Origin of the sequence: Rhodococcus sp. IEGM 27, assembly GCF_033142305.1 — a bacterium.
GTDB lineage: Bacteria > Actinomycetota > Actinomycetes > Mycobacteriales > Mycobacteriaceae > Rhodococcus_F > Rhodococcus_F oxybenzonivorans.
This window is the reverse complement of sequence record NZ_JAWLSG010000003.1, coordinates 632330-688489: the sequence shown is the minus strand read 5'-3', so window position 1 is coordinate 688489 and position 56160 is coordinate 632330. Positions and strand designations below refer to the sequence as shown.

The following is a 56160-nucleotide window of genomic DNA, read 5'->3' as shown; positions in this document are numbered from 1 at the left end:
CATCGGCGACGGACCCCGCGAGGAGACGGTCCAGTGTCATCGGGACGACATCCGGAAGTCCCTGCGCGGGGGCTAATTTCTTGTGTTCACCGGCAAGGAAGACGTCGAGATCGGAGATCAGGCACTCCGACTCGATCGAGGCGGTGAATCGGTCGAGGAAGGCGAGGAATCGGTTGTGGTGCCCGGTCAGTTCGGCCTGACCGTACAGGGACGAGTTCCCTTCGAAGTCGATCCGGGCGGCACGGTCCGCCGATCCTGGATAGATGTTGACGGCGAGGTCTGCGACGGGACCGGTGGTGAGGACCCGAACCGTTGCCTGCACGGCGCCCAGCGTGATCTCCTTGAACATCATGAGGTTGATCACCGGGCCGAAATGCATGAGTTCGACCCCGCCCGAGGCGAGGTCGCGGCCGATGTCCTCGCGGCGGTAGCGCTGGTGGCGCAGGGCGGCCGTCACTGCAGCCTCGGTCGTTGCGACCGCGTTCCGAACCGTGCCCGAGCCGATACCCCCGAGTCGCAACGGGATGACGTTGGAGACGCATCCTCCTGAAGACCGCAGGCGGGCCGTCGTCCTCGCCGATACCGGCAGGGAGAGCACCACGTCGTCGCTGCCGGTCATCCTGGCGAGGTACGAGGCGAAGGCGGCGACCGTCACTGCCGTGGCATTGCGCGAACTCGCGCTTCGAGTCGCGTGTCCGGTTGCAGTCCGGGCGGTCGCGCCGGAACGCGCAGCGCGTCCGCTCAATCCGACGACGGAAGGGAGATCGCTGCCCTGCTCCCGCCAGTAGTCGCGGTCCCGGACGAAACGGGCGGAGGTGCGGTACGCGGCGTCCTCCTGGATGACGCGTTCCGGTCCCACGACGCGGCAGTCCGGCGGTTCCCTGCCCTCGACAGCGGCGACGTACAGCTCGGCGGTGCGGCTCATCAGCATCATCGCGGCGTACCCGTCCGACGCGATGTGGTGCGCGCGCGAGTACCAGTAGTAGTGCTCGTCTCCCAGTTGCAGAATGTGTGACGTGAGGAGCGACCCGTCGTACATGTCCGTGCGCGCGCTTCGGTCGTGGTGCATCCACCGGTGGGCCGCCTCGACAGGGTCGTTCTCGTCACGCAAGTCGGTAGTGGGCACCCGATCGACCACAGTCGGGTCGACCACCTGATGTGGCTGCCCGTCGACATCCAGGAGACGGATTGCTCCCCAACCGAATTCGAGATGCGCGCGACGGGTGCAGTCACCGAGGACTGCGAGGTCGACAGGCCCGTGCAGCTCGGCGTAGTGGGCGATGACGTACGGAATCTCCGGCGTGAGCTGCTGCGCGAACCAGATGGACCGCTGCGCGGCGGTCAAGGGGAGGGCGGTGTTCATCGCCACAAGTGTGCGCGCCCGCCGCACCCCTCACCAGCCACCCCAGGGTGCACAAGTACCCCTCGAGATAAAAGGGGTGTCTCCGCCGCGATCCGGGTAGCGTCGAGCGCGTGACTATTCGCCTTGGTTACCAAATGCCGAACTTCAGTTACTCCGACTCCGTCGCGGATCTCTTCCCGACGGTCATCGCGCAGGCGCGCGAGGCCGAGTCAGCCGGCTTCGACACCGCGTTCGTGATGGACCACTTCTACCAGTTGCCCGGGATAGGCAAGCCCGACGAGCCGATGCTCGAGGCCTACACCGCCCTCGGCGCTCTCGCCACGGCCACCGAGACCATTCAGTTGTCCGCGCTTGTCACCGGCAACACGTACCGCAACCCACCCATGCTCGCGAAGACGGTGTCCACACTGGACGTCGTCAGCGGCGGCCGCGCCGTCCTCGGTATCGGGGCCGGCTGGTTCGAACTCGAACACCGCCAGTTCGGCTACGAATTCGGAACGTTCACCGACCGCTTCGAACGCCTCGACGAGGCACTACAGATCATTGCGCCGATGCTGCACGGGGAGCGTCCCACCTTCGACGGCAAGTGGTACCACGTCGAAGACGCCATCAACGAACCCCGGATCCGCAACGACCTGCCGATCCTCCTCGGCGGTTCCGGCGAGAAGAAAACGTTCCGGCTGGCCGCCCAGTTCGCAGACCACCTGAACATTATCTGCAGCGCGGCGGAGATCCCGCGCAAGCTCGAGGCCTTGGACGCACGCTGCGAGGAGGTCGGGCGAGACCGTTCCACCCTCGAGACCAGCTACCTGGCTTTCGTCATCATCGACGAGAGCGGTGACCGCGCCCGACAGCTCCAGCAGGAATTCCTGCTCACTCAGGGCGTCGACCTCTCCACCGCCTCCGACGACGAGCGGGCCGCGGCCACCCAGCGTCAGTTCTGCGGATCACCGGACGAGGTGGCCGAGCAAATCCAGACCCGCGTTCTCGACAAGGGCATCGACGGCATCGTCCTCAACCTCGTGGTGAACGGGCACGAGCCCGGCATCGTCGAGCTCACCGGGCGCACGTTGCGTCCGCTGGTCGACGCCTGACCGTTCCGGCAGCCAGGAATACGCGCACTGCCTCCGCGGTTGGACTTCGGAGGTAGTGCGCGAGGCTAACGTCTCGCGCCTGTTCGGTGACGAAAGGTGACGAAGTCCGTGAGTGCTGCGCTGTCGATTCTGGATCTGGCCCACATCCGCGAGGGCGACTCGGCGCGGAACAGCTTCGAGGCCAGCGTCGCGCTGGCCCAGCTCGCGGAGACGCGCGGCTACCGCCGCATCTGGTACGCCGAACACCACAACATGGCATCGATCGGGTCGTCCGCGACGAGCGTGCTCATCGCCCACGTCGCCGCACACACCAGCACCATTCGTTTGGGTGCGGGCGGCATCATGCTGCCCAACCACGCCCCGCTGACCATCGCCGAACAGTTCGGCACCCTCGAGACCCTGCATCCCGGTCGCATCGACCTCGGACTCGGACGCGCACCCGGCAGCGACCAGAAGACGATGTACGCGCTGCGCCGCGACCCGGCGTCGGCCGACAGATTCCCGCAGGACGTTCTCGAGCTCCAGGCCTACCTGGCAGGCAAGTCCCGGGTTCCCGGCGTCGACGCGATCCCGGGCAAGGGCACCAACGTCCCCCTCTACATTCTCGGTTCGTCGCTGTTCGGTGCTCAGCTCGCCGCGAAGCTCGGTCTCCCCTACGCCAACGCGTCCCACTTCTCCCCCGACTCTCTGGTCGACGCCGTGACTCTGTACCGGGACCGCTTCGAGCCGTCCGAACAGCTGGCGGAGCCGTATGTGATCGCCGGTGTCAACGCCATCGCTGCAGACACCAGTGAGGAGGCGCATCGGCAGTTCGAGTCCTCACTGCGGCGTCGTGTGGTGCAGATGGTCGGCCGCGGGCAGAAGTTCACGCCCGAGGAAGTCGACCTGATCATGACCTCACCCGCAGGTCAGCAGATCACCCAGATGGTGCGCTACTCCGCCGTCGGAACGCCGACCGAGGTCAAGGCGTACCTCGACGAGTTCGCCGAGCACGCACAGGCCGACGAGCTGATCGTCGCCTCGATGGCCGAGGACACCGAGTCCTGGCTGAAGTCGTACGACCTCCTCGCCGACGTGTGGCACTCCGCGCCCGTGCGCGGTTAACGAGTCTCTGGACTCGTCAACCGCGCACGAGCGGCGAAGCCGCCTACTGGTGCACGATCACGCCACGCAGGTTCTTTCCGTCCCGCAGATCCTGGTAACCCTCGTTCACCTGCTCGAGCGTGTACTTGGTGGTGATCAGCTCGTCGAGCTTGAGCTGACCCGCGTCGTACAGGCGCAGCAGGCGGACGATGTCGTACTGCGGGTTGGCCGAACCGAACAGCGAACCCTTGATCGTCTTCTGGTTCAGGGTCAGGTCTGTTCCCGAGATGTGGACCGTGAGCTTCGCTGGGTCGGCGAGGCCGGTGATGACGACAGTGCCGCCCTTGCCGATGACGGCGGTCGCGTTCTGCACCACTTCTTCGTCGACGGTGCCCACCAGGATGAGGGCCTGATCGGCGCCCTGCCCCCAGGTCAGTTCGTTGACCTTCTCCGCTGCAGTCGCGGCGTCCGCGAACGCGTGGGTGGCGCCGAACTTCAGGGCGGCCTCCCGCTTCATCGCCACCGGATCCACCACCACGACATACTTGGCGCCGGAGCCGACCGCACCCTGCACGGCGTTGATGCCGAGACCGCCGATGCCGTAGATGACGACCGTGTCACCGGCGCGAACTCCGCCGGCGTACACCGCGGTGCCCCAACCGGACGGCACACCGCAGCCGACGAGGACGGCGGTCTCCAGCGGGAGCCAGTCGTCCACCTTCACCACCGAGTGCTGCGAGATGGTGGCGCGCTCGGCGAACGTACCGAGCATGCACATGGCACCGAAATCCTGCTTGCCCGAGTGGAACCGGAACGAGCCGTCGGGCATCGAACCCTCGAGGATGGTGGCGCCCATGTCACACAGGTTCTGGCGGCCCGTGGCGCAGTACCGACACGTGCCGCAGTTCGGAATGAAGCTGCAGACCACGTGGTCGCCGGGCTTTACCTTCGTGACACCGGGGCCGACTTCCTCGATGATGCCGGAACCCTCGTGCCCGCCGACGATGGGGAAACGCGGTGGCAGATCGCCGTCGGTGAGGTGCAGGTCCGAGTGACACAGGCCTGCTGCCACATACTTGATGAGCACTTCGCCAGGGCCCGGACCGTCGAGCTCGAGTTCCACGATTTCGAACGGCTTGTGCGTTTCGAACAGAACCGCTGCTTTGGTCTTCATGTCTTCTCCTCGTTGAGTGACGGTCAGAGTGCGATATTGACGGCTTTGGTCTGGGTGTAGAGATCGATGGCGGTCGCCCCGAGCTCACGTCCCCAACCGGACTGCTTGTATCCGCCGAACGGCATGGCGGTGTCGAACCCGTTGTACTGGTTGATCCACACCGAACCGGCTTTGAGCTGACGGGCCGTGAGGTGCGCCTTGGACAGATCCTTGGTCCAGATTCCGGCGGCGAGGCCGTAGATGCTGCTGTTCGCCGCCTTTGCGACTCCCTCCTCTGCGTTGAACGGGAGCGCTGCGACGACGGGGCCGAAGATCTCCTCCTCGACGATGCTGAACTCGGGCTTCACGTCCACGAACACCGTCGGCTCGACGTAGAAGCCGGTGTCGCCCCAGCGCTTTCCGCCGGTGAGAACGCGGGCGCCGTCGGCGAGTCCGGCGGCCAGGTAGCCGGTGACCTTGTCGAACTGCTCCTGCGACACCAGCGGTCCGAGCTGGGTGGTGGGGTCGAGTCCGGGACCGATCTTGACCTGGCTCGCGGCCTCGGCGACCGCTGCGGTGAAGTCGTCGAAGATGCTGTCCTCGACGAACATCCGGGTGCCCGCGACACAGCACTGGCCGTGGTTGAACAGCCAGGCGTTGAGCGATCCGGTGACGGCGGCGTCGAAGTCCGCATCCGCGAACACGACGTTGGCGCTCTTGCCGCCGAGTTCGAGCGACACCTTCTTGAGGTTGCCCCTGGCGGCGTCGACGATCTTCTTCCCGACCTCGGTGGAGCCGGTGAACGCGATCTTGTCGACGGCGTCGTGGGCGGATAATGCCGCGCCGGCGTCGCCGTACCCGGTGACGATGTTGACCACGCCGGGCGGGAAGCCTGCCTCCTCGAACACTTCACCGAGCAGCAGGGCGGTCAGTGGTGTCTGCTCGGCGGGTTTGAGAATCACCGTGTTGCCGGCCGCCAGTGCGGGCGCCAGCTTGAATGCGGCCATGAGCAGCGGGAAGTTCCAGGGAACGATCAGACCGCAGACGCCGACGGGTTCGCGCAGCGTGTACGCATGGAACTGGCCACCGGGGACGAACGGCATGCTTACGTTGACCGTACTGCCCTCGATCTTGGTGGCCCAGCCTGCGAAGTAACGGAAGATGTCGGCCGACCAGGCGACGTCGACTGCCGCGGCGATGCCCGCCGACTTGCCGTTGTCCAGCGCCTCCAGCTGACCGAATTCCTCGGCGCGCTCGGAGAGGATGTCGCCGACCCGCCAGATCAGCCGTTCCCGCTCGTTGGGCTTCATGGTGGCCCACGGGCCCTCGTCGAATGCCGTACGTGCGGCCCGGACTGCACGGTCGACGTCTTCGGCGCCACCGCGTGCGACGGTGGTGAGCACCTGCCCGTTGGCGGGGTCGATCGTCTCGAACGTCGCGCCGCTCGCCGCTTCCACCCACTGCCCTCCGACGAGGAATCGCTTGGTGCCGGACAGAAAGTTCCGTACCGACGGTAAGAGTTCCGCTTGGCTGGGTTCGATCGTCGCTGTCATCAAAACCTCCGAAGTTGTGAATGTGACGTGGCTCATAGTGCACTGGTTGCCATATCACTAACTGTCCTGACTTCGGACACCTCCGGACGGTCGCGGATCGGTGGATGAAACTGCAGCTAGACGGGGATATCGAGGGCTCGGATCCGGACGTAGAGCGTGCTGCGGCTGATGCCCAGCGCGGCCGCGGCATGCACCTTGTTGCCGCCGCATTCCTCCAGTGCGTCGACGATGGCCTGGCGTTCGGCGCGCTCACGTCCGGCGAGACGGGTCACTCGCTGCGGCGTCCGATACGACTCCGGCAGATCGGAGACAGCGATGTTCGCGCTGGTGCGTCGCCGCACCGCAGTCCGCAGGACGACGGACAGCTCGGCGAGATTCCCGGGCCACTCGCGGGCCACGAGCGCTTCGATCGTGCTTGCCGTGAGGCACAATCCGGGTTCCAGCGCGTCGAGAATCGCCTGCGCGATGTCCGCGAACTCGCGGCTGCGTTGCCGCAACGGCGGGAGCACCACCTGTCCGGAACACCGACCGATCAACCCGGCAACGCTCGGTGGGACACTGTCGAGAGGTGTACTCGTCAGGACGATGCGCGGCCCTGCTTCCGATTCGAGCATCTTCGCGAGAAGCGGTTGCATCGACTCGGGAAGCAGCTGCACCTCTTCGATCCCGAGGACGTCCACCGAACTGGATGCCAGCGTCACCAGCCTGTCGAGCCATCGCTGCGTGCCGTCGAGCGCGATGCCGGCAGCGTCCATATATACGAGCGACTTGTCACCGGCGAGGTCGCGAATCGCGGTGGTTCTGCCGGTGCCCGGCTCACCGCTGATGACCACCGGTTCCCTGGTGTCCCGCAGCCGTGCGAGTTCAGACCTGCTGCGCTGCAGCACCGAACTGGACGCCAATCTCCCGCGGCGAATCGGCGTGGTGGTCCGATGTTCCGGGCGCACGACGAACACCGCCCCGCCCTCCGTGCCCTCGACGTAGTCGGCCTGCACCATCGCCGCTTCACCGGATGACAGTCGAATACGAGCCGTCTTCGACTGATCGGGGCGCAGATCTGCGACCATGCTGCGAAGCGTCGCATGGTCGGCTACCTGGAGAAGGTCCAGCGCGACCCGATTACTGAGATGAATGTCCTCGCCGATCGCGGTGACCGCGAGCTGATTCTGGGGCGAGACACGCTGGAACGCGTCTACCAGGCGCTGTTGTGACACCCGAGACCCCTCGAGCAGCCGTCGTTCGATGTCACTCGCCGCGCGCGCGAGGAACGGGGCGAAGAGCGGGTTTGCCCGGGCAGCGGTCCCCGTCATGTCGAGGATGCCTTCCACCCGGCGAGTCACTGGATGGACGATGGGGTGGCCGTAACAACTGAAGTCCTTGAACCGTTCGAGGTAATGCTCGTCGCGGTGAATGACGACGCCACGGCGGATCTCGAGCGGCGTGCCCAGCGCCGTCGTTCCGACACAGTCCTCACCGAATCGTGTGCCCAGCACAGCGCCGGCCGCGTCGATCATCCGCTCGACCTTGGCCCCGTCGAAGAGCCTGGCCACTATGCGGCAGTCGCGGTCAGCGAGGAGAACGCAGAAGCCGGTGCCCTGGATCTGGGATTCCATTTCGGTGAGGATGGGCCGCGCGGCCTGCAGTAACCGGCTCGATCCGTCGAGGTCGCTGCAGGGATCGGCGTCCGGCGTCGAACTCGGTTCCAGGCCGCTGAGCGCCGACCGCTTCCACGACAATGCGATTTCGGGCCGCATTGCCGCAGACCCTGTCGAGCCGCCGAATACCACCCTCGCCTCCTTGGCCTGTGCGGGGCCGTGCACACGAAGAACGCCCCCTCCTGAACGTACCGACAGCCTGTGACCCACGCCATAGTGCCGTGCGGCCGGGTCCGTAAGTGTCCGAGATCTGCACACGTGCCGCTATCCGGCGAAGAGTTCTCTCACGAACGGGATGGTGTCCGCCTGGGACTCGATCAACGTGCCGCTGTGATCGGTGGGATAGGTCTTGAACGTCAGCGGCTCGCCGTTCGCAGTGAGTGCCGCCACCAGGGAGAACGCCGAAGGAGCAGGAACGTCGATGTCCGTGAGTCCTTGCCCGATGAACAGCGGGCGGTCGTAACCACTCGTGGGCACACCCATGTAGTCCCCCAACAACGGGTAGAAGTTCGGGATCTCGTTCAGCGGCCTACTGAAGAGGTCACCGACGATCACCCCCTCGGCGGCCTCGTGCATCTCGTGGACGCACAAATGCTCGGCGGCGTCGACATACTGCGCACCGAGTGGGGTGAGGTAGGCGTCGAGGCCGATCTCGGGATGAGCCGAGCGCAGGCCGGCCAGGATGTAGAACAGATACGACGTGAGCCCTGCCGGAATGGCGGTCGGGGGAACTCCGGGACCGAGCGGCAGCAATGCCAACTCGATGTTCGCAGGGACGCCGGTACCGACGGCGCCGCGGTAGTCGAGCGACTTCCCGCCATACTCCGTCGCATAGCGCCCGGTGATGACAGCGGCCCCGCCGCCCTGAGACTGGCCGACCACCACCCACTTGTTCGACAGCGAATCGTCGACGGCGCGCGCAGCCTTCACGGAGTCGACGACGCTGTGCGCCTCTACCTTGCCGTCGAGATAGGGCATCACTCCCGGCGTGCCCAGCCCGACATAGTCGGTGGAGACGATGGCATATCCCTGCTCGAGCCAGCGCCCGAGGTACGGATAATCCCGCTCGGGCAGGGCCGGCCCGACGAGAGAGGGAGCGCAGTGATCGGCCAGACCCGAAGTGCCGTGCGCCCACGCGACCACTGGCCAGCCACCGTCGGGCGCCTCGCCGGGGGGCACGTACATCGCCTCCGTGCTGAGTGCAGGATCGCCGTCCGGGCCGATCGACCAGTAGGTGATGCGCTGCGCGTCGGCGGCACCGGGAATCCATAGAGCGGATGGGAGCGGAGCCACTTCCACGACATCACCGGGTGCCCCGGCGGCATCGTCTGCGAACGCGGAAGGGGCGGCGAGGCACGTGCCGACCATCGTCAGGGAGGCTACGGTCACACTCGCGGCCGCCCGTGACATACGTATGAGGGGTCTCTTCACCGACTCACCGTAGAAGGGGTTATAGCGTCGACACCAGCACTTCCATCGACCATCGGAGGACGACGCCGTGACGCTCGACTCGTCTGCTCCCGACTACCGCGCCCGGATCCTGGCCGAACAGGCCGATGCGGAGCGTCGGCTCGCGTCGCTGAGAAGGCGCTTCACCGCCATCGTCGAAGGATCGGAATTCACCACGGACGACGACGAGCACGACCCGGAAGGGTCGACCATCGCGTTCGAACGGGCCCAGGTCTCGGCCCTGCTCACCGATGCACGCCGGGACGTGGAAGAGCTGACGGCCGCGCTGGCGCGACTCGAAGCCGGAACCTACGGCACGTGCATCCGGTGCGGAAGGTCGATCGCCGACGTCCGACTCGACGCACTTCCCGCCGTCCGCACCTGCATCGAGTGCTCGGGCTGACGCGCGTGCCGTAGCCTCGTTCAGCGCTTGATCGGGGTCAGTGGAGGATCGAAATCAGTGCAGGATCGAAATCAGTGGAGGATCGAGGCCCACGCCCGGCCTGCCACCTCGCATGCTCGCCGATGACCGTCGGGCGGGTCTACGCCCTCCGCAAGATCGGCGAGTGCTTCCGCCAGGTCTCCGATATCCACCTGATGTCGCATCGAGGTATCGAGCAGTTCGTCGAATGCTTGGTCCGGGCTGTACGAGTCCCCTCGCGCGTCGGTCAGGATTTCTATCGCTGCATCCAACGCGGAAAGGTGGCGCGTTTCGCGGGTGTCGCGGTGAGCTTCAATTGTCAATCTTTCGCCCCAGAGTTGTCGCTGCTCGGCGTTTTCCGATCATGTGTGGGCACATCACATCACGATTGGTGCCGATTCGTCGCCTATTTCCCCGCAACAGCCAAAGTTGTTTCCGGACAGTGACATACGCCAGCTCCGAAACTACTTGTAACCGCCGTTCTTACCGAGGGGTTCTACTCGGCGGTATTCCTCGCACGCGTGCGGGAGGATCGGTACGACAGTTCTGAACAACTCCAGAACAGCGGATCCGAACCATACAGACCGTCCGCTCCGGGATACTGGCAACCGGCGGCATTTTCGCCGGTTTCGAACGGGCGGCCGTGCGCCGCGCTGTCCCAGTGGACGCCTCGGCAACGGAACTGTTCAGGATCGGGTGATGGACGTGAAACTCGTCGTCGACCTCAATCGGTGCCAGGGATACGCACAGTGCGTATTTCTCGCACCGCGTGTCTTCACGCTGCACGGCGAGGAGTCCCTTCTCTACGACGCCGGACCGGACGACGGCGAACGGGAGCGGGTCTCGCAGGCCGCGGCCGCCTGCCCGGTGCAGGCCATCACCACCGACATTCGGCCGCAGTCGCATGAGCAGTGACATGCGGGTCGTCATCGTCGGTGCATCGCTCGCCGGCTTACGCGCAGCGGACGAGTTACGACGACTGGGGTTCGACGGCCCACTGACCATGATCGGTGACGAACCCTACGAACCGTACGATCGGCCACCACTGTCGAAAGCGGTGTTGCTCGGGATCATGCCGCCAGAACACGCGACGCTGCCCGCCCGGACCGACCTCGACGCCAAGTGGAGACTCGGTGTCCCGGCAACCGCTCTGGACCTCGAGGACAACCGGGTCGTGCTCGGCGACGGCGACAGCGTCTCCTTCGACAAGGTTCTGCTCACGACCGGGGTGCGGGCACGCCCGTGGCCGAAGGCGGAGGAAAGCGGCCTCGACGGTGTCTTCACGGTTCGCACCTTGGACGACTCGCGGCGCCTCGACGAACGGCTGTCTGCGGGTCCCGGTCATGTGCTGGTCATCGGTGCCGGATTCACCGGTTCGGAGATCGCATCGGTGTGCCGCGAGCGCGGGTTGTCGGTCACGGTCACCGAACGTGGACCGGCACCGCTGGTGGGCGCCCTCGGCGGGGTTGTCGCGGCCGTCGCCGCTGACATGCAGCGCGACCACGGTGTCGACCTACGCTGCGGCATCACCGTTGCGCGATTGGAAGGTGACGGGCAGGGCCGACTGCGCCAGGCACACCTGTCGGACGGAACAGCCCTCGACGTCGATGTGGCCGTCGTCGCTCAGGGCAGCATCCGGAACACCGAATGGTTGGCCGGGTCCGGTCTCGCCGCGGGACCACGGGGAGTGGCCTGCGACGCCGGCTGCCGCGCGTTCGACCTCAACGGGCTCGTCACCGACAACGTTTTCGTGGCCGGTGACATTGCCCGGCAACCACATCCGCTCTACGACTACCAACTGATCGCGCTCGAGCATTGGGGCAACGCCATCGGGCAAGCGGAGGTGGCTGCCCACAACATGATTCACGAGGGGTTGCACCGCCGCCCTCATCTCGACATTCCGGCGTTCTGGTCCAGCCAGTTCGGGGTCAACATCAAATCGGTCGGTATCCCCACCTATTCCGATCAGGTGGTCGTCACCCAGGGGTCGGTCGAGGAACGTCGATTCGTCGCCGCCTACGGTTTCCGTGGACGCCTCACCGCGGCAGTCGCGTTCAACCACGGCAGGTGGCTGGACTTCTACCGCGACCTCATCGAATCGGCGGCTGCCTTTCCGCCCGACTTCGCCGTGATGGATCGGACCGATCCCTGGGAGGTGCGGTCGTCGGAGCTGCCCGACCCCGCCATTCTGAGCCACGGCCCGACCGTGTCTGTGACCGGACATCTGCCCACCGAGCGCCACGTCGAGTTCGTCGCGGCACCGAAGTAACCGAAGCAACAGGGAGACTCGTCATGTCGCGTGCGCAGTTGCTCGAACGCATCACCGACCAGTCGAATCGAGCGAACCCATATCCCTTGTACGAGGAACTTCGCGAGACACCGGCGGCGCTGCAGGACAACGGTTCCTACCTCGTCGGACGATATTACGACGTCGCCGCGCTGCTGCACGATCCGCGTATCAGTTCCGACTTGCACAACCGCCGTGCAGGAATGCCCGGGGCCGATCGGGCCGACAACGGTGGACCGGCATTCATCCGTTTGGACCCGCCCGAGCACGACCGGCTTCGGCGATTGACGACGCGGCAGTTCGGACCGCCACACATGCCCGGCAGGGTCGACTCCATGCGCGGAGAACTCGCGGACCTCGTGACCGCCCTTGTCGACAACCTCGAGGGAAAGGACCGCATCGATCTCGTCGACGACTTCGCGTACCCCTTCCCGGTGTCCGTGATCTGCCGACTGCTGGGTGTCCCCCGCGAAGAGGAACCGCGTTTTCACGTGTGGGCGGATGCGCTGGTGGCCTCCATCGAGCCGACCCGCGATTCGGACAGCGACGCGAAGATGAAGGCAGCTCAGCAGGCACAGATGGAAATGGGCATGTTCATGGCCGGGCTGATCGAGGAACGCCGAAAGAATCCGGGTGACGACATGTTGTCCGGGTTGGCGGCCGACCACCATGAGGGCGGTCTCGACACCCTCGAGTTGGTCACCAATTCGATCATGTTGTTCATCGCCGGCCATGAGACGACCGTCAATCTCATCACCAATGGAATGCTCACCCTGCTCCGCAATCCGGGCGAGCTGGATCGCCTGAAGCGCCATCCGGAGCTGATGCCTCTGGCGGTCGAGGAGTTGCTGCGGTTCGAACCGCCCGTCCATTTGGTTCCCCAGCGAACCCCGATCGTCGACATCGAGGTCGGCGGCGTGACCGTGCCGAAGGGTTCACCGATCGTCCTGGCTTTGGCCTCCGCCAACCGGGATCCGGAGCGGTTCACCGACCCCGACCGGTTCGTTCCCGACCGCGCCGACAACCAGCACCTCGGCTTGGGCAGCGGCATACACAGCTGTTTCGGCGCACCACTCGCCCGGCTCGAAGGTCAGATGGCGCTCAATGAACTGATCCGCCGACTCCCGAACCCGCGCCTCGTGGAGGACCCGCCGCCGTACCGACCCAACCCGGTGCTGCGCGGTCCTCGGCACCTCATGGTGGATTGCGGGTAATTCCTGCTGCATCACCCTGCACCTCGCTCTGTTCGGTGCAGACTCCGGCCTCGTGTTCCACCCGCCCGCGCATGCTCGATCAGTTCACCGGGGTGGTGCCGGTGATTGATTCGCGGAGCTCGTGCGGGATCGATCTGCGGTGGTGGGATCCATTCGGTCCTGCCCGGAAATTCTGAATCAGGCCGGGTTGATGTGGTGTTCCAGCCGGCTGAGCCATCGTTGACCTGTGCGTGGCACGCATCGCATGCGAGGGTGAGGTTGTCGATGTCGGTCCTGCCGCCTTTCTGCCAGTCGGTGTGGCGCACAGACTGGCCGGCGCGGCGCATCCCGGACGGGTGCATCCACCGTCGGAAGCGATCAGTGCAAGCCGCTGATCGGCATTGGCGAGCCGGCGACGTCTACCGAGGCGGAGAGGACGACCGGAATGGTCGAACAGTACGAGAACTGGATGAGCATGCTCGGCGAGCTTCAATGCGTCCTCGAGGGGTAGGAGGCCACCGCTCGCTGTCGTCGCGAGACCGCCTGCGGCCTTTTCGAGTTGATCCAGCGTCATCATGATGATCGCGGTGACGGGCAGGCCGCGATGTCTGCCGAGTACCCCCGTTTCGAGCAGTGCCCGGAATATGGCACTGAACGCGTCATGGTTACGTTGGGCCGCCGAGCGGGTGTCGTGCGCCGCCGCCGCTGCGAGTGCTGTGCGATCGAGTGTGGGGTCTTCGCTGTCACCAGTCGGTGATTCCGGATCGCCGGGGTTGTTCATTCCGGGGCGGGCCCATTTGGCGAGGATCGGGTCGAGCAACGCTCGCGCCGTGGGGTCGAGTTCACCGGAGATTCTCGACATCAGTTCCGAATCCTGCCGCGCGAGCGAGATGCCGCGTCTGCGCCTGCGGTCACGGTCGTCACCGAGGTTTCCGTCTGGGTTGAGGTACGCGAGGATCCGGTGCCCGGCCTGCTCGACGTCCTCGGGTGTCCCGGTTCGCGCCAGCTGGCCCAGGATCGATTCGGCGTGGGAAACGTCGTCGTTGCCGACAGCGTGCGGGATCTTCCGCATCACCTTGGCCACTGCGCGCGCGTGTCCGAGACCGATGTCGCCGTCACGTTGCGCTGCAGCAGTTTCCGGCAGTGATGGGTCGATCGAATCACCGGCCAACGTATGCCACCCGCCGAGGCTCCGCGCTGCCGTGACGCGGGCGGATGCGTCCACCGCAGACACACGGAGAACATCGACTAGTAATTTGTTCGGCGAGTTGTATCCGAGCGCGGCCGGTATCGAGCGTTCGACACTCTCGACGACCAACCGATGTGACACCGCGTCGGCGCGGCGCAGCGACTGCTCCAACCGCCGCATGGCCTCGAGCACGTCGGCGTCGCGCAGTGCCGTCAAATCGCTTCCGAGGAGCGCGTCAATAGACGCAGACAACGTCGACAGCTGCTCTGCCACCGGACTATTCAACACTGAGCTAATCAACAATGAGTTATTGAGCACTGCGCTATTCACCGACCCCCCAGTCGAATTGACGAGTGCAACACTACCCCAGGGTCCGACACGTTCCGCAGATCAACGCGTCAGGACTCCCCGCCCCGCAGGGTGTCGGACGGCGTCACCCCGTACTTGCGCCGGTAGGCGGCCGCGAATCTGCCGGTGTGCATGACACCCCAGCGCGAAGCGACGTCGGAAACCGTTGTCGGAGAGCAGCTTGCACAAAGGTCTGCGTGGACGCGCTCGAGCCGGACGTCGCTGAGATATTCCATCGGCGTCATGCCCACGTATTCGCGGAATCCCTGCTGCATGCGGCGGACGCTGACGTCGACGAGTTCGGCCATCTCGCCCGCTGTCCAGGGGCGGGCGGGGTCTTGTTGGATCGCGTCGACCACCCGTTTGACGATGCGCGGTCGGATACCCGATACGCCGGCGTCGTCATCTGGCATCGCGGCGAGCACCAGCGCGGTGGTGAGTGCACCGCAGAGCTGCCGCGACACCTGCTCGCTCTGCAGGAGGATGCTGTTGTGCAACGCCTGGTCGGCGACGGATCGGACGAATCCCAGCCATTCGGCGCCCGCGCCGGACCGCAGATCGAGTTGCCGCGGCAACTGCCGGCCCGGCCTTGCGAGTACGCGATCCATCTCCCGCTGCAAATAGTTTCGCTCCACCTTGAAACCGATGATTTCGCAGGAGCTACTCCAGTCGGTGATCACGGTGCGGGTGTCAGGTGGGCAGATGGTCGCGAATCCTGGCGTCGAGGTCACTTCCCTCGCACCGGTGACGGACACGATGTGGCCGGCCAGCGGGATGTTGATGCCGTATGCGCCCGGGTGGTCGGATTCGATCGACACGGCCGCGCCGAACCCGATTCGCGCGAGCCGGGAGGGGCCGAGTTCGGCGGACTCGAGCGATGACCTTGCCGCGTCGTCCCGGGACAGCGGACGCAGGTCGTGAGGGAAGTACGCGTCGGCCACCACCTCGTGGACTTCGTCCCAGTCCGTGAAACCCGAACCCACCAGCTGTTCTCGCATGCCTGCTTCCAGACCTCTCACCTCGCGCTACGGCCGCGCACGGGCAATTCCCGACCTTAGCATCGCCTGTGATGTCCGTCACTACAAGGGCGTGGACGCCGGCCCCGGCAACTCTCTTTCGCGATCCGGATCGCGCCTTCGCAATGCGGATCGACGGGTTGTGACGGCCGTCATATGTTGTGTGCATGCCCCGGAAATGCAGGGGCGTTCGCACGAATCGTGCAGAAAGGCGGTCTCGAAATGGATCAACGCACTCTGCGTAACATCTTCGGCCAGTTCGCCAGCGGCGTCACCGTGATCACGTGCACCAACGCAGACGGCACTCCGCACGGAGCTACTGTCACGGCCTTCACCGCCATCTCGATCGAGCCTCGGCTGTGCCAGGTGACGCTGACCCGGAAATCGAAGGCGTGCGGCTACTTGACCGACGCACCGTTCGCGGTGAACATCCTCGCCGCCGATCAACTCGCCACGGCCATGCACTTCGCCGGGAAGCCGCAACGGACGGAACCGGTGTGGGACTCCGCGGGTATCGCTCCCGCACTGTCCGGCAACGCAGCAACGCTGATCTGCTCACCCTGGGCCTCCTACGACGGCGGTGACCACATCATCTTTATCGGCGAGATCGTCGACGCGTCCGTCGACTCGACCAAAGATCCGCTGCTGTTCTACCGCAGTACTTTTCATGACCTGGGAGCCACTTCAGGTACCACGGCGTGGAACGGCTGCCTCGACGACCCTCACAGCGGATGGTTCGACGCCGCCGCCTCGTTCACTCCGCTCCACCTGCAACTCGCCCAGGCTGCCTCGTAATTCTGATCAAGAGAGGAACACCATGACCACCACCGAATCCGCCCCCGAGACCGCCGTCGACCGCACCAAGGTCAACGTGGCCGCCGACAGCGAGGCCAACCGCACGAAGAACTTCGCGTCGCGGCCCATGACCGGTGACGAATACATCGAGTCGCTGCGCGACGACCGCGAGATCTACCTCCACGGCGAGCGAGTAAAGGACGTCACCACCCACCCGGCGTTCCGGAACCCCATTCGCATGACCGCGCGTCTCTACGACGCGATGCACACCGGCGAGCACGTCGACACATTGACAACACCCACCGACACCGGAAACGGAGGCGTCACCATGCCGTTCTTCCGGGCGTCGAAGACTTCGGACGACCTGCTGAAGGACCGCGACGCCATCGCCACCTGGGCACGGATGACCTACGGCTGGATGGGCCGGTCCCCCGACTACAAGGCCTCCTTCCTCGGAACCTTGCACGCGAACAAGGAGCTGTACTCACCGTTCCAGGACAACGCCGAACGCTGGTACAAGGAGTCACAGGAGAAGGTCCTGTATTGGAACCACGCCATCATCAACCCGCCGGTCGACCGGCAGCTGCCTCCGGACGAGGTCGGCGACGTGTTCATGAAGGTGGAGAAGGAAACCGACGCAGGCATCATCGTCTCCGGTGCCAAGGTGGTTGCGACCGGTTCGGCTATCACCAACTACAACTTCATCGCCCACTACGGTCTGCCGATCAAGAAGAAGGAATTCGCGCTCATCTGCACGGTGCCGATGGACGCCCCGGGCGTGAAGCTGATCTGCCGCACGTCCTACACGCAGCAGGCGGCGGTGATGGGAAGCCCGTTCGACTACCCCCTGTCGAGCCGGATGGACGAGAACGACACGATCTTCGTCTTCGACAAGGTACTCGTGCCGTGGGAGAACGTTTTCATGTACGGCGACGTGGAGAAGATCAACGCTTTCTTCCCGCAGTCGGGCTTCCTGCCGCGCTTCACCCTGCAGGGGTGCACGCGACTCGCCGTGAAGCTCGACTTCATCGCCGGACTTCTGATGAAGGCGCTCGACGCCACCGGAGCGGGCGGTTTCCGAGGGGTACAGACCCGCGTCGGTGAAGTGATCGGCTGGCGCAACTTGTTCTGGTCCCTCACCGAATCGATGGTCCGCGACCCGGAGCCGTGGGTGGGCGACACGGTCATCCCCAAGCTCGAGTACGGCCTCACCTACCGCATGTTCATGCAGCAGGGTTACCCCCGCATCAAGGAGATCATCGAGCAGGATGTGGCATCCGGGCTGATCTATCTGCCGTCGTCGGCCGCCGACTTCAAGAGTCCCGATGTGCGTCCGTACCTCGACAAGTACGTCCGCGGGTCGGAGGGCATGACCGCGGTCGACCGCGTCAAGATCATGAAGGCGCTGTGGGATTCGATCGGCAGCGAGTTCGGTGGCCGCCACGAACTGTACGAACGCAACTACGCCGGCAACCACGAAGGCGTCAAGGCGGAACTGCTCATGTTCGCCGAGAACCGGGGAACCGTCAGCTCCATGAAGGGCCTGGCCGAGCAGTGCCTGGCCGAGTACGACCTCGACGGCTGGACGGTGCCGGACCTGATCGGCAACGACGATGTCTCCTACTTCGGCCGCAGCTAGCCCCTCAGACCAGGAGAGAATATGACCACCACCGACAGCCCCACCGCGGTCGGCTCCGGCAACGCCGCGACGGACAAATTCAAGGGCGCCAGATTCACGGCCGATACCTCGCCGGAGCGTCTGTCGGCCATCGCCACCGAGGCGCTCGCCGGATTGAGCGCGCTGATCAAGAAGCATGCCGTCACCTATCCGGAGTACCGCGTCCTCAAGCAGTGGCTCATCGATGTGGGCGAGGGCGGCGAGTGGCCGCTACTTCTCGACGTGTTCGTCGAGCACGACATCGAAGAGGTGAACTCGCGGAACTTCAAGGGCACCAAAGGAAGCATCGAGGGGCCGTACTACGTTCCCGGAGCCCCACAGCTCCCGGCCCGGTGCACGCTTCCGATGCGCGACGAAGATCGGGGGCACCCGGCGCTGGTCCTCCGTGGTCAGGTGACCGACCTGGACGGCGCAGGACTCAGCGGGGCAACCATCGAGTTGTGGCATGCTGACGACGAAGGCTACTACTCTCAGTTCGCGCCCCACCTCCCGGAGTGGAATCTGCGCGGCACCATCGTGACCGACTCGGAGGGAAGATACGAGATCACGACTATTCAGCCTGCGCCGTACCAGATCCCGACCGACGGACCCACCGGCAAGTTCATCGAGGCTGCCGGGTGGCACCCGTGGCGTCCGGCGCATCTCCACCTGCGGGTGACCTCTCCCGGCAAGCGGCCGATCATCACGCAGCTGTACTTTGCCGGTGGGGACTGGGTCGACGACGATGTCGCGACTGCGACCAAACCCGAACTGCTGCTCGATCCAGTGATCGACGACGCGGGACGTAAGGTGGTCGACTACGACTTCGCGCTCGATCCCGCCACGGACTGATACCCACCATCTCCCCGGGTGAGGCGATGCGAATCGCCTCACCCGGGGCATTGCTATACAGGACAGGAAGCATGATGACAGGCAGAACGACCGAGTTCATGCACACTCGCGACGCGGTGATCGAGGTCGTCGTCGAGGGGAACGGTCCGTCGGTAATTCTCCTGCCCTCGCTGGGCCGAGAATCGTACGACTATGACGACGTCGCAGAGGGTTTGGCGCAAAACGGGCACCGCGTCTCCCGCCCGCAGCCGCGCGGAATCGGCCGGAGCGAAGGACCGCTCGACAACATCACCTTGCATGACCTCGCCGCCGACGTGGCGGCAGTGATCGAGGCGCAGGACAACGGCGCGGCAGTGGTGGTCGGCCATGCCTTCGGGCATTACGTCGCCCGGATGCTGGCGGCCGACCGGCCGGAGCTGGTGCGCGGCGTCGTGGTCGCGGCGGGTGGGGCGCGACACTATCCTGCCGAGTTGACCACGCTGGCGGTGCGGTGCGCCGACTCGTCCCTGCCCGAATCCGAGCGGCTCCGCCATCTGCAGACCGGGTTCTTCGCACCGGGCAACGACCCTGCCGAGTGGCTCACCGGCTGGTACCCGGACGTGTCGAAGAGGCAGCTCGCAGCCTCGGCCGCTACACCCAAAGACGAGTGGTGGGCCGTGGCGTATCAGCCGATTCTCGACCTTCAGGCAGCTCTGGACCCGTTTCGACCCCGTGAGACGGCGAACGAATTGCGGGACCAGTTGGGCGAAGTGGTCACCGTGTCCGTCATCCCGAACGCCAGTCACGCACTACTGCCGGAAGCGCCCGCACAGGTTGTGCGGGCGCTTACCGACTGGATTCGGACTCTCGACAGCTGAGTGGCTATGCCCGCTCGAAGATGGCCGTCAATCCCTGGCCGCCGCCGATGCACATCGTTTCGAGTCCGTAGCGGGCGCCGCGACGGTCCATTTCGCGCAACAGGGTGGCGAGGATCCGCACTCCCGTCGCACCGACGGGATGACCGAGCGAGATGCCCGACCCGTTGACGTTGGTGCGGTCGAAATCCTGTGTTCCGAAGTTCCATTCCCGCGTGACGGCCAGCGCCTGTGCCGCAAATGCCTCGTTCAGTTCGATCAGGTCGATGTCTGCGAGCGTCAGCCCCGCACGCTTCAGTGCCCGCTCGGTGGACGGCACCGGTCCGATACCCATTTCGGACGGCTCGACCCCGGCCACGGCCCAGGTGACCAGTCTTGCGAGTGGCCGAAGGCCGAGACGCTCCGCCTGGGCGCGGGTGGTGACGAGACAGGCTGCGGCGCCGTCGTTCTGCCCACTTGCGTTGCCTGCGGTGACGGTCGCATCGGGGTCGCTGTGGCCCATGATCGGGCGCAATCGGGCGAGTGACTCGACCGTCGTGTCCGCCCGGGGATGTTCGTCCCGATCGACACGCTGCGGGTCGCCCTTGCGGCGGGGGACCTCCACCGGAACGATCTCCTCAGCGAACTTCCCCGACTCGATCGCGGCGACAGCCCTCTGATGGGATTTCACCGCAAGTTCGTCCTGCTCGCTGCGGCTGATGGCGTACTTGCGACGTAGGTTCTCCGCCGTCTCGAGCATGCCGCCGGGAACCGGGTAGTTCCGGCCACCCGCGGTCACCCGCCCGCGCGCCAGACGGTCGTGCAGTGCTGCCGGCGCTCCGCCCGCTCCCCAGCGCATCGACTCGGTGTAGTACTCGGCACGACTCATCGACTCCACGCCGCCGGCGATGACCAACTCGGCCACCCCCGTCTGCACACGCATCGCTGCGTCGAGCACTGCTTGCAGGCCGGACCCACAACGGCGATCGAGTTGCTGTCCGGGAACGGTCACCGGCAGGCCGGCGTCCAGGGCCACCACCCTGCCGATGGCGGGTGCTTCACCGTTGGGATAGCACTGCCCGAAGATGACGTCGTCGACGCTTTCCGGTTCGATCTTCGTGCGGGCCAGAAGCTCGGACACCACGCGGGCACCGAGGTCCGCGGCGGGAACGTCCCTGAACTGCCCGCCATAACGTCCGACCGGGGTACGCAGGGGCTCACAGACGACGACATCGTTCGCTTGGGCATTCGAATTATCAGGCACTGCGGAAATCCCTTTCGTGATCGGTCCACTGCTGCGCCCATTCGCGCAGCTCGACCGCTCGGATCTTGGTTCCGTTTCCACCCACCGTGGTGGGCATTCGTTCGATGATGTGCACTGCGCTCGGAACCTTGAACGCTGCCAACGACTCTGCGCACCAGGCCTTCAGTTGGGCAGCGCCGGTTTCTGCACCCTCGGTGGGCACGACGAAGGCGATTGCCTGGGTGTACCCGCCGGCGCCGGTGATCCCGACGACCTTCGCCAGGTGCACGGACTCGTGCTCGGCCAACCGGTGCTCGATCTCCGCCGGATCCACCAAGAATCCGCGCAACCGCAGTACGTCACCCATCCGGCATACGTACGTATAGCCGCCGTCGCCCGTTGCGACGGCAAGATCGCCGCTGCGAAACCACCCGTCCGCTGTGAATGCTCGCGCCGCTGCATCCGGATTACCGAGATACGCGTCGACGACGTTCGGTCCGCGGACCTGAAGTTCACCCTGCTGACCGTCCGGTAGTACCGAGTCGTCGAGAGGGTCGGCTATCCGAACCTCGATCTCCGGGGACACCGGACGTCCACCACCGTTCCACCGCAACGACTCCGGGTCGTCATCCGTCCAGAGCAGCATCAGGGCGAACACCTCGGACGACCCGAAGACGCCGGTGGTGACGGCACCGAAATCGTCACGCACCCACGCTGCCACCTCATGAGATCGGCCGAGGAAATCGGCGATGCCGATCCTCTTCAGCGAAGACAGGTCGGCGCGTTCCCCGCCGTGCCAAGTGTCGTACAGGCGGGTGAAGAGGTCGTCGCCGCCCACGACGTGCGTGACCTTCTCCGACTGCATACGACGCAACGTCGCGGACGCGTCGAACACCGGTTCCATCAACAGCGCACCACCGCCCGCGAGTGTCGCCATCGCGGTACTGAATCCGAAGACGCCGGAGACCGGTAGCACACACAGGGTCACATCACCGGGCTCGATGTCGAGAAGGCGGGCGTCCGCGCGTGCGTGGCGAACGATTGCACTTTCCCGATGTGCGGCCAGTTTAGGTACCCCGGTGGATCCCGAAGTCGTAAATGCCACTGCGAGCGGGTCGTCGGCGTCCGAGTGGGCGCCGGCCACGGTCGTGGTGGCCATGTCGGGCATCTGCGGTACCCGCACCGAACCGTCGGTCCCGTCGCCCACGTTCCAGGCGCCACTGCCGAGGTCGAATGCGGCGCGCTCGAGCTCGGACGCGCCCTCTTCCGGCCCTCGCACGACGGCGATCACCGGAGCCGGGATGTCGAGGGACTGCTGTGCATCCCGTAGGCGTCCGAACAGATCGAGTCCGTGGAACCGGGCGGCCACCGCGACTACCGCCGGCCTGGCCGAGGTGAGAATGTGGGTGATCTCCTGGGTGTTGTAGCGGGTGTTCACCCCGATGACGTGTGCCCCGACCGCCGACGCCGCCCATTGCCAGAGCACCGCATCCGACCAGTTCGGCAGCAGCACAGCCACACACTGGCCACGCCGAATACCGGCCTGTCGCAGTTCCGACGCCACACCGGAGGCGCGTGCAGTGAACTCGGCACGGGTCGTGGGTACCCGCCTGTCACCCACGACGTCGATCGTCATGACAGCATCCGGGTCGGCCGTCACCAGTTCGTCGAGCAGCGAAGCGAGCGTGTCATGGCGGGTGGCCGTGTCGTGTGCCGTCACGAGAGCACCTCGGCCGCACGCAGCTCGGTCAGCCACTGGTCCGCCAACGACGCGAAGTCGTCGACCTCCTCCATGGGGTAGTGGCCGATTCCGTCGAGCATCGTGTAGCGCGCGTAGTCCGGTCGCGCCGAATTGAGCAGTGCTGCCACCTTCTCGACCGCACCCGTCTGGATCCAGGGGTCCTGTTCTCCGGCGACGACGTGGAGGGGGCACGTGATGCGGGCCAACCTGTTCCGGACGTCATGCGTTCCCCAGGCGATGAGATCCGAGGACGAGATCTCCGGGTCTTCACGCTTGTGCATCGTGGCGATCAGCTGGGCGGCCTCCGCGGGCACGGAGTGACCCACCGAGGCCAGGGTGCCGAGGTAGGTGCGGTCACCGCGACTCGGACCGGCGACATCCTCGAGTTCGCGCCGCAGTCCGCCGACGTTGACCCGGCCGGGCCCTGCCTCGGCTGCCATCGCGATCGCGCCGGCCAGTGGACGCTCGGGGCGCGTCGCCAGCTCGAGGGTCAGCTTCCCGCCGATCGAGCACCCTATGACATAGGGTCGCTCGACTCCGAGCAGGTCGAGCACTTTCCACAGCCAGTTCGCGTAGACGACGAGATCGGTGACGGGTCCGCCGACCGCAGGCTCGGATCGGCCGTGACCGGGAAGGTCGGGCACGATCACCCGATAACCCCTCCTCGACAGTGCCGATGCCACGTGCCGCCATTGCACCCCGCTCTGTCCCGCGGTGTGCAGACACAGCACCGTGGGTGTGCCGTCCGTGGACGTGTCGGGTGTGAGGATCTCGACGAACCCGAGAGCCCCATCGATGTTCAGATAGCGGGCCTCGATCATGAGCGGGCCTCCCTTCCCCCGGTGAGTGGCGAAGTGTCGTTCTGCGCGCGTCGTCGGTCATTCGCGGCGGCGCGGGCGTGGGTGACGAGGATGTCGAGTGGCTTGGTGAGACGCAGATATTCGTAACCGTCTCCCGCGGAAGAGAACTCGCCTCGGATCGCACGTCGCATGAAGTCGTGATGTTCACCGAACACCAAGTCCACCCAGGTCGACGCCGGCGCGCGAAGCGTGAACGTCGCACCCCCGGGAACACGCCTACTGATGTCGATGATGCGTCCACGGTAAATCCTCAGATGCACCTCACGGTTGTGCCCCGAACCGTCGAGGCAGCACAGGCCTATCGTCCCGTCCCAGGTGGCCAACGACGAGGTGAAGTTCCGGTCGTCGGCAAGTGGTTCGCGGAGAAGCTCCGCCCACGCGACGGTGCAGAAATCCGTGGCCGGATCGGTTCCGACGGCAGACCCCTCAGGCAGCCGCCAGGTTTCGATTCCTTGCTCCCGGACGTTTCCGTTCTCGTCGATCAACCGCAGATGCCGGTCGACCTCCACCGTGTCCGCGGACCGCTGAACGCGGGTAATCACCGACTCGGCCCGAACGACGTCGTCGGCCTCTACCGCCGACACGGTGTTCCATTGCAGACCAGTTCGGGCTGCGCCGTCCAGGTTCGATGCGTCGAGCACTCCGGCGACCACGACCCCCGTGAGTGACGCACCCGATCCGGGGAAGGTAGCGCCCGACGCGGCAATGACGTCGGACACCCGGCGCTCGGCGCTGACGGCCCGATCGCCGACAGCCAGGCGCTGCTGTTGTGTGAGGACACTCATTCCGACACTCTCCCCAGCAACTCGTCCGAGATGATCCGCATCTGAATTTCACTGGTACCTTCGAAGATCTTCGTCAATCGTGCGTCGCGCCAATGTCTTTCCACTTGGAAGTCGGTGGTGTAGCCCGCGCCCCCATGGATCTGCACGGCCTCACTGGTGACGCGTTCGGCCATCTCGGTCGCGACGAGTTTGCACATCGACGCTTCGAGGGAGCACCGGCGTCCGGTGTCGATATCGGTGGCCACCGAGTACATGAGCTGGCGGGCAGCTTCGATGTCGGCCGCCATCGTCGCGACCTTGAAGCGCAGATGCTGGAAATCTGCCAGTTCGTGACCGAACTGCCGACGGGTGTGGAGGTAGGCGATCGAGTCCTCGAGCGCGGCCCGGGCGAGGCCGATGGCCCGCGCAGCGGTGTGCGCACGACCCACCTCCAGACCACTCACTGCCAGGTAGAAGCCCTTGCCTTCCTCACCCAGCATCGCGCTGGCCGGCACCCGGTAGTTGTCGAACGACAACTCCCACGTGTTCCAGCCGAAATAGCCGATCTTGCGGATCTTGGTACCGCTGATGCCCTGCGGGAACTCGCCGCGCTCCTTCTCGATGAGGAAGGCGCTGATGCCGCGATGCGGCTTGGCGGGATCCTTCTGCGGGTCCGTCCGGGCGAAGAGAACGAGGTAGTCGGCCTCGTCGGCGTAGGTGCACCACATCTTGGTGCCGCTCACCACCCAGTCGTCGCCGTCCCGGACCGCACGGCACGAAATGTTGGCGACGTCCGAACCGGCCTCCGCCTCGGACAACGCGTAAGCACCCAGATACTCACCGCGCGCCACCTTGGGCAGGAGATCGGCTTCCTGCTCGGGCGTGAAGCCGCCCCCCATCCCGTTGCCACGCGCCAGGAGCCCCGACACGCTCATCCACGCACGGGAGAGTTCTTCGGCCACAAGGCAGTACTCGAATACACCGAGACCGAGACCGCCGTGCTCTTCGGGGATCATGATGCCGAAGAACCCGACGTCCGCCATGGCCTTCTTGAGGGTGTCGGGGATGGTCCCCTGGACCGGATCGAGTTCGTTGGCGACGGGCAGCACCTGGCTCATCGCGAAGTCGCGTGCCAGGTCACGGATCGCCAGTCGATCCTCGGTGAGATATCGCGGCGAATCGGTTCGCGGCTGTGACGGCCGGTGAGTCATGGACACTCCTCATCCATTCGAGATTCGGGGCGCGAGACGGGGGAACTCAGGTTCCACACCCGAATCACATTAACGCTTGTTCACCCAGTACAGCACGGGTGCGCCGCCGGCGTCAACGGTGACCTCGGACAGCGCCGACTCAGAGCGCGCGGTATCCCACGAGGTTGAGCGCATAGACGCCATACGAATCGGCAACCGCTTGCGCCGAGAGAGGACCCTCGGCCCGATACCAGAGAGCGATGCCGGCACACATGGTCAAGACCGCGGTGACGGCCTGATGGACGTGGGGAACATCGAAGTCGCCGCTGGTCACACCCTCTTCGGCGATGGTGACGAAGAGGTGTTCCTGCGCGTCCCGGGATCCGACCACCCGCTTGCGATCGACTTCTTCGAGGTACCGCAGTTCCGTGTTGGCGACCAGGCAGGCGCGCTGGTGTCGCGCGGTGTACAGCGAGTGCGCCACCACGGCAGCTCGCCACCGATCCGCCGGCGCCGGGCCCGCTTTCCGCAGGGCGTTCCGGGTAGCGGTGAACTGCTCGTCGCTCGCGGAACGCAGAATGTCGACGAGGAGCTCGGCCTTGTTCTCGAAGTGGTTGTACACGTTCGCCGCACTACAACCGGCACTTTTCGCGATGTTCCGCATCGTCGCGGCGTGAAACCCCGAGAAGTAGAACTCGTCGAGCGCAGTGTCCAGAATGCGCTGCCGAACGGTCGGCTGAGCGGCGACGATTGACCGAGTGTTCATCTCTCGGAGGGTAGAGCGACCAGGACAGATGGGCAACAACCGTCGTCTTGACTACCCTCCCACCCTCGATTATGGTCCCCATCACATGAACGGTCGTTAATGACCGTGTCGTCTCATCCGCTCTGCACCGTGGAGGTACGCCGCCTTGAGCACCCTCGAAGAACGAATCCGCCGACTGGAAGACCTCGAGTCCATCCGGACACTCGACGCGCAGTACTGCCGTCTACTCGACGACGGAGACTGGGACGCTCTGATGGACTTGTTCACCGACGACGGGGAGTTCGACGGCTTGTCGAACCCCCGCGGTAAGGCCGAGATGAAGGAGTTCTTCTCCGGGCTCGCCGCCGGTGGCCTCACGGCGTTCTGGCACTTCATCACCAACCTCGAGATCGACCTGGACGGGGATCGCGCGGTCGTGCGCTCGTTTCTGTGGCAGCCGTGCGTGTCGGGTGGCACGTCGTCGATCGCGGCGGGCCGATACACCGACGAGGTGGTCCGCGTCGGCGACCGCTGGCTGTACCGTCGCAAGCAGGTCCGCTTCCACTACTTCGGGCCGCTGACCGACGGCTGGGACGAGAATCGGTTCGCGCTCGACTCCGCGCGCCGTGCGGCGGTGCACGCATGACCACCGACGCCTCCCTCACCGAATCCGGCGCCGCGATCTGGTCACCGATCCTGGCACTCCCGGAGTTCGTCGAACTGCGACGACGTCGCCGCGCCGTGACGGCAAGCCTCGGTGTCGTTGCGGTCGGATTGTTCACCGGCTTCCTCGTCGGGTTCGCCTTCTTCCCCGAAGTCCTCGGCGGGACTGCACTTTCAGGCATACCGCTCTCACTGTGGGTGGTGTTCTCCCAGTTCGCCGGCACCTGGCTTCTGGTGTACGCCTACTTCCGGCTATCCCGGACCTACATTCAGCCGGCCGCCGATGCGGCCGTACTGGCCATCGAACTACGCCAACAGGAGCGTGCCGCATGACGGGCGAAGCCGATTACCTTGCCATTGCCATTTGCTCTGCGGTCATCTCCCTGACCCTCTGGGTCACCTTTGCCGCGTCCCGGCGCAGTCGCAGCGCCACCGGCTTCTTCGCCGCCGGCCGCTCGATCACCGGCTGGCAGAACGGTTTCGCGATTGCCGGCGAGTTCATCTCGGCGGGTAGCTTCCTGGGTACCACCGGACTGATCTTCTACAAGGGCGTCGACGGGGCGGTGATCCTGTGCACCTCCGTCGTCTCCTTCCTGCCGGTGCTGTTCCTCCTCGCCGAGAAGATGCGCAACGTCGGAAAGTACACCCTTGCTGACGTTCTCGTGTTCCGGACAGGTGCCCGGCAGGTCCGGGTGGTGGTCGCACTCAGCACTATCGTCACCGGCACATTCGTGCTGCTGGCCCAGCTCGTCGCGGCGGGCGTCCTCCTCGAATCGGTATCGGGCATTCCCTTCGGGCTCTCCGTCGTCGTCGCCGGAAGTTTGATGGGCATCTACGTCTTCGTCGGCGGCATGCTTGCCACCACCTGGGTCCAGGTGATCAAGTCGTCCATCCTGTCCGTCCTGGCCGTCATCGTCTGCTTGGGAATTCTGGCGAAGTTCGGGTTCAGTCTCCCCTCCGTCTTGTCCGACGCCACCGACAACGCCGCCGCAGGAGATGCGATCCTGACGCCCGGACTCATCTTCGGACAGACCGGCGCAATCAATCTCATCTCGTACTCACTGGCTTTCGCCCTCGGCACCGCGGGCATGGCGCACATCCTCATTCGCTTCTTCACGGTCCCGGAGGCCGCGACGGCACGGAAGTCTCTCGGCTGGACTGTCGCGCTGTGCAGCGCCTTCTACCTGATCGTCATCGTCATGGGATTCGGCACCGCTGCACTTCTCGGACCCGACGGAGCAGATCGCGTCGGTGCCGGAGGCAACCTTGCGGCACCCACGCTGGTCACCGAACTCGGCGGTGGCGTCGGCACGGTAGGCGGATCCATCGCCTTGGCCATGGTGGCGGCCGTGGCATTCGCCAGCATCGTCGCCGTGGTCGCCGGTGTGGTGATCTCGGCGGCGGGCACTTTCGCCCACGATGTCTGGCCCACCGTCACCCGCACGAAGATCGCCGACACGGAATCCACGGACATCCGGGAAGCGAAGATCGCCCGATATGCGGCGGTTGCGTTCAGCATCATCGCCATCGGGCTGACCATGGCAATTGGCGACAGCACGAATATCACCTATTTCATGGGAATGGCGTTCATGGTGGCGGGAAGCGCTCACCTGCCCAGCCTGCTCCTCAGTCTCAACTGGCGACGGTTCAACAGCACAGGAGCCGTGTGGGGAATCTCGGTGGGGCTGGCGTCGACCGTAATCAGCCTGATGTTCACAGAGGCGCTCTGGTTAGGTAGCGGACCGGCACCGCTCACCATCCAATTGCCCGTCATCATCACGATGCCTCTGGGTCTGGCTGCAGCAGTGATCGGCTCGCTCGTCGCGGAACGGCGGAACGGCATCAAGTCCGACCGAGACGAAAAGTTCGCCGAAATGCTGGTGCGGGCCGAGACCGGCATCGGAGCGGAACTCGCCGAGGCGCACTGAGAGCTTCGCCCCCGTGAGTACTTCTTAACCGCCCGATGTTAATAAGTACTCACGGGGCGCGGAGCGCACAACCCACGACCGGTGATGAGTGGCAGATCCAGTGCGGTGACGAGTCCGGGTTCGGCCTCGACGACGGCGTGCACCGAGTTCACCAGTCGCATCGCGGTGACGATCATGCCCGACACATTGTGGTCACCGTTTTCGCCGTTGTGGTTGAACTCGACGGACATCATGGGCTCACCCGTGATGTCGATGCGGTAGCAGCCATCACCGCGGTTCGGCTTCGGCCACTCGGGCATCTGGTCCGGATGCGTCCGGGTGATGTGCTCGAGTGCCACGCGGGGCACGCCGTCGACGGTGCCGATGACCTCGAACCGCACGGCAGCCGTGGTGCCCGCGGGGATGTGACAGGACACGACATCGAGGTCGCTTTCAGCCGGAATCCGTGCGACCTTCTCTACCAGCGGCTCGTCGAGTGTGATGTCGAGGCCTGCCGCGATCTGGCGGACGACGCTTCCCCACGCCAGCGACAGCACTCCGGGCTGAAACAGCATCGGCGTCTCGTCGAGAGGTTTCCCGAATCCGAAGATGTCACGCATCACCACGGGCTGGTAGTACGTGGAGTAGTCGGCGATCTCGTAACAGCGGACCTCGTCGATGCGCTGTGACAAACTTGTCATGGCGAGCGGCAGAACATCATTGGCGAACCCTGGGTCGATGCCGTTGACGTGCAGACTGGCGCCGCCCTGCTCGCCGGCACGGCGGATGCGGTCGACAAGGTCGGCCGGGACGACGCCGATCGGATATTGCAGCAGCACCGGACCCGACGACACGACGTTGACGCCCGCTTCGAGAAAGGAGATCAGCTCCTCGACGGCCTCGAAGATGCGGTCGTCCGTCATCGAGGTATGCACGATGCAATCCGGTTTCAACGCGAGCAGGGCCGCCTTGTCGTCGGTGGCCCTCACCCCGAGTTCACGGTCGAGGCCGGCCAGTTCACCGGCGTCCTTCCCGACCTTGTCCGGATTCGACACCCATACGCCGACCAGTTCCAGGTCGTCGCGGGCTTCGATCCCTGCGATGGCATGTCGCCCGACTGTGCCGGTGGACCATTCGACGACGCGGTAGCTCATGGCTTCTCTCCGAGTTTCAGATCAGGAAGGCCGAGGTCGAGGTTCGGCTGGTCGAGGCCTCCGTCGACCTCGAGTACCTTGCCGGTGACATATGAACCAGCCTTGGAGGACAGGTAGAGCACGGCCGCCGCGATGTCTTCGGGGTCGCCTATCCGACCGAGCGGGGTGACACTTTCCATCGATGCTTTCACCGCCTCGTCGGAGGCGACGAATTCAAGCGCCGACGTCAACACCGACCCCACGGCGATGGCATTGACGCGGATGCTCGGGCTCAGATCGCGCGCCGCCAGCCGGGTGTAGTGCGCCAATGCGGCTTTCGCCGTTCCGTAGGCCAGATAACCGCGGCCGGACAGCCTTCCCATCACCGACGAAATGTTCACCACCGACCCGCCGTCGTGCGCGAGCATGTGCGGTACCGCCGCCCGCACAAGTGCATGTGCGGTGCTCACATTGAAATGGAATGCCTCCTCGAGATAGTCCGAGTCGGTGTCGAGAAGGGCGTTGGGGATGGTGCCGCCGACATTGTTGACGACGATGTCGAGCCTTCCGAACTCTTCCTGCGCGGCGTCCGCGAGCGCGGCGACGGCTTGCAGATCCATGAGATCGGCGGGCACGACCAACGCGCGTCGCCCGGACTCCTCGACCTGCGCCGCCACCTTCTGCAGCTGATCGGCATGGCGGGCGGAGATGACGACGTGAGCGCCCGCCTCCGCAAGCCCCACCGCGGTGGCCGCGCCGATGCCGCGGCCCGCGCCCGTGACGACGGCGACCCGGCCGTCCACTCTGAACCGATCGAGGATCATGGCGGCTCCTGTTGTCGTTCCCCCTTCGGCGAATGTAACAGGTTCTAGTTTGTGAGTGCAGTCGTTTCCCGGCAGAAGCGGCTCCGCCGCCTGTGAGTACTTATCAACCGCCCGCGGTTAATAACTACTCACAGCTCGAGCGGGGTGCCCACATAGTTCTCGGCGATGAGGGTGCGTCCGGCGACGGACCGGGTGACCATGTCGAGTTCGGCGATCTGCCGCTTGTGGCCGAATCCGGTGTCGTCGGGGAGCCGGTGCAGCATCGAGGACATCCACCAGGAGAAGTGCTGGGTGCGCCAGACGCGCGGCATCACCGTGTCGGTGTAGCTGTCGAGCCCGGCCCGACTGCGGGTGGTGAAGTACTCGGACATCGCCTTGGACAGGAAGTAGACGTCGGCGATCGCGAGGTTCATGCCCTTCGCGCCGGTGGGCGGCACGGTGTGGGCGGCGTCGCCGGCCAGGAAGAGGTTGCCGTGCTGCATGGGCTCGCACACGAAGCTGCGGAACTGCAGAATCGATTTCTGAAAGATCTTGCCGTCCTTGATTTCTGCGCCCTCGCCGTCGACGCGGGCGTGCAGTTCGGACCAGATACGGTCGTCGGACCAGTTGTCCACCGAATCGTCGGGGTCCACCTGCAGGTAGTGCCGCTGCACCTGCGGGGTGCGGGTGCTGATCAGCGCGAAGCCGCGCGGGTGGTTGGCGTAGATCAGCTCTTCCGACGACGGCGGGGCCTCGGCGAGGATGCCGAACCAGGCGAACGGGTACTGACGGAAGTGGTCCGTCCGCACGGTGGTCGCCGGGATCAGGGCGCGGGTGCTGGTCCGCGACCCGTCGCATCCGCCGACGAGGGCGCACGTGAGGGCCTGTTCGTTGCCGTCGGCATCGCGATAGGTGATCTTGGGTGCTTCGGACGTGTGGTCGTGCACGTGCACGTCCGATACGCCGAAGCGGAGGTCACCGCCGTCCTCGAGTCTGCGCGCGATGAGGTCCTTCAGCACCTCGTGCTGCGGGTACACCGTGACCGCGCGGCCGCCGGTGAGTTCGTCGAACGCGATGCGGTGCCCCTTGCCGCCGAACCGCAGTTCGATGCCCTGATGGGTGTGCCCCTCGCGCTTGATGCGGTCGCCGAGCCCGGTGTCGACCATCAGATCCACCGTGTTCTGCTCGAGCACACCGGCGCGGATCGTGCCCTCGACCTCCTCGCGGGTGCGGGTTTCGAGTACCACCGACTCGATGCCCTGCAGGTGCAGAAGGTGGGACAGCATCAGTCCTGCGGGGCCTCCGCCGACGATCCCGACCTGTGTGTTCATGCGCAGACTCCTCGCGTAGTTCGTGACACCAGTCACTGTTGCGCCCGAACCGCACTCCCGACACCCCCACTTTCACTGAGTGAAAGACGACTAGGCGACGCCGCGGGAAATGCCTCGTGCCGCCGCCCGCACGGCCGGAATCAGTGGTGCCGGATCCTTCTCCGCAGGCACCACGACCGACACGGCGGCCACGACCTCGCCCGTCGACCGCGACACCGGCGCAGCCACGGCCAGTGTCCCGACATTGAGATGCTCACGGCAGGTGACCCATCCGGTTCGGCGAATGTCGTCGAGGGTGCTCCGAAGCCGGTGTTCGGTGGTGATGGTCGCCGGGGTGAAGCGCTCGAGGCCGGCTGCGAGCACGGCGTCGAGCAGCTCGCCGCCGCCGAATGCCAACAGAACCAGACCACCACTCGACGCGTGCAGCGGCAGCCGTCCCCCGGCACGCCCGACCACGGTCACGGCACCCCGCGCGGACAGTCGCTCGATGTACAGCGCTTCGAGTCCCTCCCGGACCACCAGCTGGACGTTTTCGCGGGTGGCCTCGTAGAGGTCCTCGAGATACGGCAGCGCCACCTGCCGCAGCCCGTGAGCCCGGGGTGCGAGAGCCCCCAATTCCCACAGCCGAACCCCAATTTCGTAGGTTCCGTCGTCGGCCCGCTCGAGCGCGCCGTGTTCCACCAACTGCCGGCACAGCCGATGCACGGTGGGCAGGGGCAGGCCGGTACGCCTGCTCAACTCCGACTGGGACAGACGCGGCCGTTCCGACGTGAATGCCCCGAGAACGAGAAATGCCCGGCGCAGCATGCTGCGTTCGTCGGCTCCGGCCATGCCGCCAGTATTCCGGGTGTGGTGCGGCGAACCGACGCCGTTTGACACGGATCTATGACTCACCCCACAATCGGTGCGCAATATGAACTTGTGTTCAACTAACGAACACTGCTGAAGCCGAGGATCTGATGACCACTTCCGAACGGAGCGCGATGCGCTCCTCCACTGCCCTCTGGGTCGCACCCCTCTGCTGGGTGGCGGTGCTACTCGACGGGTTCGATCTCGTGGTGCTCGGCGCCGTGATCCCCTCCCTTCGGGACGACGCCGACTGGAGTCTGTCGACAGGCACGATCACGTTCATCTCGACATTCGGCCTGGTAGGCATGACGATTGGGGCGCTCGTCATCGGCACGCTCACCGACGTGATCGGCCGCAGGCGCGCGCTGCTGTACGCGGTCGCGGCCTTCTCGATCCTGACGCTGCTGTGCGCGGTAGCGCCCAACCCGTTCTTCTTCGGACTGTTCCGATTCCTCGCCGGTGTGGGACTCGGTGGCGCACTCCCGACGGCGCTGGCTCTGGTCAACGAATTCTCGAAGAAGCAAGGCGGCGGTTCGGCCTCGACCCTGCTGATGACCGGGTATCACGTGGGTGCGGTCGCGACGGCCGCGCTGGCCATCGTGCTGATCGAGCCATTCGGCTGGCGGTCGATGTTCGTTGCAGGTGCGCTGCCCGCGATCGTGCTGATTCCCCTGATGTTGCGTTACCTCCCCGAATCGCCGTCGTACCTCCTCGCCCAGGGCAAGCGGTCCGAGGCCGAGGCCATCGCGAAGCAGTACGGACTGGAACTGGAACCCGCGCCGGCCGCTGACGCACCCGTCGCGTCCGCCGCCAATCCGGTGCGCGCCCTGTTCTCACGTCCGTTCCTGCGCAACAGCATCGCTATCTGGGTCACGTCCTTCATGGGGCTGCTGCTCGTCTATGGACTCAACACCTGGTTGCCGACCATCATGCGGGAAGCCGGATACAACCTCGGGGCCTCGCTCACCTTCCTGCTCATCCTCAACGCCGGCGCAGTGGTCGGACTTCTGATCGCAGGCGGCGTGGCCAATAGGATCGGCCCGCGTCCTGCGGCGATCATCTGGTTCGCCGGCGCCGCGGTGTTCCTGGCGTTGCTCAGCGTCAAGGTGTCCTTCGGGATTTACGTGCTGGTGTTTCTCGCCGGGTGCTTCGTCTTCAGTGCGCAGGTGCTGGTCTACGCATTCACGTCGGCCAACCACCCGCCGCAGATCCGTGCGACTGCGCTGGGCTGGTCTGCAGGCGTGGGCCGCGTCGGCGCGATCTGCGGGCCCATTCTCGGTGGGGTGATGCTGGGAGCCGGTTACGCCGTCCCGTGGGGCTTCTATGCGTTTGCCCTGGTGGGGTTGCTCGGTGCGATTGCTGTGGCTACGACTCGGACGGTCCGCTGAGATTCGTGGCCGCCGGGCGATGAGTTTCGGGCATGTGCGTGGTCCATATCGGTGAGGATTGATCGAAATCACCCGAGAGGACCACGCCATGAAACCCATCACCCCTTGCCTCTGGTTCGACGACCGCGGTGAAGAGGCAGCAAAGTTCTACACCTCCCTCTTCCCGAACTCGCGAATCACCGACGTGACCTATTACGCGCCCGGCACACCCGGCCCCGAAGGCAAGGTGATGACGGTGTCCTTCGACATCAACGGGCAGCCGTTCACCGCACTCAACGGCGGCCCGCAATTCACGTTCAGCGAAGCCATCTCGTTCGAAGTGAGGTGTAAGGATCAAGAAGAGGTAGACCGATACTGGGCGGCTTTCACGTCAGACGGTGGCGAGGAAAGCCAGTGCGGGTGGGTGAAGGACCGCTTCGGAGTCTCCTGGCAGGTGGTCCCCGATCGCCTGTACGAGTTGATGAGCGACCCCGACACCGCCGCGGCCCAGCGCGCAGTCCAGGCGATGCTCCAGATGCGCAAGTTGGACATCGCCGCACTCGAGAAGGCGTTCGCGCAGCCGTGAGCTCCGGCGAGAAGAGGTGACGAGAAGGGGATGACGCCGTGACCGCACAGCGCAAGACACACATCAACGGGGTGCATACGGTGGCCGTGCCTGTCACCGATCAGGACAGGGCCCTCGAATTCTACGTCAGCACACTCGGTTTCGAACGCCGCATGGATGCCGAGTTCGGCGAGGGGCAGCGCTGGGTCGAGGTGGCACCCCCAGGATCAGTCACCTCCATTGCCCTGGTTCCGGAACGTGAGGGCGCACCGGCCGGCGTCGAGACCGGCATTCGGCTGTCCACGGCGGACGCCGACGCTGATCATGCGACTCTCGCAGCGCACGGTGTCGATGTGGACGCGGAGGTCATGCGCCTCGGCGACTACGTACCGCCCATGTTCTATTTCCGCGATCCCGACGGCAACCGCCTCGTACTCGTCGAGCTTCCACGAGAAAACTAGGCAGACACAGAGAACTTCCCGGACACAGTGGCGTCCGTCGGCACCTGAAGAGACCCGGCCGTCAACGTCAGCGTGCGACCGGCGCGCTCGGCATCGAGCAGTTCGTGGGTGGCCACCACGACGATGGCACCTCGTGCGGCTTCTTCGTCGATCACGTCGTTGATCACGGCGCGGGCCTGCGCATCGAGTCCGGTGGTCGGCTCGTCGAGGAGCAGTAGGTCACCGCGTTGCACGAGCGCCTGAGCGAGCAACGCGCGTTGCCGTTGACCGCCCGACAACGCACCTACTTGCCGCGCAGCGATATCCGTGATGCCGAGCCGCGTCAACGCGGCCTCCACAGCTTCGCGGTCGTCGGGGGTGAGGCGGCGCCACAGTCCCCGCCGCTGCCACGCGCCCATGCCGACGAGCTCGCGCACCGTGAGGGGCAGGTTGTCCCCCACCGCCGTGCGTTGTGGCACGTAGGCGACGCGCCGCCCGCGAAGGCCGTCGATGCTTCCGGACGTGGGGCGCAGGATGCCGGCCAGTGCGTGGAGCAGCGTCGACTTGCCGGACCCGTTGTGCCCTATGAGCGCGGTAACCGTCCGCTCGGTGAAGGATGCGCTGACACGGTTCAGCGCCACGGCGGTCCCGTATCGCACGGTGAGTTCGCTTACGACAATCATTATCGCTTAGGTTAGCACCATGCAGTGGCTACTCGATCCGTTCATGGTGTCTTTCGTTCGCCGGGCGCTGTTCGCCGGGATGCTGGTCTCCGTTCTGTGCGGGTTGGTGGGCACCTGGGTGGTGGTACGCGGAATGGCGTTCATGAGTGAGGCCATCTCCCACGGGATGTTGCCCGGCGTGGCGGTCGCGTACCTCGCGAGCGCCAACCTCGTCCTCGGCGCAGCCGCGAGCGCGGTGGTGATGATCCTCGGCGTTTCGTGGGTGTCGAAGAATTCCCGGCTGTCCGAGGACACGGGCATCGGTCTGCTGTTCGTCGGCATGCTCGCGCTCGGTGTGGTCATCGTCTCGCGGGCACGATCGTTCGCGGTCGATCTCACGGCGTTCCTGTTCGGGGATGTGCTGTCGGCAACGTGGAACGACCTGATCTGGCTCACCGCAGCCGTTGTCGTCGCAGCCCTGATCTCCGTGGTGGCCTATCGGCCGTTCGTTGCCCTGGTCTTCGACGAACGCAAAGCACACACACTGGGACTGCGCCCACGGTTGGCGCACCTGGCGCTGCTCGCCCTGGTGGTCCTCGCCGTCGTAGCGTCGTTCCGCATCGTCGGAACATTGCTCGTCTTCGGACTCCTGGTTGCGCCGTCCGCCACCGCGGCACTCTTCGGCCGCTCGCTTGTCGCAACCATGGGTCTGGCCGTGCTGCTCGGATGGTCGGCCACAGTCCTCGGACTGATCGTGTCGTGGAATGCCGACACCGCCGCGGGCTCCACCATTGCCGGACTGGCCGTGCTGCAGTTCTTCGTCGCCGTACTCATCCGAACTGCAGTGATGCGCCTTCGTGCAGCGAGTTCGCCCGCGCCTGTGCCGATTGGCTAGCCTATCAGTAATGATTATCGTTATTAATAGATGGAGTGCATAGTGCAGAACACGACACTGGTACGCGCAGCGATCGCCACGTCGATCACCGCGCTGGTATTGACCGGGTGCGGCTCGGACGCGACGGGCGAGACCGCGCCCACCGGCCAGACCAGGCCGGGCAGCGACCTCGCGGCCGAAGCAGGAGCCACCGAGGTAGAGGGGCCCGAGCCACGACTGGTCGTCGCAGACGCGCTGTCCGGCCGTGTCGACGTCCTCGATCTCACGACCGCCGATAAGGTCCATTCGTTCCAATTCGACCATCCGACGGTCCTCACCACGGTCAAGGACCGCTACGCGTTCGCAGTCGATGCATCGGGCGGCACCGTGCATGTGGTCGACGCCGGATCATGGACCATCGACCACGGCGACCACAACCACTCCTACACCAAGGCCCCCATCGAGATCGGCAAGCTGACCGGCGAACGGCCGGGAGCCGTCGTGATCGGTGACGACAAGGTCGCCACATTTTTCGATGCCGACGGCCGCGCCGACGTGATCGACTTCGCGCAGCTGCGCAAGGACAGCGCCGAGGTCGGCGAGGTCGTGCCGTCCGCATCTGCGCACGCCGGGATGGTGATACCCGTCGCCGATCGCTACCTCGTCTCTCGATCGGGCACCGGCGCAGGGGCTTTCGCACCGGCTTCGTTCGAGCTCCGCAACGCGGACGGCCGGGTGGAGACGGTATTCGACGTCGCGTGCCCGGCGGCGAACGGACACGCCGTCTTCGACTCCTACGCGCTCGCGGCGTGTGACGACGGAGTCTTCCTCGCACGTGTCACCGGCGGACAGTGGACGGCGGAGAAGATTCCGTACCCGGAAGGCATCGGACCGAGCACCCGCCCCACCGCGTTCCGGGGGACCGACGGAACGCCCCTCCTGGCCGCGACAGCGGGATCACCTACCGCCAATGACGGTGTGCTGCTGCTCGATCCACTGACCCACCACTGGACCCACGTTCGGACGCCGACCGCGGCGCTCGACGTGAACCTGTCCGGCGACGGCCACTCGCTCTTCGCCGTCCTCGCCGACGGCACCTTCCGGGTGTTCGACGCAGCGTCCGGGGCGGAGACGGCATCCGCCTCGGTCCTGACCGGCGACAAGCTGCACGAGTCCGCAACGATCACCGTCGGCGGCAATCGCGCCTACGTCACCGACCCGGAAGCGAAAGCCGTGATAGAGATCGACTATCGAGACAACGCACGAATAGCACGCAGGCTTGATGTCGGGATCTCCGCCTCCTCGGTCAGCGTCGTGGGTTCATGACGGCGACGTTGCGGCGCCTGGTGCCGCTCGGTCTTCTGCTCGCGCTCACCGCCTCGGCCGTCACCGCGTGTACCTCCTCCGCCTCCGATGGCCCGTTGGTGGTGGTGACGACGAACATTCTGGGCGACGTGGTAGAGAACGTCGTCGGGGATCAGGCCGACGTCATGGTGCTGATGCCGAGGAATGCCGACCCACACTCGTTCGAGATCTCGGCGCCGGAAGCCGCACGGGTGGACAGCGCCGATCTCGTCGTATCCAACGGACTCGGACTCGAAGCGGGACTGGGAAGCACTGTAGAAGCTGCCCGGGCCGAGTCGATCCCGATTCTCGAGGTCGGTGAGCGTGTGCGGCCCATCGAGTACGGCACCGGGCAGTCCTCGGGCTTACCGGACCCACATATCTGGACCGATCCGGACCGCATGCGCGAAGCTGTCGCCCTTGTTCGCGACGCGGTCATCGAGCACGTGACCGGTGTGGACGCACAGGTGATTCGAGATCGATCCGATAACTACTCGGGTCAACTCGAGGAGCTGACCGAGCGGATGACGTCTCGGTTCGCAGGCATTCCGGAAGAGCGCCGCACACTGGTCACCAACCACCATGTATTCGGCTATCTCGCAGAGCGATTCGATTTCGAGGTGGTCGGCGCCGTCATTCCGAGTGGGACGACGCTGGCGTCACCCAGCGCTTCTGACCTGTCGCAACTCGCCGCCACCATCACTTCCGCGAAGGCACCGGCAATCTTCGTGGATTCGTCACAACCGAATCGGCTCGCCGAAGTGCTGGCTTCGGAGGCGAGGTTGCCCGTCGCCGTCGTTTCCCTGTTCACCGAGTCACTCGGGGACGTGGGGTCGGACGCCGGGACCTACATCCAGATGATGGACTCCAATTCCATGACGATCAGCCGGAGCCTGGCGTAGTGACACATCGCCACATGCACATTCATGGCTTTGACAATCATTTGCGATAAGGAGTACTTCTCATGGGTGACTCTTTTGCGTAGATCTCCCCTGCCCGCGGCCGTCGTTGCTCTAGGACTCTCGGCTGCGCTCTTGACCTCCTGCTCTTCCGACTCGGCAGACGCTGCCACCGACAACGCAACGCGCACCGATTCGGCGACGCCCCGCCTCGCGTTGAGCTACGACGGAGGTGTTCTCGTGCTCGACGCGAAGACACTCGATGTCGTCGGAACCGCCGAGATGGATGGGTTCAACCGCCTCAACCCGGCGGGTGACGGCCGGCATGTACTGATCAGCACGGGCAGCAGTTTCACCGCGCTCGACACCGGAACCTGGACAGACGGCGACAGCCACTTCGTCAGCGATCCGGCTGTCACGGACATCTCGTTCGATGCGACGACGCCCGGGCACGTGGTCCGGCACGACGGCAAAACGGTGCTGTTCGACGACGGAACCGGCCTGGTGCGCGTCTTCGACCCGGCAAAGCTCGCCGATGGTCTGCCCGAGACCACCGACTACACGACACCGGAAGCGCACCATGGTGTGGCGGTCGAGCTGTCGGACGGCAGCATGCTCACCACGGTGGGCAACGAAGACGAGCGGACCGGCATCGTCGTACTCGACCGCGACCGCAAGGAGATTGCGCGCAACGAGGAGTGCCCCGGCGTACACGGCGAAGCCGTGGCGGCGGACGAAACCGTGGTTGTCGGTTGCCAGAACGGCCTGCTGATCTACCGTGACGGCGTCATCACCAAGGTGACCAGTCCCGATCCGTACGGACGCATCGGCAACCAGGCCGGGGACGAGAATTCCCCGATCATCCTGGGCGACTACAAGACCGACCCGGACGCCGAGCTCGAGCGTCCTCAGCGTGTCAGCCTGACCGACACCACCACCGGACAGCTGACGCTCGTCGACCTCGGCACCAGCTACACGTTCCGTTCCCTCGGCCGCGGTGTGCACGGTGAAGCGCTCGTCCTGGGTACCGACGGCGCACTGCACGTGATCGATCCCGCGGCCAAGACGGTGACCCGTACGGTGCCGCTGATCGACCCCTGGACCGAGCCGGAGCAGTGGCAGTCGTCTCGGCCCGCCCTGTTCGTGCAGGACGGCACGGCCTACGTGACCGATCCGGCGAAGAACAGGATCCACGCGGTCGACCTCGAGTCCTGGACCGTGTCCGATTCGGCCGATCTTCCGCAGACGCCGAACGAGATCACCGGCGTCACCGGCTGACGCAGTGAAGGCGTGTCGGATTCGGACCCGCGAGGGGTGGGTCCGAATCCGATACCGTCACGACGCGTCGGTTGTGCCCGCGAGCGGACCGAGTTCCTCGTCGAGGGCTTCCTGCACCACAGTCATCGCCGACAACCCGGCGGGGGCACCGCAGTAGGCGCTGGCGTGAATGACCGCCTCCACGATCTCCGTGCGTGTCAGACCGTTCCGGAGAGCTCCGCGCACATGCCCTTTCAGCTCACCGTGCGCCCGCAGTGCGATCAGCATGCCGAGGTTGAGCAGGCTACGGCTGCGCCGATCCAACCCTGGCCGGTTCCATACAGCCCCCCAGACGTGTTCGCTGACGAATTCCTGCAGAGATTCGCTGTCGGTGCCGGCAGTGCGGGTGAGAGCCCGCTCGACGAAATCGGCGCCCATCACCTCGCGGCGCACTGCCAGCCCCGTCTCGACTGCGGGACTTCGACCACCACCGGTCGGGCCGGCCGGTTCTGCTTCGGTCATCGGTTCACTCCTGTTCCGGTGCCTCGATCGTCACCACCGTCACTCTACGAACTCCCACCTGCCGTGCTCGCATCACCTGAGCGATGTCGGTGCGGCCGGATATAACGGAACCCGACAACCCGAGGAAGTGTGGGAGCTGCGATGCCGACCGAGCACGAGGTGCGCACGATGATGCTGGCTCTGCCAGAGGCACACGAGGTGGTGGTTGCCAACTGGGGTGACCAGCCGACCTTCCGGGTGCGCAACAAGATGTTCGGTCTGGTCGGGTACGGCGCGCCCACGGTGTGTCTGAAAGCCACCCTCGAAACCCAGACCGCCCTTGTTCAGGAAGATCCCGAGGTGTTTCTCGTGGCGCCGTTCTTCGGGCGCTGGGGGTGGATCGACGTGGTTCTGGAGGCGGTGACGTCGACCGAACTGGCGGAGCTGGTCGAGGAGGCGTGGCGCCTCACCGCCCCCAAACGCGTCGTCGCCGCGTACGACAAGGAACGGGGTGCTACTCCCCTGTCGTGAATCGCCCGAGCTGATGCCGCAGTGCACTTTCGAGATCGGGGCGCCGGAACCGGTGCTCGCGCGCGAGAAGCCGTCCCGGGACAACTCGCTGATTCGCGAGGGCCAGTTCTCGGGCCCCTTGCTCACCCAGGAGTAGTTTGGGTCCGAAGTCGGGCACCGGCAGGAACGCCGGCCGGTGCAGCACCGACGCAAGTGCCGCCGTGTACCCCTCGTTGCGCACGGGGTTCGGCGCGACGGCATTCACCGGACCGGTCAAGCGCGTGTCGACGACGGCCCGGTGGTAGATGTCCACCAGGTCGTCGAGGTCGATCCACGACAACCATTGCGTACCGGCACCGAGCCGGCCACCGAGTCCCACTTCGAAGAGTGGCCGCTGTAGCCGCAGGACACCACCTTTCGGAGATTGGACGATACCGGTCCGCACGGCCACCACCCGCGCGCCCGCATCGGAGGCTGAAGCGGTTGCACCTTCCCACTCCGCCACCGTGTCGGCGAGGAAGCCGTCACCACGCTCGTCGTTTTCGTGCAGGAGCTCGTCGCCGCGGTCCGGACCGTAGTAGCCGATCGCCGACGCAGTGACGAAGACCTTGGGGCCGTCGGCGGTGGAGGCGATCAGCTCTGCCAGCCGCCGAGTGGGTTCGATGCGGCTGTCCCTAACGGCACGGCGGTGGCTGTCGGTGAAGCGGCCCGCAATGGACGCGCCGGCGAGGTGGATCACCGCGTCGACGCCCGCGAGGAGATCGGCGGCCGGAGCGGCCGGGTTCCAACGCCGCTCGTCCCGGGTCCGCGGCGTGCGGCGCACCAAGCGGACGACCCGGTGCCCTCCCGTGGCGAGGAACGCGGTGAGGGCCGAACCCACCAAGCCCGAACTACCGGTCACCGCGATCGTGCGGGAACCCGGCGTCAGGGTCGATGCCCACTGGTGGCGGGCCATGTCGTCGGCGACCTGACGATGCCGGTAGAGGAACGTCGAGGCCAGGAAGCGGCCCGGGACGGCGGTGTCGACGCGGTCGGTCATCCGGGTCTCGTGTTCGGATACGACCTCGAACGTGTGCGTGTGCCGCCACGGCACCAGCAGCCGCATCGGGAGCGCCGCCGAATAGTCGACGAACTGCCGCGGCGGGTCGTACCCGGCTGGGTCGTGTCGGGCTGTCCACCGCAGGCCGCCCGGCAAGCGCAACACCGCCCGCCCCGCCTTCAGGGATTCCGCTTCCTCGTCGAGCGACAGCGGCTGCCACGGCGGCGACAACCGAGTGAAGGCCCCGGGTCTCGTATGCCACGCGAACAGCTCGTCCCGCGCGGATCGGATCACGCTCGAATGCACGATGCCCATCACTCGACCCTAGCGTTGATCGAGCGGGGCGGCACCCATGACGGGTAGCGTATGGGAATGACACAGTTACGCGTACTGGTCACGGGTGCTACGGGATACATCGGTGGACGCCTCGCACCCCGACTGCTGGAAGCCGGATATCAGGTGCGGGTGCTGGCACGTTCCCCCGAGAAGCTGACCGATGTTCCGTGGGCATCGGACGTCGACATTGCTCGCGGCGACCTGAGCGATCCCGAATCCCTTTCTGCCGCTTTCGCGGACGTGGATGTCGTCTACTACCTCGTCCACTCCATGGGCGGCCCGGACGAGTTCGAGAAGGCGGAACGGGTCAGCGCGGAGAACGTCGCTCGAGCCGCCCACACGGCCGGGGTGGGACGCATCGTCTATCTGGGCGGGCTCCATCCCGATTCCGCGGACCTGTCTCCGCACCTCCGTTCTCGGACGGAAGTCGGGAAGATCCTCACCGAGTCCGGCGTGCCCACAATGGTTCTACAGGCCGGGGTCGTCATCGGATCCGGTTCGGCCTCTTTCGAAATGATCCGTCACCTCACCAACAGACTCCCCGTGATGACGACGCCGCGGTGGGTGAACAACAAGATCCAGCCCATCGCCGTTCGCGACGTCCTGCACTACCTCGTCGCGGCAGCGGAGGCCCCGTTACCGCGCAGCCGCGCCTACGACATCGGCGGCCCCGACGTGATCCGGTACGGCGAGATGATGCAAATCTATGCGGAGATCGCCGGACTGCGGCAACGCAGAATTCTCGTCCTGCCCGTGCTCACACCGAAACTCGCCGGTTTGTGGATAGGACTGGTCACCCCCATACCGCGTTCGCTGGGCCGGGCACTGATCGAATCACTGCACAACGATGCCGTCGTCGGCGAGCACGACATCGACGACGTGATCGCACCACCCGCGGCAGGGCTGACGTCGTACCGTGACGCCGTTCGATTGGCGTTGCGGCGCATCGACAACGGTGAGGTCGAGACCACCTGGGCAAGCGCCTCCCCCGTGGGTGCCCCATCTGATCCGCTCCCCTCCGACCCCGACTGGGCCGGTGAGGTGGTCTACACCGACGAGCGCAGCAAGGAGTGCGCTGCGGATGCGCACATCCTGTGGAGCGTCGTCGAAAGTATCGGCGGGGAAAACGGATGGTACTCGTTTCCGCTGGCATGGTCGGTGCGTGGCTGGCTCGACCGGATCGCCGGCGGTGTCGGGCTCACCCGAGGTCGTAGAAATCCGAAGCAGCTCAATACCGGTGATCCACTCGATTTCTGGCGTGTCGAGCATATCGAGCGTGGTTCGCTGTTGCGGCTGCGCGCGGAGATGCGGGCTCCCGGCGGCGCCTGGCTCGAATGGCGTGTCCGCCCCGTCGATCAGAACTCGTCACGGTTGGAACAACGCGCCATCTTCTTCCCGAAAGGGCTGGCGGGCCGGATGTATTGGTACTCCATCCTTCCGTTCCACGGGATCATCTTCCGGGGAATGATGGAGAACATCACCGGCGCCGCCGCCCGCCTCGGTCACACGGTGCAGAGGGGTTGAATGTTGTCTCGACCTCCGGTGGTCGGTGAGGTCAGCAGCAGGCAGGAGTTGTAGCCCCGCGATTCCACCACCTGGCGGATCTGCTTCCAACCGGAATCATCGACCGCAGGAGTCCGCGACAGGACGAAACCAGACGTGCGCGCCGGATCGCCGACCAGTGCCCACGAATAGTCGTCGGCGATGTAGGTCACCACATAGTTGGTAGGACCGTCGGGTCCGCTCTGAAACGGTACCGAGGGGAAACTCACGTGCAACTGTGCGTTGGTGACGGGATCGTTGACGCGCGCGTTCCCTTCGATGTCGCTCGTTCCTCCCGCCCACGTCGTGCAGGAGTTCGACACGCTCACATTCGTGGAATCGCGCACTCCGTAGACGGCTCTGGTGTCGCGCGCGCAATCGAGGTTGAACGGTTGCGGTACCGCTGCCAGTTGGTACCAGGTGCCGGCATACCGCTCCACGTCGAGGCCGGCGACAGGGGCCAGCGCCCCAGGAAACTCCGCCTGCCCCATCGGTTCTGCCTGCGCCGGGCCCGCTGCAAGCAACACAGCGGCGGCAGCGGTCGCGAGTCCGACGGCACATCCACACTTTGTCGAAACGCCCATGTCGAGCCCTCTTCCGGTGATCGAGTTCGCGGTGACACGCACACCCCGAAGAGAGGGCTGCGCGGCACCCTTGCGGAAGGAATTCGACGCCGCCTCGCCACCGGATGGGTTGGATACCAAAATAAAAAGCGGACCCATCCGCTTCGCGAACCGCTCCGAATGGCTGTCGATGGTGCGCAACCGCACCCACATCGGAGAGAGGCAATTTCCATGAACATCACCACACGGGTACTGGCAGTCGCAGCGAGCACGTCCTTGGTGTTGCTGGGTGCAGCATGCTCCTCGGACGACAGTGACTCGTCGAGCACTGCCGGCGCCGCAGACACCATGACTTCCGAGTCGAACTCCGGCTCCGGAGCCACTACTTCGTCCGCGATGGCCGACCCGGCCGCCAACCTGGTGGGTCCCGGTTGCGCCGAGTACGCCAAGACCGTGCCCGAGGGCGCAGGGTCGGTCAACGGAATGGCGCAGGATCCGGTGGCCACCGCCGCTTCGAACAATCCGCTGCTCACCACGCTCACCGCGGCGGTCTCGGGACAACTCAATCCGCAGGTCAATTTGGTGGACACCCTCAACAGTGGACAGTTCACGGTCTTCGCGCCTGTGGATGCCGCATTCGCCAAAGTCGATCCCGCCACCATCGAAACGCTGAAGACCGATTCTGCTCTGCTCACCAAGGTGCTCACCTACCACGTGGTGCCCGGGCAGATCGCACCGGACGACATCGATGGCGAGCACGCCACCGTCGAGGGCGGTTCCGTCACCGTCACCGGTTCGGGTGACGACCTGAAGGTCAATGACGCCGGCGTGATCTGTGGTGGCGTGCAGACCGCCAACGCGACGGTGTACCTGATCGACTCCGTCCTGATGCCGCAGTAATTTCCGGCTCACCCATCACACACAGATACCGGTGGTACCGAATCTCGGTGCCGCCGGGTTTGTGCGTTGAAGGAAGGGGCCAGAGGACCGGCCACAACGATGTATTCCATTGGGCACGAGTCGATCCGGCAATCCATGGCCACTTCAGCTTCGAATCACTGATATGGAATTCGGTTTCGCCACAGCGACGAGGCACGTGCGCAAGCGCTCATCGTTCGACGCGGCAACCCGATTGCTGGAGAGGTCGACGTCCCCGACCTGGTCGCACAGGCCGCAGGCTGGGATTAGGCTCAAGTTCGATGAACGGACAAGGCCGATGACCGGCGTCGACAGGGCCACGGAGAACGTGACGCTGACGGCTTTGCTCGCGCAGATTGCCGCGGGTGAAACCGAAGCGTTCACCGTCTTCTACGAACGCACGAGCGCGCGCGTGTTCGGCATGGTGTTGCGCGTTCTCCGCGACCCCGGCTACAGCGAGGAAACCACCCAAGAGGTGTATCTGCAGGTCTGGAAGTCCGCAGCAAGCTTCGACCCCCGCCAGGGCTCACCGCTGTCGTGGCTGATCACCTTGGCGCACCGGCGTGCGGTTGATCGGGTGCGCTCCGAGCAGTCGGGCACCGACCGGGAATCGACCTACGGCGCGGCGAGCTACTACGGCCCGTTCGACGCCGTGTCCGAAGAGGTTGCCCGTCGTGGTGACAAGAATGACGTCATCGACTGCCTGGGCACTCTCACCGAGATCCAGCAGGAGACCGTCGTCCTGGCCTATTACGGCGGACTCACCTACCGCGAGGTGGCAGAGCGGTTGTCCGTGGCCCTGCCCACCGTGAAATCGCGGATCCGAGACGGATTGAGAAGGCTCGGGCAGTGTTTGGGGGTGCAGGTCGATGGATGAGTCCACCAACCCTCTGTTCGATCTCGCCCCGGTATACGCCCTCGACGCGGTCGACGACGTGCAACGGCGCCAGATCGACGCCGCGGTGCGGGACGCTACGCCCCAGGTTCGCGTCGAGTTCGCCGACGCGGTACGGGGCGTCCGGGAAACGATGGCCGCACAGTCCGCGTCTACCGCAGTGGAACCACCCGCCCATCTGATCGGCCGCATCCTCGGGTCACTGCCCGCCGCGACCACCCCGGTGTCGCTCGACGGCGCGCGCAGTCGACGCCGCAACCGGCTGATCGCCGCGCTGACAGCGGCGGCCGCGGTGGTCGTTCTCGCGGTCGGCGGTGTGACCGTGGTGCAGCAGTTCCGCGAAGATTCCACCGAGCCCGTTCCCGCCCAGATTCTGGCGGCCGACGACGTCCGCACGGCGGTAGCGCCCATTGCCGGTGGTGGTTCGGCCACGGTCGTCTTCTCCAAGGACGTCGACGCGGGTGTCCTGGTGATGAATGATGTCGCTCCGCCTGCTCCGGGCTCTGTTTACCAGATGTGGCTCCTCGGTCCCTCCCACGAACCGGTGTCAGCGGGGATCATGGACGCTGGCGCCGTGTCTCCGTCTACGACGGCCGTCGTCACGGGCATCGACGAGTCGACGGCCCTCGGGTTCAGTGTGGAGCCGCCCGGCGGTTCGCCTCGACCGACCACAATCTTCGCGACGATCAACCTCGCCTGACCACAACTCCACCGTCCTATCAACAAAGGTTGACGGAGTCGCATCATCAACATAGGTTGACAGCTGTGGGTGACGATCTGGATCCGGATACCGCGTTGGCTGCCGTGGTGGCACTTCGACGTCAGGCGGATCAACTGGAGCGCAAGGCAGTGGAGCTGGCTCTCGCTTCCGGCTGGACCTGGTCGGCGATCGGCCAGGCTCTCGGAATTTCAGGGCAAGCGGCACACAAGCGCCTGGGCCCCGGACGCAGAGAAACAGGCAACGCGAAGAGGAGAGGCACACGATGATGCTGACCCGCGGATGGCGCGACATGCGGTCGATGAAACGGCTGTTCGCCGAAGCCGAAGCCGAAGCCGACCGGCTCGGTGACCGGGAGCCCGGTGCGGAACATCTCTTATTGGCGTCTTTTTCGTTGCCGGACGGCACTTCTCGTCGAGTGTTCGAGCATCTGGGGTCCGACCGGGACGCTCTGCGCGAGGCCATTACCCAGGTGCACCGTGACGCACTCGCTGCAGCAGGAATCGGTGACACCACCTCCGTCGACACGGCGCTGCGCCGGCCCCGTTCCGGCCCCCTGCATCTGTCGGCACCGGCGCGCGAGGCCTTCCGCGAGGCGACAGCGGTGGCGAAGGCGGGACGTCGACCGTTCACCGGGGCGGACATCGTCCGCGCGGTAGCGGGAGTCGAACACGGCACGGCGGCCCGCGCCCTGGAAATTCTGGGTCTCGAGCGGTCCGACGTCATCGATGCCGCCCGGGCCGAGGCTCGGACCTGACCAGCACCGCGCGATACCCTCGTAAGGTGGTTCTCTCCAGCTCGACCTCGGTGTCACCTGCGGATCTTCTCGGCTCGATGCGCGACGTCATCGACGGCTCGCTCCCCGACATCGCCGTTCGGTTCTCGAAATTTCTCGCCGACATCTGGCCGCACACCGCACTCGTGATCTTCACCCGTGAATGCACGGGACGTCCCCGGAAGGTCAGCGGAGATCCGTCGATCACCGAGCGGGTCACCATCACCGAACTCGATGCACTGCGCACCCAGCTGGCCGTGGACGAGGTCTTCGACGATCACGCCGTGATCGCCGGCTCGAAGCGGAAGGTGTGGGCACTGCTGGACGCCACCGGCACCTTGCTGCTCGTCGTACCGAAAACTCGTCAGCGCATCCGCGACGTCGACCTGGTCGGGGCCGCGTTCGGTGTCGTGGCCGTGTCCATTCGACTGCAGGTAGCGCAGGCCAGTCCGGCCTATCTGGCGGAGTCGCGGGCGGCGTCGAGCGAGAGGGCCAGGACCATCGTCGAATTGACGGATCTGCATGCCGCCACCCTCGAGTCGATCCTCGCCACTCTCCGGTCCAAGGATCTCGACGATCATCGGTCGCGCATCACGGCGAGCGAGACCGCGTCCACAGCCCTGGTGGCGCTGCGCTCGGCCGGTGAGTCCGACCGTCTCCTCACGGAGGAAGCCGTCACCACCGCATTCGCCCGACTACAGGGTGAACTCCGGCCCCTTCTGCAGCACCGGCCACTCGTCGTCGACTACGTCGATCCGCCCGTGGACGGACGGGCCCTTCCCGGTGAAGTCGCGCATGCCGCACGCGCGGTGGTGCGCAGCGCTGTTCTCGCCTTCGCCGCACAGGCGACGCTCGAACGGATTCGCATCGCCTGGGACTGCGACGGATCCAATCTTCTGGTCGAAGTCCGCGACGACGGCGCCGGCGGCCTGGACACCGACGCACTCGTTCGGCAACTGTCGGGCCGCGTCCACACCCTCGGTGGGCGGATCGCCGTCGAGTCCGTCGACGGGTGGGGCTCCCGCGTCGCCGTCGCCATTCCGCTCGATCCTCCGGCGGTGAAGCCCGACGAACAACAGCTCGGCGACCTCAACCCCCGCGAACTCGAGGTGCTGGGCCATCTCGCCACGGGCAAGCGGAACAAGGCGATCGCCGACAGCCTCGGCATCAGCGAGAGCACCGTCAAGTTCCATGTTGCCGGGGTGTTGAAGAAGCTCGGGGTGGGGTCGCGCGGAGAAGCAGGGGCGATTGCGCTCGAGGCAGGTATCCGCGCCGACAGCCTCAGGTGATGCGGTCGGGGTGGGTGTAGATGTTCATGGTGGTGCCGCGGAGGAATCCGATGAGGGTGAGTCCGGTGTCGTGGGCGAGGTCGATCGCCAACGAGGAGGGGGCGGACACGGCGGCGAGGACCGGGATCCCGGCCATCACTGCTTTCTGGGCGAGTTCGAACGATGCCCGCCCCGACACCAGCAGGATGCTCCCCCGCAGCGGGATGCGGCCCTGTTCGGTGGCCCAGCCGATCAGCTTGTCGACCGCGTTGTGCCGTCCGACGTCCTCCTTGACCGTCAGCAGGTCCCCGGTAGCAGTGAACAACCCGGCCGCGTGCAACCCGCCGGTGCTGTCGAACACCTTCTGCGCCGCCCGCAGCCGGTCCGGCAGCTCGGCGATCGTCGCGGACGGCACCCGCACCGGGTCGGTGGCCGGGGAATGCTTCGTGCGTTGCCGGATCGCGTCGAGGGACGCCTTCCCACACACTCCGCAGGAGGAGGTGGTGTAGAATTTGCGTTCGATGCCGGTGTCGGGCAGGAAGATCCCCGGGGCGAGGTCGACGTCGAGGACGTTGTAGGTGTTGACCCCGTGCTCGTCGACGCTGTTGCAGTATCGGATCGACGCAATATCCGCCCGGTCGGCGATGATCCCCTCGGTCAGCAGGAACCCCTGTGCCAGTTCCACATCCGAACCCGGGGTGCGCATCGTCACCGCCAGCGGGGTCCCGTTCACCCGAATCTCGAGCGGCTCCTCGACCACCACCGTGTCCGGGCGGGTCGACTGCCGGGTATCGGTGATCCGGGTGACCGGGGTCCGCAGCGTCACCCGCCCCATCAGGACCGCCTCTCGAGCCGGATCAGCACGGCCTTCGACACCGGAGTATTCGACGTCACCGCCACGTGATCGAGCGGAATCAGCGGATTCGTCTCCGGATAATAGGCGGCCACATTCCCCACCGGCGTCGGATATGGCACCAGCCGGAAATCATCCGCCCGCCGCTCCTGCACGGTCCCGTCCGGGGTGGTCCACTCCGACACCAGATCCACCCGATCCCCGTCGGTGAAGCCCAGCGCGGCAAGGTCGTCGGTGTTGATGAACAGCACCCTGCGGCCGCCCTTGACGCCGCGGTAACGGTCGTCGAGCCCGTAGATGGTGGTGTTGTACTGATCGTGCGACCGCATGGTTTGCAGGATCAGTTTCCCCGCCGGCACCGGCAACCAGGACAGTGCGTTGACGGTGAAGTTCGCCTTCCCCGTCGTGGTGTCGAACCGGCGCTCATCCCGGGGTGGATGCGGCAGAGCGAACCCGTCGGGCGCACGCACCTTCCGGTTGAAGTCCTCGAACCCCGGGATCACCCGGGCAATACTGTCGCGGATCCGGTCGTAGTCGGCGGCGAACTCCTGCCAGGGCACCGGATGGTCGGGACCGAACAATGCCTGGGCGATCCCGCACACGATCGCGACCTCGCTACGTAGATACTTACTGGCCGGGGGCAGGCTGCCGCGGGACAGATGCACCACCGACATCGAGTCCTCCACCGACACCTGCTGCTTTCGCCCGGACTGCACATCCTTGTCGGTGCGGCCCAACGAGGGCAGGATCAGTCCGGTTCGCCCGGTCACCAGGTGGGAGCGGTTCAGTTTCGTCGACACCTGCACCGTCAACGCACAGTTACGCAGGGCGGCCTCGGTGGTGGCGGTGTCCGGGGTCGCGGAGACGAAGTTGCCGCCCATCCCGACGAACACCGACGCCTTCCCGTCCCGCATCGCCCGGATGGAGTCGACCGCGTCCAGACCGTGCTTACGCGGGGAAGCGATGCCGAATTCGGTGTCCAACGCGGTCAGGAAGGGTTCGGGCATCTTCTCCCAGATCCCCATCGTCCGGTCGCCCTGGACGTTGGAGTGCCCGCGGACCGGGCACACTCCGGCACCGGGTTTGCCGATCATCCCCTGCAGCAGAAGCAGGTTCACCGCGTCCTGAATGGTCGCAACCCCGTGCGTGTGCTGGGTCAGCCCCATCGCCCAGCAGATGATCGTCTTCTTCGACGCGATCAACGCCTCCGCCGTCTGCTGGATCTGTTCGAGGGTCAGCCCGGTCGCCTCGACGACAAGGTCGAGGTCGACCTGCCGGATGGCGGCGGCATAGTCGTCGAATCCGGCGGTGTGCCGGTCGATGAAGTCGCGGTCGATCACCGTGCCCGGGTTGCGGTCCTCTTCCTCGAGCAGGAGCCGGCCCAACCCCTGGAACAGGGCCTGGTCGCCGCCGATCCGGATCTGCAGGAACTCGTCGGCGATCTGCACCCCGTTCCCGACCACCCCGTGCACTTTCTGGGGGTCCTTGAACCGCAGCAGCCCCGCCTCCGGGAGCGGGTTGATCGCGATCACTTTCGCCCCGTTACCTTTGGCTTTTTCCAGGGTGGAGAGCATGCGAGGGTGGTTGGTGCCCGGGTTCTGCCCGGCGATCAGGATCAGGTCGGCGTTCTCGATATCCGGAACGGTCACCGAGCCCTTCCCGATCCCGATCATCTCCACCAGAGCCGACCCGGAAGATTCGTGGCACATGTTCGAGCAGTCCGGCAGGTTGTTCGTGCCGAACGCCCGAATCATCAACTGGTACACGAACGCCGCCTCATTACTGGTGCGCCCGGACGTGTAGAACACCGCCTCGTCCGGCGATCCCAGCGCGCGTAGTTTCCCGGCGATCATCGCGAACGCGGCGTCCCAGCCGATCGGCTCGTAATGCGTACCCCCCGGCAGCAACACCATCGGATGCGTCAGCCGGCCCTGCTGCCCCAACCAGAACTCGGTCTTGCCCAGCAGCTCCGCCACCGAATGCTCGGCGAAGAACTCCGGTGTCACCGTGCGGGTGGTGGCCTCCTCCGCGACCGCCTTCGCCCCGTTCTCGCAGAACTCCGCGTGCTTGCGGTGCCCCGGTGTTTCCGGCCACGCACACCCCGGGCAGTCGAACCCGTCCCGCTGATTCAACTTGAACAACGTGCGGGCCGTGCGCACCGGACCCATCTGCTCCAACCCGCGGCGCAACGACACCAACACCGCAGGAACACCTGCCGCATAGGACTTCTCGTGCGTGACGACGACATCATCCTCGTCGAAGGTGTACCTGTCGGTGGTGTCGGTCATGAACTCAGTTTCCTCGTGCAATCCACTCGGCGAGGTGCGGGGCCTCGGTGCCGATCGTCGTTCCGTCTCCGTGCCCGGTGTGCACGGTCGTCTCCTCAGGGAGGGCGAACAGCCGATCGCGGATCGATCCGATAATCGTCGGGAAATCGGAGTACGACCGTCCCGTCGCCCCGGGGCCACCGGAGAACAGGGTGTCGCCGGAGAACAGAGCACCCACCTCGGGCAGGTACAGGCAGGACGAACCCGGCGAGTGCCCCGGAGTGTGGATCACTTGAATGTCGGTGCCGGCGATAGCGATACGTTGTTCGTCCTCGAGCCGCCAGTACTTCGCGTCGGGGTGCGTCATCTTCCAGAGGATGTCGTCACCCGGGTGCAACAGCACCGGAGCGTGCAAGCGCTCCGCGAGCTCCGGAGCGACGGTGACGTGGTCGTTGTGACCGTGCGTGCAGATCACGGCGTTCACGTGCCGGCCGTCGACCGCGTCGATGATCGGCTGCGCCTGATGGGCGGCGTCGACGATCACCACGTCGGTGTCGTCACCGATCAGCCAGATGTTGTTGTCGACGTTCCACTCTCCGCCGTCGAGAGCGAAAGTACCCTCGGTGACGACCCGCTCGATCCGCAGCTTCCCGCTCACAGGACCACCACCGAACGGAGCACCTCACCGGCATGCATGGTGTGGAAGGCCTGTTCGACCTCGTCGATCTTGATGCGCTCGCTGACGAACTTCTCGAGGGGAAGCCGGCCCTGCTGGTACAGATCGACGAGCATCGGGAAGTCACGCTCGGGCAGGCAGTCGCCGTACCACGACGACTTCAACGAACCACCGCGGGAGAAGAAGTCGATCAGCGGCATCTCGAGCTTCATATCCGGGGTCGGCACACCGACCAGGACGACGGTGCCTGCGAGGTCGCGGGCGTAGAAGGCCTGCTTCCAGGTCTCGGGTCGGCCAACCGCGTCGATCACCACGTCGGCACCGAAACCGCCGGTGAGCTCCTGCACGGCCTCCACTGCATCCACGTTCGAACCGTTGATCGTGTGGGTGGCACCGAGATCCTTCGCCCACTCGAGCTTCTTGTCGTCCCGATCGATCGCGATGATCTTCGACGCACCGGCAAGCCGGGCTCCCATGATCGCCGCATCACCGACGCCGCCGCAGCCGATGACGGCGACGGAATCGCCGCGGCTGACGTTGCCGGTGTTCACCGCGGCACCCAGACCGGCCATCACACCGCAGCCGAGCAGGCCGACGACAGCAGGGTCAGCCGACGGGTCCACCTTGGTGCACTGACCAGCGTGCACCAGCGTCTTGTCCGCGAAAGCCCCGATACCCAGCGCGGGCGTGAGTTCGGTGCCGTCCTCGAGGGTCATCTTCTGCGTCGCGTTGAATGTGTCGAAGCAGTACTGCGGACGGCCACGCTTACACGCGCGACACTGACCACACACAGCACGCCAGTTCAGGACCACGAAGTCGCCGACCTCGACCGAATCGACGCCCTCACCGACGCTTTCCACGATGCCTGCGGCCTCGTGACCCAAAAGGAACGGGAACTCGTCGTTGATCCCACCCTCACGGTAGGTGAGGTCGGTGTGGCAGACCCCGCACGCCGCGATGTCGACGACTACTTCTCCGGGTCCGGGGTCGGGAATGGTGATGGTCGCGATCTCAACGGGGGCACCCTTCGAGCGGGCGATGACACCTCGTACCTGCTGCGGCATGGGACTCGTTCCTTCGGTCGATCAGTGTGGCGGATCGATGCATCGCTATATATGCACCTCTCCCCGGAACACTACGGACCGCAGCACCGAGGGGGGACTGATCAAAGGGACTGGCCGACCTGGTCGGATTGCCAGCCCGGCCAGGTCGCAGCCCGTCGGCCGCCCGTGTTGTTACCCGCGCTCAGCCCATCGCTGCGAACGCGGCAGACACGTCTTGAGCACAGTGCCGGACCTCGACGTCGCCCCTGCCGCTCGCAGCAAACTCCAGCCAGTACCGAGCGACAGGCGCGTACACGTCGAGCAGCCCTCGATCGACGAGCACGAGCGCGGCCAGCGCGGTCACGGTCTTGGTGCACGATGTGGTATCGACGTGCTGTGATTCAATCACTCGATCGCCGTGGACCAGCTCGGGAGCACCGTGCGCGCCGCGGTCACAACCAGCCGCGGCGCTTGAACACCACATAGAGCAGGGCGGCGGCGGCCACGATCACGACCGCGCTCGACACCACTCCGCCGTTGTGCCCGAACCCAGGGTAGGGAACGTTCTGCCCGTACCAGCCGGTGACCGCGGTCGGTACGGCGATGATCGCCGCCCACCCGGTGAGCTTCTTCATCACCGTGTTCAGTCGAGCGTCCTGCAGGGACAGATTGGTTTCGAACACGGTAGTCACCATGTCCCGCAACGATTCCGTCCATTCCGTGGCACGGATGACGTGGTCGTAGAGGTCGGCATACCAGCTGTCCAGAGCAACGCTGCTGCCGTGCTCCTCACGGTGCCGCATCACCGCGGTGACCACTTCGCGCATCGGCAGCACGACGCGCCGCAGTTCCACCAGTTCCTTCCGCGCCCGGTACGTGTGCCGCTGGATGACGCGGGTCTGTGCGCGGTCGTCGAACAGTCCCTCTTCGAGGTCCTCGATGGCGTCGTCGAGCGACTGGATGGCGTCGAACTGTCCGTCGACGATGACGTCGAGGAGACCGTGGAGCAGGGCGGCCGTTCCGTGCTGCAACAGGTCGGAATTGTCGTCCCAGCGCCGCAGCACCTCCTCCATGTCGAATCCCGCCGAGCCGGCGTCCGCACGCCGCACCGTGACGATCCCGCGGGGAAGGACGAACACCGACACCCTGCTGGTACGCAGACGCGACCCCAGACTGTCCGGCGGCGCGTCCACCGTCAGCCGGGTGGCATAGACAGTGAGGAAGGTGTGGTGCGCGTACCGCGTCGCCTTCGTGCGCTCGGCATGCGCGAGGACGTCTTCGACTGCGTGCTGGTCGAGCGCGAGCTCCTCGGCGAGCTCACACAGTTGCGCGTGGTCGGGGTCGCAGAGGTCCAGCCAGACAAGGACACCGTCCTCCTCGAGGTGGTCGGACACCTCAGCGAGAGGAAAGTCCGTGGCGGCGAGCCGGCCCTGCCGCCACAGACGAGTCCTGACAGGTTCCTGCGTACCGATGGTCACACCGTGCAGTGTGCCCGAAGCCGGAACGGCAGTGTGCCCGAAGCCGGAACGGCACACTGCCCGACCGAGCGCTCAGCCGACCTCGGCGTCGCGACGCGGAAGCTTCCACCCCGGCCGCACGAAGTGGCAGGTGTATCCGTCCGGCAACCGCTGCAGATAGTCCTGGTGTTCGGGCTCCGCCTCCCAGAAGTCGCCTGCCG

56 protein-coding genes and 2 pseudogenes (2 of these 58 only partly in view) are annotated in these 56160 nt (G+C 65.6%); 28 read left to right on the top strand and 30 right to left on the bottom strand.

Annotated features, from left to right (window positions below):
• Window positions 1–1363, bottom strand: partial view of an amino acid adenylation domain-containing protein gene (locus R4P95_RS14110; protein WP_317744128.1) — the beginning only. Its footprint begins 3068 nt before the window's first position; the window shows 1363 of its 4431 coding nt (coding positions 1–1363); the start codon lies at window positions 1361–1363; its stop codon lies beyond the left edge, outside the window.
• A 110-nt stretch (window positions 1364–1473) separates the two neighbouring features.
• Between R4P95_RS14110 and R4P95_RS14105 the strand changes: the two genes are divergently transcribed.
• Together R4P95_RS14105 and R4P95_RS14100 are read left to right on the top strand one after the other, a co-directional pair.
• Window positions 1474–2457, top strand: a complete 984-nt coding sequence (locus R4P95_RS14105) for an LLM class F420-dependent oxidoreductase (protein WP_317744129.1) — start codon at window positions 1474–1476, stop codon at window positions 2455–2457.
• A 108-nt stretch (window positions 2458–2565) separates the two neighbouring features.
• On the top strand, window positions 2566–3561 hold the full coding sequence (locus R4P95_RS14100) for an LLM class flavin-dependent oxidoreductase (RefSeq protein ID WP_317744130.1): 996 nt from the start codon (window positions 2566–2568) through the stop codon (window positions 3559–3561).
• Between the two features lie 43 nt (window positions 3562–3604).
• Here R4P95_RS14100 and R4P95_RS14095 read toward each other — a convergent pair whose 3' ends face one another.
• From R4P95_RS14095 to R4P95_RS14080, 4 genes are all read right to left on the bottom strand, one after another.
• Window positions 3605–4714 (bottom strand): NDMA-dependent alcohol dehydrogenase, encoded by a 1110-nt coding sequence (locus tag R4P95_RS14095; protein ID WP_213576126.1) that lies wholly within the window; start codon window positions 4712–4714, stop codon window positions 3605–3607.
• A gap of 23 nt (window positions 4715–4737) precedes the next feature.
• Window positions 4738–6246, bottom strand: a complete 1509-nt coding sequence (locus R4P95_RS14090; RefSeq protein ID WP_317744131.1) for an aldehyde dehydrogenase family protein — start codon at window positions 6244–6246, stop codon at window positions 4738–4740.
• A 116-nt stretch (window positions 6247–6362) separates the two neighbouring features.
• Window positions 6363–8000 carry a sigma-54-dependent Fis family transcriptional regulator gene (locus tag R4P95_RS14085; RefSeq protein ID WP_317744132.1) on the bottom strand — a complete coding sequence of 546 codons (1638 nt, stop codon included), beginning with the start codon at window positions 7998–8000 and terminating at the stop codon, window positions 6363–6365.
• Window positions 8001–8165: 165 nt separating this feature from the next.
• Complete coding sequence (locus R4P95_RS14080; protein ID WP_317744609.1) at window positions 8166–9311, bottom strand: lipase family protein; 1146 nt, start codon at window positions 9309–9311, stop codon at window positions 8166–8168.
• Between the two features lie 88 nt (window positions 9312–9399).
• On the opposite strand from R4P95_RS14080, the gene R4P95_RS14075 reads away from it, so the two are divergent.
• Window positions 9400–9753: a TraR/DksA family transcriptional regulator gene (locus R4P95_RS14075; RefSeq protein WP_317744133.1), complete on the top strand. Its 354-nt coding sequence runs from the start codon at window positions 9400–9402 to the stop codon at window positions 9751–9753.
• A gap of 71 nt (window positions 9754–9824) precedes the next feature.
• Here R4P95_RS14075 and R4P95_RS14070 read toward each other — a convergent pair whose 3' ends face one another.
• Complete coding sequence (locus R4P95_RS14070) at window positions 9825–10094, bottom strand: ANTAR domain-containing protein (RefSeq protein ID WP_317769237.1); 270 nt, start codon at window positions 10092–10094, stop codon at window positions 9825–9827.
• A 373-nt stretch (window positions 10095–10467) separates the two neighbouring features.
• Between R4P95_RS14070 and R4P95_RS14065 the strand changes: the two genes are divergently transcribed.
• The 3 genes from R4P95_RS14065 to R4P95_RS14055 are packed head-to-tail and all read left to right on the top strand — an operon-like array spanning window position 10468 to window position 13272.
• Complete coding sequence (locus R4P95_RS14065; protein WP_208960214.1) at window positions 10468–10686, top strand: ferredoxin; 219 nt, start codon at window positions 10468–10470, stop codon at window positions 10684–10686.
• Window positions 10676–12040 carry an NAD(P)/FAD-dependent oxidoreductase gene (locus R4P95_RS14060; protein ID WP_317744136.1) on the top strand — a complete coding sequence of 455 codons (1365 nt, stop codon included), beginning with the start codon at window positions 10676–10678 and terminating at the stop codon, window positions 12038–12040. Before R4P95_RS14065 ends, R4P95_RS14060 begins: the two co-directional genes overlap by 11 nt.
• A gap of 23 nt (window positions 12041–12063) precedes the next feature.
• Window positions 12064–13272, top strand: a complete 1209-nt coding sequence (locus R4P95_RS14055) for a cytochrome P450 (RefSeq protein ID WP_317744137.1) — start codon at window positions 12064–12066, stop codon at window positions 13270–13272.
• Window positions 13273–13283: 11 nt separating this feature from the next.
• Here R4P95_RS14055 and R4P95_RS14050 read toward each other — a convergent pair whose 3' ends face one another.
• From R4P95_RS14050 to R4P95_RS14040, 3 genes and pseudogenes are all read right to left on the bottom strand, one after another.
• Window positions 13284–13598 (bottom strand): HNH endonuclease, encoded by a 315-nt coding sequence (locus R4P95_RS14050; RefSeq protein ID WP_317756790.1) that lies wholly within the window; start codon window positions 13596–13598, stop codon window positions 13284–13286.
• Between the two features lie 80 nt (window positions 13599–13678).
• Window positions 13679–14620 (bottom strand): annotated as a pseudogene (locus R4P95_RS14045) (DUF222 domain-containing protein); the annotation flags it as partial.
• Window positions 14621–14838: 218 nt separating this feature from the next.
• A complete protein-coding gene (locus R4P95_RS14040; protein ID WP_317744139.1) occupies window positions 14839–15786 on the bottom strand; it encodes an AraC family transcriptional regulator in 948 nt (315 codons plus the stop codon).
• Between the two features lie 240 nt (window positions 15787–16026).
• Between R4P95_RS14040 and R4P95_RS14035 the strand changes: the two genes are divergently transcribed.
• From R4P95_RS14035 to R4P95_RS14020, 4 genes are all read left to right on the top strand, one after another.
• Window positions 16027–16599 carry a flavin reductase family protein gene (locus R4P95_RS14035; RefSeq protein WP_213576117.1) on the top strand — a complete coding sequence of 191 codons (573 nt, stop codon included), beginning with the start codon at window positions 16027–16029 and terminating at the stop codon, window positions 16597–16599.
• A gap of 22 nt (window positions 16600–16621) precedes the next feature.
• On the top strand, window positions 16622–18238 hold the full coding sequence (locus tag R4P95_RS14030; protein WP_317744140.1) for a 4-hydroxyphenylacetate 3-hydroxylase family protein: 1617 nt from the start codon (window positions 16622–16624) through the stop codon (window positions 18236–18238).
• 21 nt (window positions 18239–18259) lie between these two features.
• Window positions 18260–19108: a catechol 1,2-dioxygenase gene (gene catA, locus R4P95_RS14025; RefSeq protein ID WP_317744141.1), complete on the top strand. Its 849-nt coding sequence runs from the start codon at window positions 18260–18262 to the stop codon at window positions 19106–19108.
• Between the two features lie 71 nt (window positions 19109–19179).
• Entirely contained in the window at window positions 19180–19965 is a 786-nt protein-coding gene (locus R4P95_RS14020) for an alpha/beta hydrolase (protein WP_317744142.1), read from the top strand.
• A gap of 4 nt (window positions 19966–19969) precedes the next feature.
• Here R4P95_RS14020 and R4P95_RS14015 read toward each other — a convergent pair whose 3' ends face one another.
• The 6 genes from R4P95_RS14015 to R4P95_RS13990 form a co-directional block, all read right to left on the bottom strand.
• Window positions 19970–21205 (bottom strand): acetyl-CoA C-acetyltransferase, encoded by a 1236-nt coding sequence (locus tag R4P95_RS14015; RefSeq protein WP_213576113.1) that lies wholly within the window; start codon window positions 21203–21205, stop codon window positions 19970–19972.
• Window positions 21198–22904: an AMP-binding protein gene (locus tag R4P95_RS14010; RefSeq protein WP_317744143.1), complete on the bottom strand. Its 1707-nt coding sequence runs from the start codon at window positions 22902–22904 to the stop codon at window positions 21198–21200. Before R4P95_RS14010 ends, R4P95_RS14015 begins: the two co-directional genes overlap by 8 nt.
• The gene (locus R4P95_RS14005; RefSeq protein WP_317744145.1) at window positions 22901–23746 is read right to left on the bottom strand and encodes an alpha/beta hydrolase; all 846 of its coding nucleotides are present in this window, start codon (window positions 23744–23746) and stop codon (window positions 22901–22903) included. The genes R4P95_RS14010 and R4P95_RS14005 overlap by 4 nt, the downstream gene beginning before the upstream one ends.
• Window positions 23743–24570, bottom strand: a complete 828-nt coding sequence (locus tag R4P95_RS14000) for a hypothetical protein (protein WP_317744146.1) — start codon at window positions 24568–24570, stop codon at window positions 23743–23745. Before R4P95_RS14000 ends, R4P95_RS14005 begins: the two co-directional genes overlap by 4 nt.
• Entirely contained in the window at window positions 24567–25760 is a 1194-nt protein-coding gene (locus R4P95_RS13995) for an acyl-CoA dehydrogenase family protein (protein ID WP_109333985.1), read from the bottom strand. The genes R4P95_RS14000 and R4P95_RS13995 overlap by 4 nt, the downstream gene beginning before the upstream one ends.
• Window positions 25761–25899: 139 nt before the next feature.
• Window positions 25900–26505, bottom strand: a complete 606-nt coding sequence (locus R4P95_RS13990) for a TetR/AcrR family transcriptional regulator (protein ID WP_317744147.1) — start codon at window positions 26503–26505, stop codon at window positions 25900–25902.
• Window positions 26506–26650: 145 nt separating this feature from the next.
• Between R4P95_RS13990 and R4P95_RS13985 the strand changes: the two genes are divergently transcribed.
• Genes R4P95_RS13985 through R4P95_RS13975 form a run of 3 tightly spaced genes read left to right on the top strand, consistent with a single transcriptional unit; the run spans window position 26651 to window position 29075 of the window.
• Window positions 26651–27130 carry a nuclear transport factor 2 family protein gene (locus R4P95_RS13985; protein WP_213576108.1) on the top strand — a complete coding sequence of 160 codons (480 nt, stop codon included), beginning with the start codon at window positions 26651–26653 and terminating at the stop codon, window positions 27128–27130.
• Entirely contained in the window at window positions 27127–27480 is a 354-nt protein-coding gene (locus R4P95_RS13980; RefSeq protein WP_317744148.1) for a DUF485 domain-containing protein, read from the top strand. Before R4P95_RS13985 ends, R4P95_RS13980 begins: the two co-directional genes overlap by 4 nt.
• The gene (locus R4P95_RS13975) at window positions 27477–29075 is read left to right on the top strand and encodes a cation acetate symporter (RefSeq protein WP_213576106.1); all 1599 of its coding nucleotides are present in this window, start codon (window positions 27477–27479) and stop codon (window positions 29073–29075) included. The genes R4P95_RS13980 and R4P95_RS13975 overlap by 4 nt, the downstream gene beginning before the upstream one ends.
• 38 nt (window positions 29076–29113) lie before the next feature.
• Here R4P95_RS13975 and R4P95_RS13970 read toward each other — a convergent pair whose 3' ends face one another.
• The 4 genes from R4P95_RS13970 to R4P95_RS13955 form a co-directional block, all read right to left on the bottom strand.
• On the bottom strand, window positions 29114–30208 hold the full coding sequence (locus R4P95_RS13970) for a diacylglycerol kinase (RefSeq protein ID WP_317744149.1): 1095 nt from the start codon (window positions 30206–30208) through the stop codon (window positions 29114–29116).
• Window positions 30205–31011 (bottom strand): SDR family oxidoreductase, encoded by an 807-nt coding sequence (locus R4P95_RS13965; RefSeq protein WP_317744150.1) that lies wholly within the window; start codon window positions 31009–31011, stop codon window positions 30205–30207. Before R4P95_RS13965 ends, R4P95_RS13970 begins: the two co-directional genes overlap by 4 nt.
• A 128-nt stretch (window positions 31012–31139) precedes the next feature.
• Window positions 31140–32321 carry a 4-hydroxybenzoate 3-monooxygenase gene (locus tag R4P95_RS13960; RefSeq protein ID WP_317744151.1) on the bottom strand — a complete coding sequence of 394 codons (1182 nt, stop codon included), beginning with the start codon at window positions 32319–32321 and terminating at the stop codon, window positions 31140–31142.
• 90 nt (window positions 32322–32411) lie between these two features.
• A complete protein-coding gene (locus R4P95_RS13955; protein ID WP_213576102.1) occupies window positions 32412–33152 on the bottom strand; it encodes an IclR family transcriptional regulator in 741 nt (246 codons plus the stop codon).
• Between the two features lie 128 nt (window positions 33153–33280).
• Here R4P95_RS13955 and R4P95_RS13950 point away from each other — a divergent pair, with 128 nt between their 5' ends.
• The 3 genes from R4P95_RS13950 (at window position 33281) to R4P95_RS13940 (ending at window position 35563) form a co-directional block, all read left to right on the top strand.
• Complete coding sequence (locus R4P95_RS13950; protein ID WP_317744152.1) at window positions 33281–34558, top strand: aromatic acid/H+ symport family MFS transporter; 1278 nt, start codon at window positions 33281–33283, stop codon at window positions 34556–34558.
• Window positions 34559–34646: 88 nt separating this feature from the next.
• Window positions 34647–35123, top strand: coding sequence for a VOC family protein (locus R4P95_RS13945; protein WP_213576100.1), 477 nt, complete (start codon window positions 34647–34649; stop codon window positions 35121–35123).
• Window positions 35124–35161: 38 nt separating this feature from the next.
• The gene (locus R4P95_RS13940; RefSeq protein ID WP_317744153.1) at window positions 35162–35563 is read left to right on the top strand and encodes a VOC family protein; all 402 of its coding nucleotides are present in this window, start codon (window positions 35162–35164) and stop codon (window positions 35561–35563) included.
• Here the strand turns inward: R4P95_RS13940 and aztA are convergent.
• A complete protein-coding gene (gene aztA, locus R4P95_RS13935) occupies window positions 35560–36225 on the bottom strand; it encodes a zinc ABC transporter ATP-binding protein AztA (RefSeq protein WP_317744154.1) in 666 nt (221 codons plus the stop codon). The genes R4P95_RS13940 and aztA overlap by 4 nt on opposite strands.
• Before the next feature lie 19 nt (window positions 36226–36244).
• Here aztA and aztB point away from each other — a divergent pair, with 19 nt between their 5' ends.
• From aztB to aztD, 4 genes are all read left to right on the top strand, one after another.
• Window positions 36245–37099, top strand: a complete 855-nt coding sequence (gene aztB, locus R4P95_RS13930; RefSeq protein ID WP_213576097.1) for a zinc ABC transporter permease AztB — start codon at window positions 36245–36247, stop codon at window positions 37097–37099.
• A 42-nt stretch (window positions 37100–37141) separates the two neighbouring features.
• Complete coding sequence (locus R4P95_RS13925) at window positions 37142–38404, top strand: ABC transporter (RefSeq protein ID WP_317744155.1); 1263 nt, start codon at window positions 37142–37144, stop codon at window positions 38402–38404.
• On the top strand, window positions 38401–39324 hold the full coding sequence (gene aztC / locus R4P95_RS13920) for a zinc ABC transporter substrate-binding protein AztC (RefSeq protein WP_317744156.1): 924 nt from the start codon (window positions 38401–38403) through the stop codon (window positions 39322–39324). Before R4P95_RS13925 ends, aztC begins: the two co-directional genes overlap by 4 nt.
• A 66-nt stretch (window positions 39325–39390) precedes the next feature.
• Entirely contained in the window at window positions 39391–40599 is a 1209-nt protein-coding gene (gene aztD, locus R4P95_RS13915) for a zinc metallochaperone AztD (protein ID WP_317756785.1), read from the top strand.
• 57 nt (window positions 40600–40656) lie between these two features.
• Here aztD and R4P95_RS13910 read toward each other — a convergent pair whose 3' ends face one another.
• On the bottom strand, window positions 40657–41100 hold the full coding sequence (locus R4P95_RS13910; RefSeq protein ID WP_317744159.1) for a carboxymuconolactone decarboxylase family protein: 444 nt from the start codon (window positions 41098–41100) through the stop codon (window positions 40657–40659).
• Window positions 41101–41241: 141 nt separating this feature from the next.
• Here R4P95_RS13910 and R4P95_RS13905 point away from each other — a divergent pair, with 141 nt between their 5' ends.
• Window positions 41242–41610, top strand: coding sequence for an MmcQ/YjbR family DNA-binding protein (locus R4P95_RS13905; protein ID WP_109334021.1), 369 nt, complete (start codon window positions 41242–41244; stop codon window positions 41608–41610).
• Here the strand turns inward: R4P95_RS13905 and R4P95_RS13900 are convergent.
• The gene (locus R4P95_RS13900) at window positions 41594–42943 is read right to left on the bottom strand and encodes a TIGR01777 family oxidoreductase (RefSeq protein WP_317744160.1); all 1350 of its coding nucleotides are present in this window, start codon (window positions 42941–42943) and stop codon (window positions 41594–41596) included. The two genes, R4P95_RS13905 and R4P95_RS13900, sit on opposite strands and share 17 nt — an antisense overlap.
• 57 nt (window positions 42944–43000) lie before the next feature.
• On the opposite strand from R4P95_RS13900, the gene R4P95_RS13895 reads away from it, so the two are divergent.
• Window positions 43001–44488, top strand: coding sequence for an SDR family oxidoreductase (locus tag R4P95_RS13895; protein WP_213576091.1), 1488 nt, complete (start codon window positions 43001–43003; stop codon window positions 44486–44488).
• Here R4P95_RS13895 and R4P95_RS13890 read toward each other — a convergent pair.
• Window positions 44467–45090, bottom strand: a complete 624-nt coding sequence (locus R4P95_RS13890; protein WP_317744161.1) for a lipocalin family protein — start codon at window positions 45088–45090, stop codon at window positions 44467–44469. The two genes, R4P95_RS13895 and R4P95_RS13890, sit on opposite strands and share 22 nt — an antisense overlap.
• A 210-nt stretch (window positions 45091–45300) precedes the next feature.
• Between R4P95_RS13890 and R4P95_RS13885 the strand changes: the two genes are divergently transcribed.
• The 6 genes from R4P95_RS13885 to R4P95_RS13860 all read left to right on the top strand — a co-directional run bounded on the left by R4P95_RS13885 (window position 45301) and on the right by R4P95_RS13860 (window position 49664).
• Window positions 45301–45969, top strand: coding sequence for a fasciclin domain-containing protein (locus tag R4P95_RS13885; RefSeq protein ID WP_213576089.1), 669 nt, complete (start codon window positions 45301–45303; stop codon window positions 45967–45969).
• A gap of 316 nt (window positions 45970–46285) precedes the next feature.
• Window positions 46286–46864: a sigma-70 family RNA polymerase sigma factor gene (locus R4P95_RS13880; protein WP_213576088.1), complete on the top strand. Its 579-nt coding sequence runs from the start codon at window positions 46286–46288 to the stop codon at window positions 46862–46864.
• Window positions 46857–47582 carry an anti-sigma factor gene (locus tag R4P95_RS13875; protein ID WP_213576087.1) on the top strand — a complete coding sequence of 242 codons (726 nt, stop codon included), beginning with the start codon at window positions 46857–46859 and terminating at the stop codon, window positions 47580–47582. Before R4P95_RS13880 ends, R4P95_RS13875 begins: the two co-directional genes overlap by 8 nt.
• A gap of 65 nt (window positions 47583–47647) precedes the next feature.
• Window positions 47648–47869: a hypothetical protein gene (locus R4P95_RS13870; protein ID WP_213576086.1), complete on the top strand. Its 222-nt coding sequence runs from the start codon at window positions 47648–47650 to the stop codon at window positions 47867–47869.
• Window positions 47866–48357, top strand: a complete 492-nt coding sequence (locus tag R4P95_RS13865; protein ID WP_317744163.1) for a Clp protease N-terminal domain-containing protein — start codon at window positions 47866–47868, stop codon at window positions 48355–48357. Before R4P95_RS13870 ends, R4P95_RS13865 begins: the two co-directional genes overlap by 4 nt.
• 77 nt (window positions 48358–48434) lie before the next feature.
• Window positions 48435–49664 carry a helix-turn-helix transcriptional regulator gene (locus tag R4P95_RS13860; RefSeq protein ID WP_213577627.1) on the top strand — a complete coding sequence of 410 codons (1230 nt, stop codon included), beginning with the start codon at window positions 48435–48437 and terminating at the stop codon, window positions 49662–49664.
• On the opposite strand, the gene fdhD is transcribed toward R4P95_RS13860, so the two are convergent.
• From fdhD to msrA, 7 genes and pseudogenes are all read right to left on the bottom strand, one after another.
• The gene (fdhD, locus tag R4P95_RS13855; protein WP_317744164.1) at window positions 49657–50478 is read right to left on the bottom strand and encodes a formate dehydrogenase accessory sulfurtransferase FdhD; all 822 of its coding nucleotides are present in this window, start codon (window positions 50476–50478) and stop codon (window positions 49657–49659) included. The genes R4P95_RS13860 and fdhD overlap by 8 nt on opposite strands.
• On the bottom strand, window positions 50478–52784 hold the full coding sequence (locus R4P95_RS13850) for an FdhF/YdeP family oxidoreductase (protein ID WP_317753821.1): 2307 nt from the start codon (window positions 52782–52784) through the stop codon (window positions 50478–50480). The genes fdhD and R4P95_RS13850 overlap by 1 nt, the downstream gene beginning before the upstream one ends.
• Window positions 52785–52788: 4 nt before the next feature.
• The gene (locus R4P95_RS13845; RefSeq protein ID WP_213576083.1) at window positions 52789–53421 is read right to left on the bottom strand and encodes an MBL fold metallo-hydrolase; all 633 of its coding nucleotides are present in this window, start codon (window positions 53419–53421) and stop codon (window positions 52789–52791) included.
• Complete coding sequence (locus R4P95_RS13840) at window positions 53418–54503, bottom strand: S-(hydroxymethyl)mycothiol dehydrogenase (protein WP_213576082.1); 1086 nt, start codon at window positions 54501–54503, stop codon at window positions 53418–53420. Before R4P95_RS13840 ends, R4P95_RS13845 begins: the two co-directional genes overlap by 4 nt.
• Window positions 54504–54708: 205 nt before the next feature.
• Window positions 54709–54867: pseudogene (locus tag R4P95_RS13835) on the bottom strand (serine hydrolase domain-containing protein); the annotation flags it as partial.
• Between the two features lie 67 nt (window positions 54868–54934).
• Window positions 54935–55960 (bottom strand): magnesium transporter CorA family protein, encoded by a 1026-nt coding sequence (locus R4P95_RS13830; protein ID WP_317744166.1) that lies wholly within the window; start codon window positions 55958–55960, stop codon window positions 54935–54937.
• 72 nt (window positions 55961–56032) lie between these two features.
• Window positions 56033–56160, bottom strand: partial view of a peptide-methionine (S)-S-oxide reductase MsrA gene (gene msrA / locus R4P95_RS13825; protein WP_213576081.1) — the end only. The gene runs 391 nt beyond the window's last position; 128 of the gene's 519 nt are visible here — the last part of the coding sequence; the start codon falls outside the window, past its right edge; it ends in the stop codon at window positions 56033–56035.

Bases quoted from the DNA above. Each gene is read 5' to 3' on its own strand.
- R4P95_RS14095 (WP_213576126.1), bottom strand. From the start codon at position 4,714: ATGAAGACCAAAGCAGCGGTTCTGTTCGAAACGCACAAGCCGTTCGAA.
- R4P95_RS14090 (WP_317744131.1), bottom strand. From the start codon at position 6,246: ATGACAGCGACGATCGAACCCAGCCAAGCGGAACTCTTACCGTCGGTA.
- R4P95_RS14085 (WP_317744132.1), bottom strand. From the start codon at position 8,000: ATGCGGCCCGAAATCGCATTGTCGTGGAAGCGGTCGGCGCTCAGCGGC.
- R4P95_RS14080 (WP_317744609.1), bottom strand. From the start codon at position 9,311: ATGTCACGGGCGGCCGCGAGTGTGACCGTAGCCTCCCTGACGATGGTC.
- R4P95_RS14060 (WP_317744136.1), top strand. From the start codon at position 10,676: ATGAGCAGTGACATGCGGGTCGTCATCGTCGGTGCATCGCTCGCCGGC.
- R4P95_RS14055 (WP_317744137.1), top strand. From the start codon at position 12,064: ATGTCGCGTGCGCAGTTGCTCGAACGCATCACCGACCAGTCGAATCGA.
- R4P95_RS14050 (WP_317756790.1), bottom strand. From the start codon at position 13,598: ATGCGCCGCGCCGGCCAGTCTGTGCGCCACACCGACTGGCAGAAAGGC.
- R4P95_RS14040 (WP_317744139.1), bottom strand. From the start codon at position 15,786: ATGCGAGAACAGCTGGTGGGTTCGGGTTTCACGGACTGGGACGAAGTC.
- R4P95_RS14035 (WP_213576117.1), top strand. From the start codon at position 16,027: ATGGATCAACGCACTCTGCGTAACATCTTCGGCCAGTTCGCCAGCGGC.
- R4P95_RS14030 (WP_317744140.1), top strand. From the start codon at position 16,622: ATGACCACCACCGAATCCGCCCCCGAGACCGCCGTCGACCGCACCAAG.
- catA (WP_317744141.1), top strand. From the start codon at position 18,260: ATGACCACCACCGACAGCCCCACCGCGGTCGGCTCCGGCAACGCCGCG.
- R4P95_RS14020 (WP_317744142.1), top strand. From the start codon at position 19,180: ATGATGACAGGCAGAACGACCGAGTTCATGCACACTCGCGACGCGGTG.
- R4P95_RS14005 (WP_317744145.1), bottom strand. From the start codon at position 23,746: ATGATCGAGGCCCGCTATCTGAACATCGATGGGGCTCTCGGGTTCGTC.
- R4P95_RS14000 (WP_317744146.1), bottom strand. From the start codon at position 24,570: ATGAGTGTCCTCACACAACAGCAGCGCCTGGCTGTCGGCGATCGGGCC.
- R4P95_RS13995 (WP_109333985.1), bottom strand. From the start codon at position 25,760: ATGACTCACCGGCCGTCACAGCCGCGAACCGATTCGCCGCGATATCTC.
- R4P95_RS13990 (WP_317744147.1), bottom strand. From the start codon at position 26,505: ATGAACACTCGGTCAATCGTCGCCGCTCAGCCGACCGTTCGGCAGCGC.
- R4P95_RS13980 (WP_317744148.1), top strand. From the start codon at position 27,127: ATGACCACCGACGCCTCCCTCACCGAATCCGGCGCCGCGATCTGGTCA.
- R4P95_RS13975 (WP_213576106.1), top strand. From the start codon at position 27,477: ATGACGGGCGAAGCCGATTACCTTGCCATTGCCATTTGCTCTGCGGTC.
- R4P95_RS13970 (WP_317744149.1), bottom strand. From the start codon at position 30,208: ATGAGCTACCGCGTCGTCGAATGGTCCACCGGCACAGTCGGGCGACAT.
- R4P95_RS13965 (WP_317744150.1), bottom strand. From the start codon at position 31,011: ATGATCCTCGATCGGTTCAGAGTGGACGGCCGGGTCGCCGTCGTCACG.
- R4P95_RS13960 (WP_317744151.1), bottom strand. From the start codon at position 32,321: ATGAACACACAGGTCGGGATCGTCGGCGGAGGCCCCGCAGGACTGATG.
- R4P95_RS13955 (WP_213576102.1), bottom strand. From the start codon at position 33,152: ATGGCCGGAGCCGACGAACGCAGCATGCTGCGCCGGGCATTTCTCGTT.
- R4P95_RS13950 (WP_317744152.1), top strand. From the start codon at position 33,281: ATGACCACTTCCGAACGGAGCGCGATGCGCTCCTCCACTGCCCTCTGG.
- R4P95_RS13945 (WP_213576100.1), top strand. From the start codon at position 34,647: ATGAAACCCATCACCCCTTGCCTCTGGTTCGACGACCGCGGTGAAGAG.
- aztA (WP_317744154.1), bottom strand. From the start codon at position 36,225: ATGATTGTCGTAAGCGAACTCACCGTGCGATACGGGACCGCCGTGGCG.
- aztB (WP_213576097.1), top strand. From the start codon at position 36,245: ATGCAGTGGCTACTCGATCCGTTCATGGTGTCTTTCGTTCGCCGGGCG.
- aztC (WP_317744156.1), top strand. From the start codon at position 38,401: ATGACGGCGACGTTGCGGCGCCTGGTGCCGCTCGGTCTTCTGCTCGCG.
- R4P95_RS13910 (WP_317744159.1), bottom strand. From the start codon at position 41,100: ATGACCGAAGCAGAACCGGCCGGCCCGACCGGTGGTGGTCGAAGTCCC.
- R4P95_RS13905 (WP_109334021.1), top strand. From the start codon at position 41,242: ATGCCGACCGAGCACGAGGTGCGCACGATGATGCTGGCTCTGCCAGAG.
- R4P95_RS13900 (WP_317744160.1), bottom strand. From the start codon at position 42,943: ATGGGCATCGTGCATTCGAGCGTGATCCGATCCGCGCGGGACGAGCTG.
- R4P95_RS13895 (WP_213576091.1), top strand. From the start codon at position 43,001: ATGACACAGTTACGCGTACTGGTCACGGGTGCTACGGGATACATCGGT.
- R4P95_RS13890 (WP_317744161.1), bottom strand. From the start codon at position 45,090: ATGGGCGTTTCGACAAAGTGTGGATGTGCCGTCGGACTCGCGACCGCT.
- R4P95_RS13885 (WP_213576089.1), top strand. From the start codon at position 45,301: ATGAACATCACCACACGGGTACTGGCAGTCGCAGCGAGCACGTCCTTG.
- R4P95_RS13880 (WP_213576088.1), top strand. From the start codon at position 46,286: ATGACCGGCGTCGACAGGGCCACGGAGAACGTGACGCTGACGGCTTTG.
- R4P95_RS13875 (WP_213576087.1), top strand. From the start codon at position 46,857: ATGGATGAGTCCACCAACCCTCTGTTCGATCTCGCCCCGGTATACGCC.
- R4P95_RS13865 (WP_317744163.1), top strand. From the start codon at position 47,866: ATGATGCTGACCCGCGGATGGCGCGACATGCGGTCGATGAAACGGCTG.
- R4P95_RS13860 (WP_213577627.1), top strand. From the start codon at position 48,435: ATGCGCGACGTCATCGACGGCTCGCTCCCCGACATCGCCGTTCGGTTC.
- fdhD (WP_317744164.1), bottom strand. From the start codon at position 50,478: ATGGGGCGGGTGACGCTGCGGACCCCGGTCACCCGGATCACCGATACC.
- R4P95_RS13850 (WP_317753821.1), bottom strand. From the start codon at position 52,784: ATGACCGACACCACCGACAGGTACACCTTCGACGAGGATGATGTCGTC.
- R4P95_RS13840 (WP_213576082.1), bottom strand. From the start codon at position 54,503: ATGCCGCAGCAGGTACGAGGTGTCATCGCCCGCTCGAAGGGTGCCCCC.